59 protein-coding genes (1 of these 59 running past the window's edge) are annotated in these 55,070 nt (G+C 68.9%); 33 read left to right on the forward strand and 26 right to left on the reverse strand.

What is annotated here, in order from left to right:
- Positions 1–174: 174 nt before the first annotated feature.
- A complete protein-coding gene (locus DW307_RS02810; RefSeq protein ID WP_136023956.1) occupies positions 175–942 on the reverse strand; it encodes an IclR family transcriptional regulator in 768 nt (255 codons plus the stop codon).
- A gap of 148 nt (positions 943–1,090) precedes the next feature.
- On the opposite strand from DW307_RS02810, the gene hutH reads away from it, so the two are divergent.
- Genes hutH through hutI form a run of 3 tightly spaced genes read left to right on the forward strand, consistent with a single transcriptional unit; the run spans position 1,091 to position 5,510 of the window.
- The gene (hutH, locus tag DW307_RS02815; protein WP_136023863.1) at positions 1,091–2,632 is read left to right on the forward strand and encodes a histidine ammonia-lyase; all 1,542 of its coding nucleotides are present in this window, start codon (positions 1,091–1,093) and stop codon (positions 2,630–2,632) included.
- Positions 2,625–4,334 (forward strand): urocanate hydratase, encoded by a 1,710-nt coding sequence (gene hutU / locus DW307_RS02820; protein WP_136023864.1) that lies wholly within the window; start codon positions 2,625–2,627, stop codon positions 4,332–4,334. Before hutH ends, hutU begins: the two co-directional genes overlap by 8 nt.
- Before the next feature lie 12 nt (positions 4,335–4,346).
- Positions 4,347–5,510 carry an imidazolonepropionase gene (gene hutI / locus DW307_RS02825; RefSeq protein ID WP_136023865.1) on the forward strand — a complete coding sequence of 388 codons (1,164 nt, stop codon included), beginning with the start codon at positions 4,347–4,349 and terminating at the stop codon, positions 5,508–5,510.
- 54 nt (positions 5,511–5,564) lie between these two features.
- Here hutI and DW307_RS02830 read toward each other — a convergent pair whose 3' ends face one another.
- From DW307_RS02830 to DW307_RS02845, 4 genes are read right to left on the reverse strand one after another with little or no spacing between them, the layout of a single operon-like run.
- A complete protein-coding gene (locus tag DW307_RS02830) occupies positions 5,565–7,430 on the reverse strand; it encodes a glycogen debranching N-terminal domain-containing protein (protein WP_136023866.1) in 1,866 nt (621 codons plus the stop codon).
- Positions 7,427–8,269 (reverse strand): carbohydrate ABC transporter permease, encoded by an 843-nt coding sequence (locus DW307_RS02835; protein WP_136023867.1) that lies wholly within the window; start codon positions 8,267–8,269, stop codon positions 7,427–7,429. Before DW307_RS02835 ends, DW307_RS02830 begins: the two co-directional genes overlap by 4 nt.
- Complete coding sequence (locus tag DW307_RS02840; RefSeq protein WP_021198442.1) at positions 8,266–9,387, reverse strand: carbohydrate ABC transporter permease; 1,122 nt, start codon at positions 9,385–9,387, stop codon at positions 8,266–8,268. The genes DW307_RS02835 and DW307_RS02840 overlap by 4 nt, the downstream gene beginning before the upstream one ends.
- A 2-nt stretch (positions 9,388–9,389) precedes the next feature.
- Positions 9,390–10,640, reverse strand: a complete 1,251-nt coding sequence (locus DW307_RS02845; protein ID WP_136023868.1) for a sugar ABC transporter substrate-binding protein — start codon at positions 10,638–10,640, stop codon at positions 9,390–9,392.
- A 150-nt stretch (positions 10,641–10,790) separates the two neighbouring features.
- Here DW307_RS02845 and DW307_RS02850 point away from each other — a divergent pair, with 150 nt between their 5' ends.
- Positions 10,791–11,795: a LacI family DNA-binding transcriptional regulator gene (locus DW307_RS02850; protein ID WP_136023869.1), complete on the forward strand. Its 1,005-nt coding sequence runs from the start codon at positions 10,791–10,793 to the stop codon at positions 11,793–11,795.
- A 15-nt stretch (positions 11,796–11,810) separates the two neighbouring features.
- On the opposite strand, the gene DW307_RS02855 is transcribed toward DW307_RS02850, so the two are convergent.
- On the reverse strand, positions 11,811–13,031 hold the full coding sequence (locus DW307_RS02855; protein WP_029260155.1) for an MFS transporter: 1,221 nt from the start codon (positions 13,029–13,031) through the stop codon (positions 11,811–11,813).
- Positions 13,032–13,113: 82 nt separating this feature from the next.
- Between DW307_RS02855 and DW307_RS02860 the strand changes: the two genes are divergently transcribed.
- The 8 genes from DW307_RS02860 (at position 13,114) to DW307_RS02895 (ending at position 20,361) form a co-directional block, all read left to right on the forward strand.
- Positions 13,114–13,413: an ArsR/SmtB family transcription factor gene (locus DW307_RS02860; protein ID WP_136023870.1), complete on the forward strand. Its 300-nt coding sequence runs from the start codon at positions 13,114–13,116 to the stop codon at positions 13,411–13,413.
- 73 nt (positions 13,414–13,486) lie between these two features.
- Positions 13,487–14,014, forward strand: coding sequence for a hypothetical protein (locus DW307_RS02865; protein ID WP_136023871.1), 528 nt, complete (start codon positions 13,487–13,489; stop codon positions 14,012–14,014).
- An 87-nt stretch (positions 14,015–14,101) separates the two neighbouring features.
- The gene (locus tag DW307_RS02870) at positions 14,102–14,668 is read left to right on the forward strand and encodes a TetR/AcrR family transcriptional regulator (protein WP_029260152.1); all 567 of its coding nucleotides are present in this window, start codon (positions 14,102–14,104) and stop codon (positions 14,666–14,668) included.
- A 107-nt stretch (positions 14,669–14,775) separates the two neighbouring features.
- A complete protein-coding gene (locus DW307_RS02875; protein WP_136023872.1) occupies positions 14,776–16,206 on the forward strand; it encodes an MFS transporter in 1,431 nt (476 codons plus the stop codon).
- A 220-nt stretch (positions 16,207–16,426) separates the two neighbouring features.
- A complete protein-coding gene (locus tag DW307_RS02880; RefSeq protein WP_029265239.1) occupies positions 16,427–17,203 on the forward strand; it encodes a DUF2520 domain-containing protein in 777 nt (258 codons plus the stop codon).
- Positions 17,200–18,099 (forward strand): pantoate--beta-alanine ligase, encoded by a 900-nt coding sequence (gene panC, locus DW307_RS02885; protein ID WP_136023873.1) that lies wholly within the window; start codon positions 17,200–17,202, stop codon positions 18,097–18,099. Before DW307_RS02880 ends, panC begins: the two co-directional genes overlap by 4 nt.
- Complete coding sequence (gene panB / locus DW307_RS02890) at positions 18,096–18,965, forward strand: 3-methyl-2-oxobutanoate hydroxymethyltransferase (protein ID WP_136023874.1); 870 nt, start codon at positions 18,096–18,098, stop codon at positions 18,963–18,965. Before panC ends, panB begins: the two co-directional genes overlap by 4 nt.
- 127 nt (positions 18,966–19,092) lie before the next feature.
- Complete coding sequence (locus DW307_RS02895; RefSeq protein WP_136023875.1) at positions 19,093–20,361, forward strand: hypothetical protein; 1,269 nt, start codon at positions 19,093–19,095, stop codon at positions 20,359–20,361.
- A 115-nt stretch (positions 20,362–20,476) separates the two neighbouring features.
- On the opposite strand, the gene DW307_RS02900 is transcribed toward DW307_RS02895, so the two are convergent.
- Together DW307_RS02900 and DW307_RS02905 are read right to left on the reverse strand one after the other, a co-directional pair.
- On the reverse strand, positions 20,477–22,171 hold the full coding sequence (locus DW307_RS02900; protein WP_205810317.1) for a glycosyltransferase family 2 protein: 1,695 nt from the start codon (positions 22,169–22,171) through the stop codon (positions 20,477–20,479).
- Between the two features lie 178 nt (positions 22,172–22,349).
- Positions 22,350–22,628: a helix-turn-helix domain-containing protein gene (locus tag DW307_RS02905; protein WP_136023957.1), complete on the reverse strand. Its 279-nt coding sequence runs from the start codon at positions 22,626–22,628 to the stop codon at positions 22,350–22,352.
- A gap of 87 nt (positions 22,629–22,715) precedes the next feature.
- Here DW307_RS02905 and map point away from each other — a divergent pair, with 87 nt between their 5' ends.
- The 5 genes from map to DW307_RS02930 all read left to right on the forward strand — a co-directional run bounded on the left by map (position 22,716) and on the right by DW307_RS02930 (position 28,606).
- On the forward strand, positions 22,716–23,489 hold the full coding sequence (map, locus tag DW307_RS02910) for a type I methionyl aminopeptidase (RefSeq protein WP_136023877.1): 774 nt from the start codon (positions 22,716–22,718) through the stop codon (positions 23,487–23,489).
- 44 nt (positions 23,490–23,533) lie between these two features.
- Positions 23,534–24,052 (forward strand): hypothetical protein, encoded by a 519-nt coding sequence (locus tag DW307_RS02915; protein WP_029265232.1) that lies wholly within the window; start codon positions 23,534–23,536, stop codon positions 24,050–24,052.
- A 43-nt stretch (positions 24,053–24,095) separates the two neighbouring features.
- The gene (locus DW307_RS02920; RefSeq protein WP_021198429.1) at positions 24,096–24,731 is read left to right on the forward strand and encodes a PadR family transcriptional regulator; all 636 of its coding nucleotides are present in this window, start codon (positions 24,096–24,098) and stop codon (positions 24,729–24,731) included.
- Positions 24,732–24,776: 45 nt separating this feature from the next.
- Positions 24,777–26,471: an ABC1 kinase family protein gene (locus tag DW307_RS02925; RefSeq protein ID WP_136023878.1), complete on the forward strand. Its 1,695-nt coding sequence runs from the start codon at positions 24,777–24,779 to the stop codon at positions 26,469–26,471.
- 134 nt (positions 26,472–26,605) lie between these two features.
- Positions 26,606–28,606: a BCCT family transporter gene (locus DW307_RS02930; protein ID WP_136023879.1), complete on the forward strand. Its 2,001-nt coding sequence runs from the start codon at positions 26,606–26,608 to the stop codon at positions 28,604–28,606.
- A 26-nt stretch (positions 28,607–28,632) separates the two neighbouring features.
- On the opposite strand, the gene DW307_RS02935 is transcribed toward DW307_RS02930, so the two are convergent.
- Positions 28,633–30,249 carry an SDR family oxidoreductase gene (locus DW307_RS02935; protein ID WP_136023880.1) on the reverse strand — a complete coding sequence of 539 codons (1,617 nt, stop codon included), beginning with the start codon at positions 30,247–30,249 and terminating at the stop codon, positions 28,633–28,635.
- Positions 30,250–30,407: 158 nt separating this feature from the next.
- On the opposite strand from DW307_RS02935, the gene DW307_RS02940 reads away from it, so the two are divergent.
- The 3 genes from DW307_RS02940 (at position 30,408) to DW307_RS02950 (ending at position 32,647) form a co-directional block, all read left to right on the forward strand.
- Positions 30,408–31,631: an MFS transporter gene (locus tag DW307_RS02940; protein ID WP_136023881.1), complete on the forward strand. Its 1,224-nt coding sequence runs from the start codon at positions 30,408–30,410 to the stop codon at positions 31,629–31,631.
- Between the two features lie 219 nt (positions 31,632–31,850).
- Positions 31,851–32,333: an SRPBCC domain-containing protein gene (locus DW307_RS02945; protein WP_136023882.1), complete on the forward strand. Its 483-nt coding sequence runs from the start codon at positions 31,851–31,853 to the stop codon at positions 32,331–32,333.
- Positions 32,330–32,647, forward strand: coding sequence for an ArsR/SmtB family transcription factor (locus DW307_RS02950; protein ID WP_021198423.1), 318 nt, complete (start codon positions 32,330–32,332; stop codon positions 32,645–32,647). Before DW307_RS02945 ends, DW307_RS02950 begins: the two co-directional genes overlap by 4 nt.
- A 4-nt stretch (positions 32,648–32,651) precedes the next feature.
- Here the strand turns inward: DW307_RS02950 and DW307_RS02955 are convergent, their stop codons facing one another.
- The gene (locus DW307_RS02955; RefSeq protein WP_136023883.1) at positions 32,652–33,206 is read right to left on the reverse strand and encodes a MarR family winged helix-turn-helix transcriptional regulator; all 555 of its coding nucleotides are present in this window, start codon (positions 33,204–33,206) and stop codon (positions 32,652–32,654) included.
- The gene (locus DW307_RS02960; RefSeq protein ID WP_021198421.1) at positions 33,206–33,448 is read right to left on the reverse strand and encodes a hypothetical protein; all 243 of its coding nucleotides are present in this window, start codon (positions 33,446–33,448) and stop codon (positions 33,206–33,208) included. Before DW307_RS02960 ends, DW307_RS02955 begins: the two co-directional genes overlap by 1 nt.
- A gap of 128 nt (positions 33,449–33,576) precedes the next feature.
- On the opposite strand from DW307_RS02960, the gene DW307_RS02965 reads away from it, so the two are divergent.
- Together DW307_RS02965 and DW307_RS02970 are read left to right on the forward strand one after the other, a co-directional pair.
- Positions 33,577–34,020, forward strand: a complete 444-nt coding sequence (locus DW307_RS02965) for a MarR family winged helix-turn-helix transcriptional regulator (RefSeq protein WP_029260137.1) — start codon at positions 33,577–33,579, stop codon at positions 34,018–34,020.
- A gap of 66 nt (positions 34,021–34,086) precedes the next feature.
- A complete protein-coding gene (locus tag DW307_RS02970) occupies positions 34,087–34,413 on the forward strand; it encodes a DUF7882 family protein (protein ID WP_136023884.1) in 327 nt (108 codons plus the stop codon).
- A gap of 154 nt (positions 34,414–34,567) precedes the next feature.
- Here DW307_RS02970 and DW307_RS02975 read toward each other — a convergent pair whose 3' ends face one another.
- The 5 genes from DW307_RS02975 to DW307_RS02995 all read right to left on the reverse strand — a co-directional run bounded on the left by DW307_RS02975 (position 34,568) and on the right by DW307_RS02995 (position 39,487).
- Positions 34,568–35,320 carry an SDR family NAD(P)-dependent oxidoreductase gene (locus tag DW307_RS02975; RefSeq protein ID WP_029265225.1) on the reverse strand — a complete coding sequence of 251 codons (753 nt, stop codon included), beginning with the start codon at positions 35,318–35,320 and terminating at the stop codon, positions 34,568–34,570.
- Between the two features lie 269 nt (positions 35,321–35,589).
- Entirely contained in the window at positions 35,590–36,975 is a 1,386-nt protein-coding gene (locus DW307_RS02980; RefSeq protein ID WP_136023885.1) for a formylglycine-generating enzyme family protein, read from the reverse strand.
- A 208-nt stretch (positions 36,976–37,183) separates the two neighbouring features.
- Complete coding sequence (locus DW307_RS02985) at positions 37,184–38,419, reverse strand: RNA polymerase sigma factor (protein ID WP_136023886.1); 1,236 nt, start codon at positions 38,417–38,419, stop codon at positions 37,184–37,186.
- A complete protein-coding gene (locus DW307_RS02990) occupies positions 38,416–38,784 on the reverse strand; it encodes a YciI family protein (protein WP_136023887.1) in 369 nt (122 codons plus the stop codon). The genes DW307_RS02985 and DW307_RS02990 overlap by 4 nt, the downstream gene beginning before the upstream one ends.
- 4 nt (positions 38,785–38,788) lie before the next feature.
- Positions 38,789–39,487 (reverse strand): DUF998 domain-containing protein, encoded by a 699-nt coding sequence (locus DW307_RS02995; protein ID WP_240750466.1) that lies wholly within the window; start codon positions 39,485–39,487, stop codon positions 38,789–38,791.
- Between the two features lie 168 nt (positions 39,488–39,655).
- Here DW307_RS02995 and DW307_RS03000 point away from each other — a divergent pair, with 168 nt between their 5' ends.
- The 6 genes from DW307_RS03000 (at position 39,656) to DW307_RS03025 (ending at position 44,259) form a co-directional block, all read left to right on the forward strand.
- Positions 39,656–40,135 carry a hypothetical protein gene (locus tag DW307_RS03000; protein ID WP_136023888.1) on the forward strand — a complete coding sequence of 160 codons (480 nt, stop codon included), beginning with the start codon at positions 39,656–39,658 and terminating at the stop codon, positions 40,133–40,135.
- Positions 40,136–40,167: 32 nt separating this feature from the next.
- Complete coding sequence (locus DW307_RS03005; protein ID WP_136023889.1) at positions 40,168–41,010, forward strand: alpha/beta fold hydrolase; 843 nt, start codon at positions 40,168–40,170, stop codon at positions 41,008–41,010.
- A gap of 34 nt (positions 41,011–41,044) precedes the next feature.
- A complete protein-coding gene (locus DW307_RS03010) occupies positions 41,045–41,362 on the forward strand; it encodes a metalloregulator ArsR/SmtB family transcription factor (protein WP_136023890.1) in 318 nt (105 codons plus the stop codon).
- An 11-nt stretch (positions 41,363–41,373) separates the two neighbouring features.
- Positions 41,374–41,763 (forward strand): ArsR/SmtB family transcription factor, encoded by a 390-nt coding sequence (locus DW307_RS03015; protein ID WP_021198403.1) that lies wholly within the window; start codon positions 41,374–41,376, stop codon positions 41,761–41,763.
- Positions 41,764–41,765: 2 nt separating this feature from the next.
- Positions 41,766–42,743: an SRPBCC family protein gene (locus DW307_RS03020; RefSeq protein ID WP_021198402.1), complete on the forward strand. Its 978-nt coding sequence runs from the start codon at positions 41,766–41,768 to the stop codon at positions 42,741–42,743.
- 163 nt (positions 42,744–42,906) lie between these two features.
- Complete coding sequence (locus tag DW307_RS03025; protein WP_136023891.1) at positions 42,907–44,259, forward strand: flavin monoamine oxidase family protein; 1,353 nt, start codon at positions 42,907–42,909, stop codon at positions 44,257–44,259.
- On the opposite strand, the gene DW307_RS03030 is transcribed toward DW307_RS03025, so the two are convergent.
- The 8 genes from DW307_RS03030 to DW307_RS03065 form a co-directional block, all read right to left on the reverse strand.
- Positions 44,250–44,975: a Pr6Pr family membrane protein gene (locus DW307_RS03030; protein ID WP_021198400.1), complete on the reverse strand. Its 726-nt coding sequence runs from the start codon at positions 44,973–44,975 to the stop codon at positions 44,250–44,252. The two genes, DW307_RS03025 and DW307_RS03030, sit on opposite strands and share 10 nt — an antisense overlap.
- A gap of 92 nt (positions 44,976–45,067) precedes the next feature.
- A complete protein-coding gene (locus DW307_RS03035; RefSeq protein ID WP_021198399.1) occupies positions 45,068–45,457 on the reverse strand; it encodes a DoxX family protein in 390 nt (129 codons plus the stop codon).
- A gap of 29 nt (positions 45,458–45,486) precedes the next feature.
- Positions 45,487–46,248, reverse strand: a complete 762-nt coding sequence (locus DW307_RS03040) for a ribonuclease H family protein (RefSeq protein ID WP_029260130.1) — start codon at positions 46,246–46,248, stop codon at positions 45,487–45,489.
- A 58-nt stretch (positions 46,249–46,306) separates the two neighbouring features.
- Positions 46,307–46,567 (reverse strand): hypothetical protein, encoded by a 261-nt coding sequence (locus DW307_RS03045; RefSeq protein ID WP_136023892.1) that lies wholly within the window; start codon positions 46,565–46,567, stop codon positions 46,307–46,309.
- 95 nt (positions 46,568–46,662) lie between these two features.
- Complete coding sequence (locus DW307_RS03050) at positions 46,663–46,998, reverse strand: hypothetical protein (protein WP_136023893.1); 336 nt, start codon at positions 46,996–46,998, stop codon at positions 46,663–46,665.
- Between the two features lie 64 nt (positions 46,999–47,062).
- Positions 47,063–47,368, reverse strand: coding sequence for a protealysin inhibitor emfourin (locus DW307_RS03055; RefSeq protein ID WP_136023894.1), 306 nt, complete (start codon positions 47,366–47,368; stop codon positions 47,063–47,065).
- Positions 47,343–48,413, reverse strand: a complete 1,071-nt coding sequence (locus tag DW307_RS03060; RefSeq protein ID WP_136023895.1) for a M4 family metallopeptidase — start codon at positions 48,411–48,413, stop codon at positions 47,343–47,345. Before DW307_RS03060 ends, DW307_RS03055 begins: the two co-directional genes overlap by 26 nt.
- 180 nt (positions 48,414–48,593) lie before the next feature.
- On the reverse strand, positions 48,594–49,037 hold the full coding sequence (locus DW307_RS03065) for a hypothetical protein (protein ID WP_029260126.1): 444 nt from the start codon (positions 49,035–49,037) through the stop codon (positions 48,594–48,596).
- A gap of 163 nt (positions 49,038–49,200) precedes the next feature.
- Here DW307_RS03065 and DW307_RS03070 point away from each other — a divergent pair, with 163 nt between their 5' ends.
- The 5 genes from DW307_RS03070 to DW307_RS03090 are packed head-to-tail and all read left to right on the forward strand — an operon-like array spanning position 49,201 to position 54,615.
- Positions 49,201–50,517 carry an ABC transporter substrate-binding protein gene (locus DW307_RS03070; protein WP_136023896.1) on the forward strand — a complete coding sequence of 439 codons (1,317 nt, stop codon included), beginning with the start codon at positions 49,201–49,203 and terminating at the stop codon, positions 50,515–50,517.
- A 2-nt stretch (positions 50,518–50,519) separates the two neighbouring features.
- On the forward strand, positions 50,520–51,482 hold the full coding sequence (locus tag DW307_RS03075) for a carbohydrate ABC transporter permease (protein WP_136023897.1): 963 nt from the start codon (positions 50,520–50,522) through the stop codon (positions 51,480–51,482).
- Positions 51,479–52,423 carry a carbohydrate ABC transporter permease gene (locus tag DW307_RS03080; RefSeq protein ID WP_081860178.1) on the forward strand — a complete coding sequence of 315 codons (945 nt, stop codon included), beginning with the start codon at positions 51,479–51,481 and terminating at the stop codon, positions 52,421–52,423. Before DW307_RS03075 ends, DW307_RS03080 begins: the two co-directional genes overlap by 4 nt.
- On the forward strand, positions 52,423–54,057 hold the full coding sequence (locus DW307_RS03085) for an amylo-alpha-1,6-glucosidase (RefSeq protein ID WP_136023898.1): 1,635 nt from the start codon (positions 52,423–52,425) through the stop codon (positions 54,055–54,057). Before DW307_RS03080 ends, DW307_RS03085 begins: the two co-directional genes overlap by 1 nt.
- Positions 54,058–54,105: 48 nt before the next feature.
- Entirely contained in the window at positions 54,106–54,615 is a 510-nt protein-coding gene (locus DW307_RS03090; protein WP_136023899.1) for a GNAT family N-acetyltransferase, read from the forward strand.
- Between the two features lie 36 nt (positions 54,616–54,651).
- On the opposite strand, the gene DW307_RS03095 is transcribed toward DW307_RS03090, so the two are convergent.
- Both DW307_RS03095 and DW307_RS03100 read right to left on the reverse strand, forming a co-directional pair.
- Positions 54,652–54,924 carry a DUF6510 family protein gene (locus tag DW307_RS03095; protein WP_136023900.1) on the reverse strand — a complete coding sequence of 91 codons (273 nt, stop codon included), beginning with the start codon at positions 54,922–54,924 and terminating at the stop codon, positions 54,652–54,654.
- A protein-coding gene (locus DW307_RS03100) for a ferredoxin reductase (protein ID WP_136023901.1) crosses the window boundary here: on the reverse strand, positions 54,924–55,070 show its end. 579 nt of this gene lie beyond the right edge of the window; only the last 147 of its 726 coding nucleotides appear in the window; the start codon falls outside the window, past its right edge — the gene reads right to left on this strand; its stop codon occupies positions 54,924–54,926. The genes DW307_RS03095 and DW307_RS03100 overlap by 1 nt, the downstream gene beginning before the upstream one ends.

Raw genomic sequence — 55,070 nt, forward strand, 5'->3', positions numbered from 1 at the left:
GCCGATGGTACTGCAGGGGGGACCCTGTGGGAGAGTAGGACACCGCCGGACTCCTTTTAAACAAGAAAGCCACCCAATGCTGGGTGGCTTTCTTGCGTTGTGCTCGAGGAGAGCACGAAGAGCCATCCCTCGTGGGGTGGCTCTTCTGCGTTAACACGACCGTCGCAACGCAGTTCAACGCTTCAGGCGTGCCTCGAGCATGGCCGCGCACTCCTGCACAGCGGCAGCGAGCAGGTCCTCATCCAGATCCGCACGGCCCCACGTCACCGCCACCGCGGCAACCGGCCAGCCGGCAGCATCGAGAACCGCGGCGCCCACACTGCGCAGCCCGTCCGCGATCTCACTGTTCTCCGTCGCATATCCCCTCGTCCGCACATCGCGGAGCAGCTCGCGTAGTTCGCGCGGCGTGCGAGGTCCGAGACCCGTGCGATCGGGGAACGCCGAGACGTCCGGATAGAGCGCCCGCACCTGCTCGCGGGGGAGCGCCGCCAGCATCGCGCGGCCCGAAGCCGTGAGGTGCGCGGGAAGCCGCACACCCACATCCGTCACCAACGCCGGCCTCCGAGGTGCGCGTTCCTCGACGATGTACAGCACATCCCCACCGCTCATCACCGCCAGGTGCGCGCTCTCCCCCAACCGGTCCGAGAGCGCAGCCACCAGAGGACGGCCCCTTCGCGCCAAAGGCTGTTGGCGCGTGTAACCGCCGGCGAGCTCGAAAGCCGAGGTGCCGAGCCCCCAGCGTCTCTCCTCGCGCAGGTGCAGCACGAATCCGTGAGCGGCCAGGGTGGTGAGCAGGTGATAGACCGTGGACCGGGGCAGTTCGAGCTCGCGCGCGATCGCCGACGCCGCCACGGGCGCGGGCCGTCCGGCGAGATAGCTCAGGATGCGGAGCGTGTTCTCCGCCGCAGGCACCTGCGCGGTCGGCACTTCCGCCGCAGGCATCTGCGCGGTCGGCTGCTGCGCGGTCAGCGCTTCCACCGCCGGCACCCCCACCTCCGGCACCTGAGGGCTCTTCGCGTTGTCTGGGATCACAGACACAGCATCGCACGAACGGGTGTCCCCGGCCACACGTCGGGTGTGGAATCGAACCATGACTGAACTCGCCCCCGTGCTGGTCGGAGCGGCCCCGCTGTCTCCCGCCGATGTCGTCGCCGTCGTCCGTCGCAGCGCACCAGTGCAGCTCGACGCGGATGCGCTCGCGCGCGTCGCCGACACCCGTCGCGTGATCGACGGCCTCGCGGCGGACCCGAACCCGCACTACGGCGTCTCCACCGGGTTCGGCGCTCTCGCGACCACCTTCATCGCCCCCGACCGTCGCATGCAGCTGCAGGCCAGCCTGATCCGCTCGCACGCCGCGGGCACCGGGGCCGAGGTCGAGCGCGAGGTCGTGCGCGGACTCCAGCTCCTGCGGCTGCAGACCCTCGCCTCCGGCCGCACCGGCGTGCGTCCGGTCGTCGTCGAGACCTACGCCGCGCTGCTCAACGAGGGCATCACGCCTGTCGTCCGCGAGTACGGCTCGCTCGGCTGCTCCGGCGACCTCGCACCTCTCGCCCACATCGCCCTGGCTGCGATGGGGGAGGGAGAGGTCCGCGATGCATCCGGCGCACTGCTCCCCGCCACCGAGGCCCTCGCCGCCGCGGGCATCGAGCCGCTCACCCTCGTCGAGAAGGAGGGGCTCGCGCTCATCAACGGCACCGACGGCATGCTCGGCATGCTGGTGCTCGCACTCCACGACCTCGAGACGCTCCTGCTCACCGCCGACCTCGCCGCGGCGATGTCGGTCGAGTCGCAGCTCGGCACCGACGCGGTGTTCGCGGCTGACCTGATGGCGCTTCGTGCGCAGACGGGTCAGGCCGAATCCGCCGCCAACCTGCGCGGGTTCCTCGGCGACTCCCCGATGGTCGCGAGCCACAAGGGGCCGGACGACGGCCGGGTGCAGGATGCCTACTCACTGCGCTGCTCGCCCCAGGTGCACGGCGCCGCCCGCGACACCCTCGCCCATGCGACGCTGATCGCCGGACGCGAGCTCGCCAGCGTGATCGACAACCCCGTCATCACCCTCGACGGACGCATCGAGTCCAACGGCAACTTCCACGGCGCTCCGGTCGCGGCGGTCCTCGACTTCCTCGCGATCTCGGTCGCCGACGTCGCCTCGGTCTCCGAGCGTCGCACGGATCGCGCGCTGGATCCGGCCCGCAGCCACGGGCTTCCGCCCTTCCTCGCAGACGAGGTCGGCGTCGACTCCGGCCTCATGATCGCGCAGTACGCGGCCGCCGGGATCGTCTCCGAGCTCAAGCGCCTCGCGGTGCCGGCATCCGTCGACTCGATCCCCTCTTCCGCGATGCAGGAGGATCACGTCTCCATGGGATGGGCGGCCGCCCGCAAACTGCGCCGGGCGATCGACGGCCTCGGCCGCGTGCTCGCGATCGAGATCCTCACCGGCGCCCGCGCCCTCGACCTGCGCGCCCCGCTGCAGGCCGGACCCGCGACCGGAGCCGTGCGCGACCTGGTCCGCACCGTGGCCGACGGCCCCGGACCCGACCGCTTCCTCTCGCCGGAGATGGAAGCCGTCACCGCCCTCGTCCAGTCGGGCGACGTCGCCCGCATCGCAAAGGAGCACGCTCATGGCTGAGTCCACCGCATCCGACACCACCCCATCCGACACCACCGCATCCGGCGCTCCGGTCTCGGGACCCCGCGTCGTCCGGGCAGCCCGCGGCAACCAGCGCACCGCGAAGAGCTGGGGCGCGGAAGCCGCCAAGCGCATGCTGATGAACAACCTCGACCCCGAGGTGGCCGAGCACCCCGAAGACCTGGTGGTCTACGGCGGCACCGGCAAGGCCGCCCGCAGCTGGGACGCATACGACGCGATCGTGCGCACCCTCGACGAGATCGAGCCCGACGAGACCTTGCTGGTGCAGTCGGGCAAGCCGGTCGGCGTCTTCCGCACGCACGAGTGGGCACCGCGTGTACTCATCGCCAACTCGAACCTGGTCGGCGACTGGGCGACCTGGCCGGAGTTCCGCAAGCTCGAAGAGCTCGGCCTCATCATGTACGGGCAGATGACCGCCGGATCCTGGATCTACATCGGCACGCAGGGCATCCTGCAGGGCACCTACGAGACGTTCGCCGCCGTCGCCCGCTCGCTCGGCCGTGACTCGCTCCGTGGCACGCTCACCCTCACGGGCGGAGCCGGCGGGATGGGCGGTGCCCAGCCGCTGGCGGTGACCATGAACGACGGGGTGGTGCTGATCGTCGACGTCGACGAGTCGCGTCTCGTCCGTCGCGTGGAGCACGGCTACCTCGACGAGTACACGACCGACCTCGACGCGGCCGTCGCCCGCGTGGTCGCCGCCAAGGAGGCGGGCGACGCCCTCTCGGTCGGCGTGGTCGGCAACGCGGCCGAGGTGTTCCCCGAGCTGCGGCGTCGCGGTGTGCCGATCGACATCGTGACCGACCAGACAAGCGCCCACGACCCGCTCGCCTACCTCCCGCTCGGCATCGCCGTGGTGGACTGGAAGGCGGAAGCCGAGCGCGACCCCGAGGAGTTCACCCGCCGCTCGCGTGCGTCGATGGCCGCTCACGTCGAGGCGATGGTGGCGTTCCAGGATGCGGGGGCCGCGGTGTTCGACTACGGCAACTCGATCCGTGCCGAAGCGCAGCTGGGCGGTTTCGCCCGCGCGTTCGAGTTCCCCGGATTCGTGCCGGCGTACATCCGCCCGCAGTTCGAGGAAGGACGCGGACCGTTCCGCTGGGCAGCGCTCTCCGGCGACCCGGAAGACATCTACAAGACCGACCGCGCGATCGCCGAGCTCTTCCCCGAAGATGCCGCCCTGCACCGCTGGCTCGAGAAGGCCGGCGAGAAGGTGCACTTCGAGGGGCTGCCCGCCCGCATCTGCTGGCTCGGCTACAAGGAGCGCCACCTCGCCGGACTCAAGTTCAACGAGATGGTCGCGTCGGGCGAGCTGTCAGCTCCGATCGTGATCGGTCGCGACCACCTCGACTCCGGCTCGGTGGCATCGCCGTACCGCGAGACCGAGGCGATGAAGGACGGCTCCGACGCGATCGCCGACTGGCCGCTGCTGAACGCCCTGCTCAACACGGCCTCCGGCGCGTCGTGGGTGTCGCTGCACCACGGTGGCGGTGTCGGCATCGGCCGTTCCATCCACGCCGGTCAGGTCACCGTCGCCGACGGCACGGAACTCGCGGCCGAGAAGCTGGAGCGCGTGCTGACGAACGACCCGGGTACCGGCGTGATGCGTCACGTCGACGCCGGCTATGAGCACGCCCGCGAGGTCGCCCGCGAGCGCGGCCTCAAGGTCCCGATGCTCTGACAGGCTCAGGACATGGCAACGCTCATCACGAACATCGCGGAACTGACCACGAACGTCGCCGCCGGCGACGACATCACCGGCACCCTCACCGATGCCGCCGTGCTGATCGAGGGCGAGCGGATCGCCTGGGTCGGTGCCGCCGCAGAGGCGCCGGAAGCCGATGAGGTCGTGGACGCCGGGGAGCGTGCGATGATCCCCGGATTCGTCGACAGCCACAGCCACCTCGTCTTCGGGGGCGATCGTGCCTCCGAGTTCGAGGCGCGCATGGCGGGGCAGAAGTACGCCGCCGGCGGCATCCGCTCCACCGTCGCCGCCACCCGCGCCGCGAGCGATGACGAGCTGCGCGCACGTCTGCGGGGCTTCCTCGACGAGATGCTCGCACAGGGCACCACGACGGTCGAGATCAAGAGCGGCTACGGGCTGAGCGTCGCCGACGAGGAGCGCCTGGTGCGCCTGGCCGCCGAGGTGACGCCCGAGGTGACATTCCTCGGGGCGCACGTCGTCCCGGCGGAGTACGCCGACCGCGCCGACGCGTATGTCGATCTGGTCACGGGTCCCATGCTCGACGCCTGCGCTGCGCACGCGAAGTGGATCGACGTCTTCTGCGAGACCGGTGCGTTCACGGTGGCGCAGTCGCGGTGCGTGCTGGAGGCGGGCATCGCGCGCGGACTCGCGCCCCGCGTGCACGCGAGCCAGCTCGGCCCGGGCGAGGGCGTGCGTCTGGCCGTCGAGCTCGGCGCGGCATCCATCGACCACGGCACGTACCTGACGGATGCCGACATCGATGCCCTCGCCGGATCCGACACCGTGCTCACGCTGCTGCCGGGAGTCGAGTTCTCGACGCGGCAGCCGTATCCGAACGCTCGACGCCTGATCGACGCCGGAGTGACCGTGGCCCTGGCCTGCGACACCAACCCGGGGTCGAGCTTCACCTCGTCGATGCCGTTCTGCATCGCGGTGGCCGTGCGCGACATGGGGATGACCCCGGCCGAAGCCGTGTGGGCCGCGACGGCGGGCGGGGCGAAGGCACTGCGCCGCGACGACGTCGGCGTGATCGCGCCCGGTGCCAGGGCCGACCTCGTGCTGCTGGACGCACCGACGCGCATCCACCTCGCCTACCGTCCGGGAGTGCCGCTCGTGCGCACCGTCTGGAAGGACGGCCGGACGATCGGCTGAGGCCGAACCCCCGCCGGCCGCCCAACCGCCGAACGCTCAGCCGATCGACCCGCTTCAGCCCAGAGCCTGCGCGACGACCACCGCGGCTGCGGCCGACCATGCCTGCGGGCGGCAGGCCGCGGGATAGGGAAGGGGCGCGCCACCGGGAACGAGGGCATCGCCCGCGTGCAGCTCGGGAACGCGGTACTCGAAGCCCTCCGCGAGGTCGAGCAGCTGCTCGGCGACCATCCGCGCGTCGGTGTCGAGCCCGGCGCGCATCATGCCGTGCACGGCGATCGCGGTGTCATGTGCCCAGACGCTGCCGCCGTGATAGCTCAGCGGCCAGTAGCCGGCGGCTCCGGTCGACATCGTGCGGATGCCGTAGCCGCTCGACATGCTCGGTGCGGTCAGCAGCGCCGCACAGGCCTGTTCCTCCTCCGGGTCGAGGATGCCGGTGCCGATCAGGTGTCCGATGTTGCTCGTGAGGGTGTCGACAGGGGCGCCGTGCGCGTCGAGGGCGATGGCCGGGTAGCGGCCCTCGGGCGTGGTCACCCAGTACGCGGCGCGGAAGCGTGAGCGAAGATCTGCGGCCCACGTCCGGAGGTCGGCCGCACCGGGTTCACCGAACGTGTCGAGCAGGTCGGCACCACGGATGGCGGCTTCGTAGGCGTAGCCCTGCACCTCGCTCAGCGCGATGGGGCCCTCGGCCAGGCGCCCGTCGCGCCACTGGATCGAGTCGCCCGAGTCCTTCCACCCCTGGTTCGCGAGGCCGTGGCCCGACTCGTCCGCATAGTCGATGAAGCCGCTGCCCGACGCGTCGCCGTGCACCGTCATCCAGGTGAGCGCGGCCCGAAGAGCCGGGAGCAATGCCCGCACCTCGCGCTCGGACATCCCCTCGGCATGGGCGTCGGCGAGCAGGCAGACCCAGAGCGGAGTCGCGTCGACGGTGCCGTAGTACAGCGGCGGCAGATGCACGCCCTCGTTGGGCAGCGAGAGGGCGCCGCTCCGCAGTTCGTGCGCGATCTTGCCCGGAGCCTCGGCCGTCGACGCATCGTGCGCGGTGCCCTGCAGGCGCGCCAGCACGCGCAGGGTGGAGGCCGCCATGTCGGGGTCGATCGCGAGCGCGAGCCGCGCGGCCCAGAGCGAGTCCCGTCCGAACAGCGTGAAGAACCAGGGGGCTCCGGCGGCGTAGAACGCGTCCTCCGGGTGCGCGGGCAGGGCGAGGCGGAGCGCGGAGAGATCCGCGGCCGCCTGCTCCATCCATCGCGCCGCGCGCGAGTCGGCGGGAACGGTCGGCTGCGGCGCGCGCGACGGCAGCGCGGCGGTGACGACGAGGGAGGGGTCGTCGAGGTCAACCGCCCAGACCACGGCGGCAGAGCCTCGCGGTGGGACCACCACATCCCACCGCAGCACCAGGGCGTCTCCGTCCTCGGCCACCGTGGCCTCGGGGGCGGTGAGCGCGAACGACGCCTCTCCCGCGCGGCAGACGGATCCGTCCCAGGTCCAGGCCGCATCGGCGGCGAGCCCGGCCTTGACCTGCTGCATCGGCGCGAAGTCCGGGACCATGCGCACGGTGAGGGTCATCGGAACCGGGGTGCCGAGGTGCGACGCGACCGTGATCCGCTCGGAGAAGGCACCGGCGGCGACCCGCCGGTCGCGATCCATCCGCACCTTCGGATCGGCCGATTCGTCGTCGAGCCCGCGGAGCAGATCCGTCAGGAGCGCCTGCTGCGGCACCGGCGACGTGCATCCGATGGATTCGAGCGCGGTGCCGTCGACCGTGGTCTCGATGCTCCGGATGTGTCGCACGTCGCCGTGGTAGATGCCGTGGATCGGAGCGGTGCCCATGCGGCCGACATCGTCGGACCATGCCTGGGTCGGTGCCTCGAGCATGATCACGGCGTCGTCCAGCAGCGGCTGGAGGGGCGGGGTGGGGGTCATTCCTTGACGGCTCCTTCTGTGGAGTTCATGATGCGGCGCTGGAAGACGAAGAACATCACGGCGACGGGGATCGTCATGATGAGTGCGGCCGCCAGCTTGAGCGGGTACTGGGTGCCCTGGCTGAGTCCGCCGCTGGCCAGGGATGCGACGCCCTTGGTCAGGGTCGTCAGGGCGGGGTCGTTGGTGGACACGATGAAGTGGCTGAGCTCGTTCCAGGAGCCCTGGAACGACAGGATCACGATCGTCACGAGCGCCGGGGTCGCCATCGGCAGCACCACCGACCAGAACAGCCGGAACGTGCCGGCACCGTCGATGCGGGCCTGCTCCTCGACCGACTCGGGGATCGACTCGAAGAAGTTCTTCATGATGAACACCCCTGCCGCGTCGACGAGCAGCGGCAGGATCATCCCGGCATACGAGTTGAAGATGCCGAGCTGGTTGATCACGAGGAACTTGGGGATCAGCAGCACGACGGTCGGCACCGACATCACGGCGACCAGCGCGGCGAAGACGACACCCCGCCCGTGGAAGCGGAGTCGAGCCAGCGCGTACCCGGCGAGCGAGTTGAAGAACACGCGCCCGGCCGTGACGAAGATCGTCACGATCGCGCTGTTCACGAACCACGAGGGGAAGTCGGAGTTGCGGAACAGGCGCTCGTACGCGGCGAACGTCCACACGTCGGGGATGAGCGTGATCCCACTGGACGCGGCATCCTCATCGGTCTTGAAGCTCGTCGCGACCTGGATCAGGAAGGGATAGATGTAGATGACCGCGAGGATGATCAGCAGCGCGTAGAGCGCGATCTGCCAGGTCAGCTGCTTCGACGAGAGCCGCCTCATGACGAGGCTCCCTTCGACGAGGACGATGACGCGTACGAGGACGAGGACGCGTACGCGCGGATGCGACGCTTCGAGACCGGCCGATCACGCAGCACCCATCGCTGCAGGAGCGTGAAGATCACGATGATGACGAACAGGATGAACGCGATAGCCGCTCCCTGCCCCCACTCCTGGTTCTGGAACGCGGTCTGGTACGAGAGGTAGGCCGGGGTGAGCGTGGTCTTGCTCGGTGCTCCCCTGGTGCCCGTGTAGATCTGGTCGAACACCTGCCAGCAGCCGATGAGGCCGAGGGTGAGCACGGTGAACAGGGTCGGGCGCAGCTGGGGCAACGTGATGCGCCAGAACCGCTGCCAGCCGTTCGCGCCGTCCATCATGGCGGCCTCGTCGACGTCGGCGCCGAGGTTCTGAAGACCGGCGAGGAAGATGAGCATGAACGTTCCGGAGGTCGTGAAGATGGCCATCAGGATGTACGCGCTCATCGCGACAGAGGGGCCGGCGAGCCATTCCCACCACGACACTCCGAGCGTGCCGCCCTGGGTGAGGGCCGCGGGGCCGGCATCGACGCCGACCGTGCCGAGCGCCAGATGCAGGATGCCGCGTGGATCGTTGAACCAGTTGGGGCCGTTGATGCCGAACCAGGAGAGCACATCGTTGACGGCTCCGCTCGAGGTGAAGAGGAACATCCACAGCACGGTGATCGCGACGGTGCTGGTCACGGAGGGGAAGTAATAGGCGGTGCGGAAGAATCCCCGGCCACGGAGCATGGCGCGGTTCACGAGGATCGCGAGGAACAGTGCGAGCGCGGTCTGCAGCGGGACGACGAGCAGCACGTACCAGGCGTTGTTGCGCAGCGACGTGCCGAAATCCTTGGTCGCGAGACCGCCGTCGGTGAGGACGGCGGCGAAGTTGTCGGCGCCGACGAACGAGACCGAGCCGGAGAGGGGGCTGCCGCGACCGCCCCAGTCCGAGACGCTCACCCAGAGCGCCATGAGGACGGGGATGAGGAGGAAGACGCCGAGGATCACGATCACCGGCGCCGTGAACAGCCATCCGGCTGCCGCCTCGCCGCGGCGGAGCCCGGAGGCCCTGCCGCGGCGAGGCGCTGCCTTGATCGCCATGGCTACTTGACGACCGCTTCGAGGTTCGACTGGACGGAGTCGAGGATCGTCTTCGAGTCGGACGTCTTCAGCGACTCGAGCTGCGAGTTGAAGTCGGCGATGACGTCGGCGGTCCCGGCCTGGTTCGGCGGGAACTGCGCGTACTCCGCGCCCGCGAGGAACGGCTCCAGCTCGGGGTTCGCCGAGGTCCAGTCCGCGGCGGCGGACTTGATGGACGGCATCGGACCGAATGCCTTCGAGAAGGCGAGCTGGCTGTCGGCGCTCGTCAGGTACTCGACCAGGTCGAGGGCGGCCTGCTGGTTCGGGCTGTCGGCAGCCATGCCCCAGCAGTTCGTGAACTGCAGCGTGCCCTTGCCGCCGGCGCCCTCGGGAAGCTCGGCGACCGTGTACTGCAGGCTGCTGTAGTCGTTCGAGAGCGCTCCGGTGATCCAGTTGCCCTCGATCACCATGGCGGCGGACTGCTTGCCGAGCGCTTCGCCGCCCCATCCGGCCCCGACATCCTTGGCGTACGCGAACGTGCCGTCGACGAGGTGCGACTTCACGTAGTCCAAGGCCTCGACGTTGGCGGCATCGTCGGCGATGACCGTGCCGTCGTCGACGAGACCGCCGCCCGCCTGTGCCATGAAGACACCCACGCGCTGGTACTCGGCGCCGAAGGCGAGACCGACGTGATCCGCGGTCGTGAGCTTCTGCGCCACCGCGGCGAGGTCGTCCCAGGTCTTCGGGAGGTCGGCGTCGGTGAGACCGGCGTCGGTCCACATCTGCGTGTTGATGATGAGCGACAGGGTGGAGAAGTCCTTGGGCGCGCAGTAGAACGTGCCGTCGACCGTGAAGTTCTCGACGAGCGATGGGTAGAAGTCGTCCTTGTTGGCGAGTTCGTCGCCGTAGACCTTGAGCGATCCGTTGGCCGCGTAGCCCGAAGCCTGGTCGGCGGAGAGGTAGAACAGGTCGGCCGGGTCGCCGGCGGCGAAGCCCTGCGACAGCTCCTGGTCGAGGTTGGTCGCGGTCTGCACCTTCGCCTTGATGCCGGATTCGGCCGACCAGGCGTCGACGGCGGACTGCACAGCGGCTGTCTCGGCGTCACCGGACGAGCCGATCAGGACGGTGAGCGCGTCGTCGGAAGAGGTGAGCCCCTCGTCGTCCGCCTTCTGGTCGTCCCCGGCGAAACCGGAGCCGCAGCCGGTGAGCACGAGCGCGCTGGTGAGCAGCACCGCCCCGGTACCGAAGACTGCGCGAGTGGTGTGCCGTGTCATGGTCTCTCTCCTTTGATGAGTCACTGCGGGCGACGGCCTCGGGAGGACCGTGCGGGTTCGTCGCAGAAATTTGAACGATCAAACTCTGCGTGGAATAGGCTAAGCGGGAGTCGCGGGAAGTGTCAACCCGGGCGTGAACGAGGAGGTGCGATGGCGAAGGCGCCGACCGTCGAAGACGTCGCCGAGCGCGCGGGCGTCTCCCGGCAGACGGTCTCGAACGTGCTCAACACTCCCGACATCGTCCGCCCGGCGACCAGGGAACGCGTCATCGCGGCGATCCACGAGCTCGGCTATCGACGTCACGCGGCTGCGCGACAGCTGCGGTTGCGGCGCAGCTCGACGATCGGCATCCGCCTCGATCCGTACCTCGGCGGGATCTCCGGCGTCGTCCTCGACCGCTTCGTGCACGCGATCACCGAGCGCGCGAGCGAGCGGGGGATGCGGATGCTCGTCTATGCCGCACGCACGCGGGAAGAAGAAATCCAGAGACTGTCGGAGCTCTGGGAGGGGTCGGAGATCGATGCTGCGATCATCACCGGCACTTCGCGCGACGATCCGCGCGTGCGCAGCCTCGATCAGGACGGGCTGCCTTTCATCTCGTTCGGTCGGCCGTGGGGGGAGGACGACATCGCCGACCCGCGCCACCTCTGGGTCGATGTCGACGGCGCCGCGGGAACGCACGCCGCGACCGAGCACGCGCTGACCCGCGGCAGCAGCGTCGCGTTCCTCGGATGGCCGACGGGATCGGGCACGGGTGACGACCGGGAGCGCGGCTGGCGCGAGGCGATGGCCGCGGCCGGAGTCCAGGGTGCGCGGTTGACGGCGGAGGAGGGGGTTCCGTTCGCCCGCACCGTCGTCGATGCGGCGCTCGCCGCGGGGCCGGCACCGGATGCCCTGGTGTGCGCCAGCGACTCGCTCGCCGTGGGCGCGCTGCTGGCGGTCGCCGCCGCGGGGCTCTCGCTGCCGGTGATCGGCTTCGACAACACGCCGACCGCCGAGGCGCTGGGCTTCTCGAGCGTCGAGCAGCGTCCGGAGGACGTGGCGACGGCGGTCCTCGAACTCCTCATGGGTCCGACGGGCGAGATCGTCGCCCCGCGCACCCTGCAGGCGGGGTCGGCACACGCACTGATCACCCCCGAGCTCGTCGTGCGCTGAGCGGCGCCCGTGCGTCTATGCCGCGCGGCGCATACGCAGCGTGAAAGCGATCCCGGCCAGTGCGATCACGACGATCCCGTACCCCACGCACACCGTTTCGAGGCCGACGATCCCGACCAGCGAGCCGGCGATCACGGCCGGCACCCCGAACGCGAGGTACGCCAGCAGGTAGATCACGGCGAACGTGTCGGCGCGCTGCGTCGCCGGGATACGCGGTGCCAGCGACGCCACGACGCCGGAGAACGCCGTGCCGAATCCCATGCCCGTCACAGCGGCCGCGACGAGGTAGAACGGCAGCGATCCGAGGCCGAGCGCGATCAGGGACAGCAGGGTTCCGACCGCCAGGGCCGATGTGCCGAACAGCACCATCGACCGGGCCGCGATCTTCCGGAGCGTGAACGCCGTCACGGCCCCGACCCCGGCGAGCAGAACGACGCCGAGGCCCTGCCAGACGTGGGCCTCGCCGCCGAGTTCGCCGCGCACGATGTTCGCGCCCAGCGACAGGAACAGCCCGCCCGTCGCCCACCCTGCGATCACGGCCGGAGCGCCCCGCCAGAAGTCGGCGCGGATCGCGGACGGGATCGACAGGCGGAAGCTCAGCGACGCCCACACTCCTGGCGTGCGGGGCGCGGTCTCCGGGACGAGGAAGAACAGGGCGGCGAGCACGATGTAGGCCGAACTTAGTGGAGCGAACACGTCGAGCAGGGCCTCGCCGCTGACGTCGAGCATCACCCCCGAGGCGAGTGCGCCGAGCGCGAGGCCGATCCCCGGGCTGAGCGCGTTCCACAGGGCGGCGATCCCGGCCCGTCCACCGGGGGCGAAGTCGAGGACCGTGGCGGACAGCGCCGAGATGAGCAGACCGCTCGCGATGCCTTGCAGGATGCGGGCCAGGAACAGCATGGCCACAGCGTCCGCATGCCAGAACAGGAACATGCTTCCGGCGAGGAGCAGGAACCCCACGATCGCGACCGGTCGACGACCGACATGATCCGAGAGGGAGCCGGCGGTGAGCAGGGTGAGCAGCAGCGCCACCGCGTAGACGGCGAACACGGCGCTGATGACGATCGCGTCGAAGCCGATCTCCTGCGCGAGCACCGGGTAGAACGGCGAGGGAGCGCTCGCACCGACCATCATCAGGATCTGCGCGACGATCGCCAGGACGAATCCGAACCGCGTCCGCGGCCGAGGCGGTGCGGTCGGCTGCGGGACGGCGACGATCGGCTCGGTCGTGGTCATGGCGTCTCCTCGTAAGGTTCGAGAATCATCGAACTATCGGAGCGTACTCGCCATCCGTCGATTGTTCAACTATTCTCGAACTATGCCTGGCGATCTTCCCCATCCGGAGCGCTCCGAGATCCAGCTCACCGACGTGCTCTTCGCGCTCAGCGACCCCGAGCGTCTCGCGATCACGCGCCAGCTGGCCGACGGCCCCCTCGACATGGCCGCCTGTCACTCCACCGACCCGAATCTCCCGAAGTCGACCAAGTCGCACTTCATGAAGGTGCTGCGCGAAGCCGGCGTCATCCGCAACGAGCCGAACGGACGCCGGCGGATGCTGACGCTGCGACGCGACGACCTCGACGCGCTCTTTCCCGGGCTGCTCGACTCGGTGCTGTAGGCCTCGCGGATCCCGCCATCACGTTTGAGATACGTTCGCGGTCGTCGCGTGTGCAGGCGGATAATGTGCCTTCATGAAAACTCGGCACGTCGCTGCGGTGCTGCTCGTCACGCCACTGCTTGCGCTCACGGCGTGCACCCCGGGCGCAACCGGAACTCTCGGTCTGCTCCGGCAGGAGGATGGCTCCCTCGAAGTGCTCGTGCGCCTCTGTCACGGGTCTGTCGATCTTCTCAACCTGCAGGCCATCAACTCGTTCCCTCCGGACTCCGAGCTCGGATCTCAGCCCGACGACAACGGGTGGCAAAACGTCAAGACCAGGGAATACCCGATGCCCGCGCCGATCGTGGGGGATGCCGAACTCGCCATGCCGTTTCGGGAGAGAACCCTCGGCTCGGATGTGCTCTTCCTCTTGACGGCCTACGGAGACGACGGAGAGAACGCGGTCTCGGGCCAGTTCGGAGCGAGTGAGCTGGCGGACGTGCAGCCCGGCGAGGTGTTCACGCCCATCGGGATGTTCGCATCCGACATCTGGGATTCGTCCGACGACCCGATCGTGAGTCGCGAGGAGTTCGAGCGTTTCGCCGACGACTTCTGTTCGTGACGGTCGGCGCGGGGAGGGGCGACGCCGTTTTCGCGCCTGAGCTCTCAGCGCTTGCCCTCCAGGGAGAGTGAGTGTACAGTCACTCATATGTCCACCACGCGCAGTTCGATCCTCTCCACGGCAGACGCCCGCAAGCCCCTCGTGGCCGCGGCGGCGCTGGCGGCGTTCGCACGCGGCGGGTATCACGGCACCACCGTCGCCGACGTCGCGCGCGAGGCCAAGATCTCGCCGGCTTACGTCTTCAAGCTGTACTCCGGCAAGGAGGCACTGTTCGTCGTCGCGCTGGAAGCGTGCTTCGACGCGATCGTCGCCGCCCTGGAAGAGGGGGCGGACGCAGCGAGTAATGCGTCGCCCGAGGGGGTCCTCGACGCGATGGGGGATGCGTACGCGCACCTCATCTCCGACCGGACGCTGCTCATGCTGCAGGTGCACGCGCAGTCGGTGGCCGAGATCCCCGCGATCGGCGAGGCGCTTCGAGCCGGGCTCGAGCGCGTCACGACATTCGCGAAGACTCGTTCGCGAGCAGACGACGATGATGTGCAGCGGTTCATCGCCTATGGGCAGCTCTGCCACCTGATCGTCACCACCCAGCTCGACGGGCGCCCCGGGGAATGGGTCGCCCTACTCACGAAGGGGATCACGCACCCCGGCTGATCCCTCCCCGGAGTGGGCCCTTCTTCGCATGCCCTCAAGAGTGAGTGAATAATCACTCTCTACGCCGAGATCCAGACACGAACCCTGAACAAGAACAGGAGCACCTCATGACCACTCTCACCCCCACGACCACCGCGGCCGGCTCTGGCGCGCAACCGCGCAGCACGCGTCGCTGGCTCGCCCTCAGCGTCCTCGCCCTCGCGCAGTTCCTCGTCGTGCTCGACGCCTCGATCGTGAACATCGCCCTCCCCGTCCTCGGCGACCAGCTCGGAATGGAAACCACCGCTCTCGCCTGGGTGATCACCGCCTATGTGCTGGCTTTCGGCGGACTCCTCCTTCTGGGCGGACGCCTGGCCGACCGCTACGGGCACCGCCGTGTCTTCCTGATCGGGACGGCCGGCTTCGTCGTGGCATCCGCGCTCGCCGGGCTCTCCGTCTCGAGCGAGATGCTCCTCGGCGCCCGCGCCCTGCAGGGCGCCTCCGCAGCGCTCCTCGCCCCGGCGGCTCTGGCGCTGCTCACCCACCTGTTCCCGGACGACCGGGAGCGTGCCAAGGCGCTGGGTGTATGGGGCGCCGTCGCCGGAATCGGCTCGGCGGCCGGCGTCCTGCTCGGTGGAGTGCTCACCGCGACTCTCGGCTGGCAGTCGGTGTTCTTCGTCAACGTGCCGGTGGGCGCACTCGTCTTGATCGCCATCCTGCTGCTCGTCGCGCGCGACGGCGTCCGCATCCCCGGCCGTCTGGACGCTGCAGGTGCCGTCACGGTCACGGCTGCGCTGGTCGTTCTCGTCGGGGGCCTCAGCGCGGTCGAACAGCTCGGATTCCTGCACCCGCTGCCCCTGGTGCTGTTCGCGGCGACGCTCCTGCTCGGCGCCGGCTTCGTCGTGATCGAGCGCCGCAGCTCGGAGCCTCTCATTCCGCTGTCGGTGTTCCGCAACCGCAACCTCGCGCTCGGCAACATCGTGATGCTGCTCGGGGGTGCAGCGATGGTCGCGCTCTTCTTCGCCCTCTCCGTCTACATGCAGGCCGTGCTCGGCTACGACGCTCTCGCCGCGGGGTTGTCGCAGCTGCCTCTCGCCGGCGTGCTCGTGCTCGTCGCGGGCGTCGCTCCCGCCGTGATCGGTCGCGTCGGCACGCGACCGGTGCTGATCGGGGCTCTGCTCGTCCTCGCGGGAGGCCTCGTCTGGCTCGCGGCTGCTCCGTCCAACGCGATGTTCCTCGCGCAGCTGCTCGGACCGACGCTCCTGATCGGCATCGGACTCGGTGGCGCCGTGGTGGCGACGACCCAGCTCGCCGTCGACGGTGTCGACGGCGGAGAGGCCGGACTCGCGGGTGGCCTGATCAACACGAGTCAGCAGATCGGTGGAGCAGTGGGGCTCGCCGTGCTCGGAACGGTCGCCGGATTGCGCACCGCAGGGCTTGCGGCGGATGGGGCATCGGCCGCAGTCGCCCTCACGGGCGGCTTCTCCTGGCTCTTCCTCGGCGCGGCGGGGCTGGCGGTTCTCGGGGCGGTGATCGTCGCGGTCTGGCCTCGGGACTGAACACGGAGGCGGGTGAAACCCCTGGGGTGTGCAGATGCGCCCCAGGGGTTCGCCGCTCGTGCCGAATGACGCAATGTCAATTCACCGACCTATTCCTCGCGCAAACAGACAACACCTGCATACATCTATGTTGGCATTCTGCTCCAGGATTTGGATCGGACGCCGCGCGAGGCAGATACTTCTGGCACCCGGACCTCGTCAACCGGCTCCGGGAATCGACATGCAGACATCCTTCTCTCTTGCGCCAGGAACGACCATCGCCATCGTCGGCGCCGGCCGTCTCGGACGCGTACTCGCGCGGGCCCTGCGGTCCGCCGAGATCGAGGTGCTCGGGCCGGTCGGACGCGACGAACGGATCCCGGATGCGGACATCGTCCTGCTGTGCGTCCCGGACGCGGCGATCACCGGGGCCGCCGTCGACGCACGGCCCCACGCGGGCTTCCTCGGGCACGTCTCCGGCGCAACTGCGCTCACGGATGTGGACTTCAGCCTCCATCCGCTGCAGACCTTCACCGGCGCGGAGGGGCCCGAGGTGTTCCGCGGCATCGGCGCCGCGATCGCCGGCCGCACATCCGAAGCGCGTCATATCGGGGAACAGCTCGCCGTCGCCCTCGGTGCGCGTCCCTTCGAGGTCGACGACGCGCACCGCGCGAGCTACCACGCGGCGGCATCGTTCGCTTCGAACTTCGTCCTCACCGTGCTCGACTCCGCGGAAGGCCTGGCCTCGGCGGCGGGCATCCCCCGCGATGAAGCACGGGCGCTCCTGGCCCCGCTGGTGCACCAGACGGTCGAGAACTGGGCGACGAACGGCGCCGCACCAGTCCTGACCGGGCCCATCGCCCGCGGCGACGAGGCGACGGTCGCGCGCCAACGCGCTGCCGCCGAAGAGCTCGACCTCTCCAATCTGTTCGACGCGCTCGCTGCAGCCACGCGTGTGATCGCCGCGCGCCCTGCTGCCAGCACCCCCATCACGAAAACCGAGGAGGCATCCGCATGAGAATCCTCCGCACGATCCCCGAGGTCAGGGCCGCGATCCGCGACGCCAGAGCCGAGAGCAAGACGGTGGGCCTCGTGCCCACGATGGGCGCCTTCCACGACGGTCACCTGTCCCTCATGCGCGCCGCGCGCGAGGGCTCCGACCTCGTCGTGGTCTCGCTCTTCGTCAATCCGACCCAGTTCGGCCCGAACGAAGACCTCAGCGCCTACCCGCGCGACGAGGCGCGCGATGCCGCGCTCGCCGAAGCCGAGGGCGTCGACATCCTCTTCGCCCCCTCCCCGCCCGAGATCTACCCCGACGGCTTCGCGACGAACATCCACGTGTCGGGCCTCACCGATGTTCTCGACGGCGCGACCCGCGGGGCGCACCACTTCGACGGCGTCGCCACGGTCGTCACGAAGCTGTTCGGCATCGTCCGTCCCGACACCGCCTATTTCGGGCAGAAGGATGCGCAGCAGGTGCTCGTCGTGCGTCGCGTCGTGCGCGACCTCGATCTCGATGTGCGGATCGTGGCGTGCCCCATCGTGCGGGAGGCGGACGGACTCGCCATGAGCTCGCGGAACGTCTACCTCGACTCCGCCGCTCGTGCACAGGCGGTGGCGCTGAACCGCGCCCTCGACGCCGGGCTCGCGATACTCGAGGCGGGTGACCGCGACGCGGGCAGCATCCTCTCCGCCGCGCGCGACGTGCTCGGCGAGGCGGAGATCGACCCCGAGTACCTCGAACTCCGAGACGCCGAGACGCTCCGCCCCCTCGCTCGTGTCGACCGTGACGCCCTTCTCGCGGTCGCCGCGCACGTGGGCGCTGCCCGTCTGATCGACAACCACGTCCTGCGCGTCGCCGATGCCGCGGAATCCATCGACACGAATCCCACCGATACGGAGACTCGCGCATGAGTGCTCACGCCGATCCCCGCCCCCGCGTCACCCTCGCGACCCTCGCCGCGAAGAGGTCGGCTCGTGAACCCATCGTCATGGTCACCGCCTACGACCACCCGAGTGCGCAGATCGTCGAGGCCGCCGGCGTCGATATCGTGCTCGTGGGCGACTCCGCGGCGATGACCGTGCTCGGCTACGACAGCACGGTGCCGGTCACGGTCGACGAGATGCTCATGCTGACCGCGGCTGTGCGGCGCGGACTCACTTCTCCGCTGCTCGTCGGCGATCTGCCGTTCGGATCGTACGAGGCCTCCGACGAGATCGCCATCGCGACCGCGCAGCGCTTCGTCAAAGAGGCCGGCTGCGACCTCGTCAAGATCGAACGTGGCGGCACGACCGTCGACCGGGCGCGTGCGCTCGTGCAGGCGGGGATCCCGGTCGTCGGACATGTCGGGCTCACGCCGCAGACCGCCACCGCGCTCGGTGGATACCGTGCTCAGGGGCGCACCGCCGAGACCGCGCTGACCGTGATCGACGACGCCCTCGCGCTGCAGGCGGCCGGGTGCTCGATGCTCGTGGTCGAGGCGGTGCCCTCCGAGGTGACCGCCGCCCTCGTGCCGCGGCTCGACATCCCGGTGATCGGCATCGGCGCCGGTGCGGATGCCGATGGGCAGGTACTCGTCTTCCACGACCTGCTCGGTCTCTACGACGGCGGGGCCGCCAAGTTCGTGAAGCGCTACGCCGATCTGCGCGCCGCCGCGATCACAGGTGTCGAGGCGTATACGGCCGAGGTGCGCGCTGGCGTCTACCCGGCAACGGAGCACGGGTACCGGATGCCGGAGGGCGAGGCGGCGCGTCTCGTGGAACTGCTCGCCGAACGATAGACCGCGTGGGGCCACGCGGCTGCTCGTCGTTGCGGCTCTCCTGCACAGCCTCCGAGTTCGACGAGTTGTCGACACCTCGTGCTTCCGGGGCGGGGAGTGCAGTCGGTGGCGCTCTAGCGTTGCGCGGATGAACCTCTCAGAGCATGTGCACGTGACGTGGGCACTTCACGTCGGGTTGTCTGTCGCCGATCGTCCTGAACTCACCCGAGTCATCCGCGTGCCACGCGACGCCCCCTCCTACTGGGTCGTGGAGGCGTACCGCCTCAGTCTCGGGCGCGAATCCGACGTCCCGGAGAGCGAGGAGGAAGCCGACCCGCCACCCCTCATCGATCTCCTGCCCTGGCGATGTCGCACCCAGCAGGTGTCGATCCCCGGCGTCGCCGAGTCGGTCGACGTGACGATCACCGGTCCGTTCGAGACCCGTATGGGCGATCCGCGGGTCACCGTCGTCGATGCGGGCCCTGCTGACGAGGATGAGCGGGTTCCGGGGGACTGGCAGACGCGACGACCGCCGTTCCGGGCGGAGCATGTGGAGTTCGAGCTCGCACAGCGCTTCGGACTCGTGCAGCCGCGCCTCGACCCGTCGATGGGGGGAGCGGTCGGCGACGCCCTGCGCGACCCCTCACCGCTGGCGTCGCTGTGCGAGTCGTTGAGTCCGGGGCGTCGACTGGCTCTTCTCGCGCACCTCGAAGACACAGGGCTGATCGACGCCGCACCGCCCGATTCGGTGACGGGTGATTCGGTGATGGCTGGTTCGACGACGGTGGAGACCGTGACGGAGGGGGTGCGGGCGCTGATGGTGCAGATCGGTGCCGACGGGGTCGAGCAGGATGCGGCGGACGGATGGCTGCCCCGCACGGTCGCAGCCCGCGCCGTCGAGGCCCTCGGCTGGCCGGACGCGGCGCCTCCCGGCCGGCCCGACCCCGCGGAGTCCCTGGTGCTGCTCGCACGTCGCACGAAGGCGGTCCGCCGGTTTCGCGGGCGCGTCGTGGTCACTCACCGCGGGCAGGCACTGGCGAAGGGCGAGCTGCGTGCATTCGCGCGGATCGTCGAGGCCGTCCGCGCGATCGGAAGAGAGGGGATGTTCCCCAGCGGTCAGCCGCGCACGGTCACCCTGGCGCTGCTGGCCGTCGCCGATGGCTCGGCCGCGACGTTCGATGAGCTCTCCGAGTTCATCGAACGCGGTGAGGCGGCCGTAGCGGAGGGGCGACGAGGCGGAGCATGGGGCTTCGAATGGTCGCTGCGATCGCGTCAGGAGGGCGGTGCGGACCGCCGTTTCGATCACCGAGACGCGGCGGGGCGGGTGATCGAGATCCTGTGCGCACTCTCATCGCCGGGAGCGTTCGGCTCGATCACTCCAGCGATGCGCGTCGTCGCACGAGCGGCTCTGCGGTGACTCCGCTGGTGGCGGGCAGGGCTGACGGCGGGCAGGGCTGGTGGCGGGCAGGGCTGGCGGTGGGCAGGCGCGCCGATGCGGGGATGGTGAAGGAGAGCGCCGGAGTGGGGTGGCGTCAGCGGCGCCGCGCGAGTGCTCGGACCCGACGGACAGCGCGTCCGGCGAAGTCCTTGACGCGACCGCCCGGCCATTCGCGGCGAAGCTCGACCGTGCCGTCATCCCTGGCCGCGAGCGTGCAGTTTCGGCCGGCAAGCAGGGGCGACTTTCCCGCGCGGGCGAGCACCGCCGGGGCGGCGACGAGTGGCGTCTCGAAGGTCCATCCCGCGCGCCGGACCTTCACGGTCAGAGCGCCTCCACGCGATTCGTCGTCCGGGCCGAAGACCCTCACAGGGTCGATCGATACGCGGGCGGAGTCGAGGTTGCGGGGGTGGCGGCCTCCGATGCGGCGCTCGGCACCGGTCTCACCGTCGGTGAGGAAGAGGTCGACCCGATCATTGCGAAGCTCGCGGTCGGCGACGAGGAGGGTCTCCGGAAGGCCGTCGATCGTCGAGACGGGAAGCGAGATCAGGCGCGTCACCTTCTTCTTCTTGGAGACGGAGTTCCGGGGGACGGAGTTCTGGGAGACGGATGCCCGGGGGTCCGGGTCCGGGGATTCCGCCACAGGAACTTCGACGACCGTGGTTTCGAAGACGAAGGCATCATGCCCTTCGCTCGTGAGGGGCACGCGCAGCGTCAGGTGCAGGCCGCCTCCACGAGACCAGCGTGCCTCGGTCACCGCCGCGTGACAGGTGATCCCGGCCTCGAACTGCGCAAGCGCCAACAGGTCTTCGCGTCGATCGGCGCGGAGCAGGCTCGCGCGGATCCGATGCGGCAGGCCGAGACCGGCGTCGACGCCCGGCCCGAACTTCTTCTGCACCAGGGGAGTGACGACGTCGAGCAGGCGGTCGCGGTAGTCGTCCGGATAGCGGGCCATCTGTCGACCGGAGAGCCGCTTCAGGATCTTGCCGCGGAACCAGTGCCGCAGAAGCCGATCGCGGAGCTTTCCGGGTTCGGTGTGCGCCTCGACGAGATCGAGCACCGTCTCGAGATGAGGGAAGTACGATTCCGGGTCGATGCGAGAAGAGCTCGCGCTGCCCGGTTCTTTGACCCAGGCGTAGCAGGGTTCGCTCGCGAGGATCGAGATCGTCGACGCGGCGAAGTACGCCTGCATCACGAACAGATGATCCTCGAGGCGCACCTTTCCTTCGGGGAAGCGGATGCCGTTCGCCCGGAGGAAGGAGGTGCGGAACATCTTGTGCGGGGTGAGCATCTCCAGGAGCGGGTCGGTTCCGAGGACCGCGTCGGGGACGTCGTGGCTGAAGATCCGGCTCGGCAGACGACGGCCGATGCCCACCTCCTTGCCCACGATCACATCGGACGAGTGCTGGTCGGCATAATCGCACAGCTTCTCGAGCGCACCGTCGAACAGGTAGTCGTCCTGGTCGACGAACTGCACATACGTTCCGCGAGCAGCGTCGACGCCGTGGTTGCGAGGCATGCCGGGCCAGCCGGAGTGCTCCAGCGACAGCACCCGCACATGGGGGCGGTCGCGGGCGATGGCTGCCAGACGTGCACCGGTGGGCTCGCCCGAGCCGTCGTCGCACAGGAGCACCTCGAGCGAGGCCGTGCCGAGGGTCTGTCGATCGAGCGACGCGATGAGGTCGTCGAACGAGGGCCCGGGCCGGTACACCGGGACGATCACACTCACGCGGATGTTGTCCGCGGATGCCTTGCTCTTCTCCGGCCGATCACTCTGTGACAAACGTCTCACTCCCCCAAGTCGACAATCCCCCGAGCTAAACACGACTTCCTGTGTGCGTCACCGGGCTTGCGCGACGGCCGGGCGTGTGCGCGGTTCACGCGGCACGAGGAAGGGGCATCGAACGACGGGCGGCCGCGACGGAGAACTGGAGCAGAGGAGGGGATGAAAGCCCGCGCTCATCCGGAGCTCAGGAGGCGATTCTCTGCGCGCCCGAGTCTGCGGAGCGCGAGCCGACCTCGGCCCACACCGCATCCAACGAGAGGCCCAGCACATCGGCCACTGCCGCGATGGTCGAGAAGGCCGGCGTGGCCACGCGGCCGGACTCGATCTTCCGCAGCGTCTCGGGGGAGATGCCGGCATCCAGTGCGACCGCCAGCATCGATCGTTCACCGCGTGCGCGGCGCAGCAACGCTCCCAGACGCTCGCCGCGTTCGACGTCGGCCGGGCTCAGAGGCATGCGGACCATCATGACGCCCATTCTAATACCGGGATAGTATTACCGGGATAGTTATTGGATTCGCGAAGCCGCATCGAACGACACGGAGGAACACCCATGATCGAGATCCTGAGCGCCGAGGAGCTCGTCCGCGCCAGGGCCGCCGGTGCGCTCGTCGGCGACATCTTGCAGGCGCTGAAGACCCGCGCCGAGGTCGGCGTGAACCTGCTCGACCTCGACCGATGGACCCGCGAGATGATCGAGGAGGCCGGCGCCGAATCCTGCTACGTCGACTACGCGCCGTCGTTCGGGCGAGGCCCCTTCGGGCACTACGTCTGCACGGCTGTGAACGACGCCGTTCTGCACGGCATGCCTCACGACTATCGACTCGCCGACGGCGACCTGCTCACGCTCGACCTGGCCCTCACGCTCCGTGGAGTCTCCGCCGATGCCGCCGTCAGCTTCGTGGTCGGCGATAACCCCGCAGCCGAAGACCTCGCGATGATCACGACGACCGAGCGCGCGCTCGCCGCAGCCATCGCCGCCGCACGCCCGGGGGCGCGCATCGGCGACCTCTCGTACGCGATCGGCTCGGTCCTGAGTGCCGAGGGCTACCCGATCAACCTCGAGTTCGGCGGCCACGGCATCGGCTCCACCATGCATCAGGATCCGCACGTCGCGAACGATGGGCGTCCGGGCCGCGGCTACACGCTCCGCCCGGGGCTCCTGCTCGCCCTCGAGCCCTGGGTCATGGCCGACACTGATGAACTCCGCACGGATGCGGACGGGTGGACTCTGCGCAGTGCGACCGGATGCCGCACGGCCCACAGCGAGAACACGATCGCGATCACCGAGCACGGCGCGGAGATCCTCACCCTCCCCTCGCGCTGACCGGCCGTCGCGCTGACGGGGGCCCGGCCCCTACAGTGGGTGCCATGCGCGACGCGGCGTCTCTCGACTGGACTCAGGTGGATCTCACGAGCCGTCGCGGCGCCTGGGGTCAGCGCATCACGGCCGGCCTGCTGGTCGCGTCGGGAGTGATCGGCTTCGCTCTGAGCTTCCCCTCACTGTCTGCGTGGTGGTGGGAGCTGGCCCTCCTCGGCTTCGGGTGCCTGCTCATGGTGCTGCTGGGCATCGGGCTCTGGATCAACGCGAGAGTGAACGCGGACGAGACCGTCACGCTGAAGGAGTCGGGGGTCCGTGTCGAGCTGCCGGTCGTCGGGGCGTTCGAGACGACCGACGAAGCTGTGCGGTACCAGCTGCAGCTGCGTCTTCCGGAGCCCGAGCAGGGCCGCGAGTACCTGGTGCACGCGTGCGGCGACCGCCGATGCATCGCCGCCGGGCGTGCAGCGCCGAACGCCGAGCTGCCCGTTCTCATCGATGCGAAGACGAAGACATGGGGTGTCATCCACGGGGTCGACGCATCGGAAACTCCCACCCCACCCTCAGGGTGAACGATATATCGTTGAGTATCGTTCACCACAGCAGGAGGTCATCATGAACAACGCATTCCCCTCCAACCCGTTCGGCGGCAACAGCGGCCCCGGGAGCAACGGCGGACCCGGCGGACTCTTCGGCGGATCCGGCTTCGGCACGGGCCCCGGCGGCCCGGCATCCGCGATCTTCGAAGCCATGGACCAGCTCCGCAAGTCGTTCGAGTCCCGCCCCTCCGGCGGCTCGCGCATGGCCCGCGGCGATGTCCGCGCGGCGGTGCTCTCCTTGCTCGGCGAGAAGCCGATGCACGGTTACCAGATCATCAACGAGATCGCCGAGCGCAGCGGCGGCACCTGGAAGCCGAGCGCCGGTTCCGTGTACCCCACGTTGCAGCTGCTCGCCGATGAAGGACTCATCGAGGCCGAAGAGCAGAACGGTCGCAAGACGTACTCCCTCACCGAGGCCGGCCGTGCCGTGTCCGAGGAGAACTCCGAGACCCCTGCTCCGTGGGAGTCGTCGTCCGGCAAGGACGGGCACCGCGACAGCGCCCGTTTCAACGCTCTGCCGAAGGCGGGCGTCGACCTCGCCGCCGCCGCAGCCCAGGTCGGCCGGAGCGGTTCGCCCGAGCAGGTGCAGCAGACGATCGAGGTCCTCGACGAGGCCCGCCGTAGGCTGTACTCGATCCTCGCGCAGGACTGACCGCGCAGTGCGGCATCGAGCGGGGACCTGCGAAGGAGCCACGCGATGACGGATGCTGCGGCACAGGGCGTTCACCGCGCCAGGTACCGCCGCATCCTGTCGTTCGCGGGCCGGGAATTCCTCAAGATCTGGTGGTTCGAGCTCGTCCTCCCGCGTTTCGGGATGAGCAGGATCGCGGAGCGCACCCGTGGCCAGCGGATGCAGACCTTCGCACGGCGCTTCCATGTGCTCGCGGTCGAGCTCGGCGGGCTCATGATCAAGGTCGGCCAGTTCATGTCGTCGCGCCTCGATGTGCTGCCGCCCGAGATCACGAAGGAACTCGAAGGGCTGCAGGACGAGGTCCCACCCGTGCCCACGCCGGCGATCCGCGCTCTCGCCGAAGCCGAACTGGGCATCCCTCTCGAGCGCGCGTATGCCTGGTTCGATGACACGCCGCTCGCCGCCGCCTCGCTCGGGCAGGTGCACCGCGCCAGGCTCTCGGACCTCGACGCCGCCGACACCGGTCTCGAAGCGGTCGTCGTCAAGGTGCAGCGGCCGGGTATCGACGAGATCGTCGCCGTCGACCTCGCGGCGCTGCGGCGCGTCGCTCGCTGGCTGACCCGCGTGCGCATCGTCGCCGACCGGGTGGACGCCCCGGCGCTCGTCGAGGAGTTCGCCGAGACCAGCCTCGAAGAGATCGACTACCTGCACGAGGCGGCGAGTGCCGAACGCTTCCGCGAGAACTTCGCCGACGACCCTCGCGTCGATACCCCGGAGATCGTGTGGGAGCGGTCGACCCGTCGGGTGCTCACGCTGTCGGATGTCACGGCCATCAAGATCAACGACACCGACGCCCTCCGCGCGGCCGGCATCGATCCGGCGCAGGTCGCCGCGGTGTTCGCCGAGGTCATGTTCGACCAGGTGTTCACGCACAGCTTCGTGCACGCCGATCCCCACCCGGGCAACATCTTCGTCACTCCGGCGCCGTCGATCGACGGAGAGCCGGGGCCGGGATTCCGCCTCACGTTCATCGACTTCGGCATGATGGCCGAGATCCCGGCGAGTCTCCGCGACGGGCTGCGCACACTACTGATCGCGGTCGCCGGGCGTGACAGTCGCGGCCTCGTCGCCGCGGCTCAGGAGATCGGCGTGCTGCTGCCCTCCGCCGACACCGCCGAACTCGAACGGGCTCTGAGCACGCTGTTCGCCCGCTTCGGCGGCATGGGTTTCGCCGAGCTGAGCAAGGTCGATCCGCGCGAGTTCCGCGATTTCGCGGAGGAGTTCGGCGACATGGTGCGCTCGCTTCCGCTGCAGCTGCCCGAGAACATGCTGCTGTTGATCCGTGCCGTCTCGCTGACGTCGGGCATGTGCAGCGGGCTCGATCCCGCCTTCAACGTCTGGGATGCCGCCGAACCCTATGCCGGTCGTCTGCTGCGCGACGAGAGCGGGAACATCGTGCAGGCCTTCGCGAACCAGGCGATGGGCACGATGGCCACAACGTGGAATCTGCCCGGCCGGATCGACAAGATCATCACGCGCATCGACGACGGGAATGTCACGTTCGACACCTCCCGTCTGGAACGCCGCCTCGATCGGCTCGAGGGCATCGCCCGCCGTATCGCGTCGGGAGTGCTCTTCGCGGCGATGCTCATCGGCGGAGCGCTGCTCGTCCCCTCCGTCGCGCCGTTGGGCATCACCCTGATCTGCGTCTCGGTGCTCCCGCTGCTGCACTCCGTGTTCGGCGGGCGCCGCTCGCGGTAGAAACGGCACGCCCGAGAAACCCAGGTCATCCGGCATCCGTCCGGCGTGCCGTGCGCCGACACGCCGCGGATCGCGAGGGTCGTCTGGGTTTTCGCCTCCGTGCGTGGCCACCTCACGTGACAGGATGGGATGCCATGGAGACCCCTGACGAGAAGCCCGACGAACGCTCCGCAGGACACAATCCTCCGCGCCCCCGCACGGATGCCGTCGGTACGGGAGCGAACCGCCTCCCCGCCAAGGCCACCGAGACGGCACGGAAGATCGTCCGCGACATCGCCGCCGTCCCTCCCCGCAGCGTGCACCCGGCGCTCGTGCCCGGTGTCTCGGTCGAGGAGACCGGGCGCACCTATCGCACCGACCCGCTCGTGTTCGGCGTCGCGGTCGCCCTCACCCTCGCCTTCATCGCGTGGGGAGTCTTCGCGGGCGACAACCTCGCCGGCACGACCCGCACCGTGCTCGACTGGGTGGTGGAGTACTTCGGCTTCTTCTTCACGACCATCGCCACGGTCATCCTGGTCTTCATGCTGTTCGTCGGCTTCAGCCGCTACGGACGCATCCCGCTCGGTCGTGACGACGAAGAGCCCGAGTTCTCGATGTTCTCGTGGATCTCGATGCTGTTCGCCGCGGGCATGGGGATCGGTCTCGTCTTCTGGGGCGCCGCAGAGCCGCTGAACTTCTTCGAGAACCCGCCGCCCGGCACTGTCGAGGCGAACACCCTCGACGCGATGCACACGGCCCAGACCCAGGTGCTCTACCACTGGGGCCCGCAGGCATGGGCGTTCTACGCGCTCGTCGGCGGCGCCATCGCGTACGGGGCCTTCCGTCGCGGTCGCACCCCGCTCATCTCCTCGATCTTCGCCCCGCTGCTCGGCGAAGGACGCACGACCGGGCCCCTCGGACGCACGATCGATATCTTCTCGATCATCGTGACGCTGTTCGGCACCGCCGCATCGCTCGGACTCGGCGCCCTGCAGATCGGACACGGTGTCGAGATCGTCAGCGGCGCGGGGCCGCTCGGCAACGGCGTGCTGATCGCGGCGATCGCCGTGCTCACCGCCTGCTTCATCGCCTCCGCCGTGTCGGGCGTCTCGAAGGGCATCCGTGCGCTGTCGAACATCAACGCCGTCGTGGCGCTCCTGCTGGCGTTCTTCGTCTTCTTCGTCGGACCGACCCTCCTCATCCTGAACGTGATCCCCTCGGTGGCCGTGCAGTTCATCGGCGACCTTCCGCAGATGATCGGTCGCTCGGCCTCGCAGGGCGAGGCTGCTCAGACGTTCCTGTCGAGCTGGACGATCTTCTACTGGGCCTGGTGGATCTCGTGGTCGCCCTTCGTGGGCATGTTCATCGCCAAGATCTCGCGCGGACGCACACTGCGCCAGTTCGTGTCGGTCGTCATCGTGGTCCCGTCCGCCATCTCGCTCGTCTGGTTCGCGATCTTCGGAACCACGGCGATCCAGCAGCAGATGGGCGGAGCGAACCTCACGGTCGATCCGCCGGAAGAGGTGCTGTTCGGCGTGCTCGAGAACCTCCCGTTCTCGATGATCACCAGCGTCGTGCTCATCCTGCTGATCGCGATCTTCTTCGTCACCGGAGCGGACTCCGCGTCGCTCGTGATGGGCACCCTTTCGCAGCAGGGGAGGCCGGAGCCGGCGCGTTGGGTCGCAGTGGTCTGGGGTGTGCTGGTGGGTGTGATCGCCGCCGTGCTGCTCGTGACCGGCGAGGAGGGGAGCGGTCTGAAGTCTCTGCAGAACGTGACCATCATCGCCGCGCTGCCGTTCGCGATCATCATGGCCTTCATGATGGTCGCGTTCATGAAGGACCTGCGGCGTGATCCTCTGATCCTGCGCGAGCGCTACGCCAAGGCCGCGGTGCGGCACAGCGTCATGGCGGGACTCGAGGAGTACGGCGACGACTTCGCGCTGGTGCCCGTCGCGTACGACCACTCCGAGGACGATCTCGACTGGATCGACGAGTCGACCGTCGACGACTCGCTCGCCGAGGTGTACGAGGCCGCGACCGAGGCGATCGACATCATCCCGCCGGCCGAGGTGGATGCGGTCGTCGACGCGGCGCTGGAGGACGGCCCCGTCTCTCCGGATGCCGCGGTCGCTCCGGAGCAGCGTCGCGCGGACTGAAGCGGAGCGGCGCGGAGATCAGGCGATCACGCCGGACCAGGCACCTTCTCAGAGGGCCGGCCGGAATCGGCGGGATCGCCGGTCGCCGCGACGGATGCCTGCGCCTCTTTCGCCTCTTCGGCAGCGGCCGTGATGCGTGCGGCCATGCCGGCGAAGATGGCGCCGTGGAACGGCAGGACGGCGAGCCAGTACAGCCGACCCGTCAGGCCGCGGGGGAAGAAGATCGCGCGCTGCTCGTAGCGGGCGCCTTCGTCGTCGGGCACGGCACGCAACTCCAGCCACGCCTCGCCCGGCACCTTCATCTCGGCGCGCAGGCGCAGGAGCGATCCGGCATCCGTCGTCTCGACGGCCTCGACGCGCCAGAAGTCGATCGCGTCACCCACGCGGGCGGCGGTGCGGCTCCGGCGTCCGCGGCTGAGGCCCACGCCGCCGACGATGCGGTCCATCCACCCCCGCACCGCCCACAGCAGCGGTGAGGAGTACCAGCCGTTCTCGCCGCCGATGCCGAGGATCACGCGCCACAGCTCCGCCGGGGAGGCGCTCGTGGTGACCGAGCGGGAGTCGGTGAAGACCGTGCGTCCGGCCCATTCCGGATCGCTCGGCAGGGGGTCGCTGGGCGCGCCGGAGACCTCGGAGTCCTGCCAGCTCGTCTCGATCGTGTCGCCCCGGACTCGACCGAGCGCCAGATCGACCGCGCGGCGGTAGGGAGTCAGCCCGCCTGCCGGGCGGGGGATGAGCTCGTCGACCTCGTGGTCCTTCATGATGCACTCGTTCTGCAGTGACGCGACGAGCGGGCGGGCGATCGACCGCGGCACCGGGGTCACCAGATTCACCCAGTGCGATGCGAGGCCGGGGGTCAGCACCGGGAGGGCTGCGATCGCACGCTGCCGGAGCCCGGCCTCGACCGCATAGCCGTTCATCATCTGTCCGTAGCGCAGCACATCGGGGCCTCCGATGTCGACCGCGCGATTCACGTCGGTGTCGACCCGCGCCGCCCCGAGCAGGTAGTGCAGCACGTCGCGCACAGCGATCGGCTGGATGCGGTTGCGCACCCACTTCGGCGCGGGCATATACGGCAGCACGTCGGTGAGATGACGGATCATCTCGAAGGACGCCGAGCCCGATCCGATAACGACGCCCGCTTGCAGCACGAGCGTCGGCACGCCGGATCGCAGGAAGATCTCGCCCACGTGCACGCGCGAGCGCAGGTGCGGTGAGAGCTTCGCGTCGTCCGGATGCAGGCCGCCGAGGTAGACGATCCGACGCACGCCCGCGCGGGCCGCCGCCTCGGCGACTGTCGTCGCGGCTCGCTCGTCGCTCTCCTCGAAGCCCTTGCCCGCAGACATCGAGTGGATCAGGTAGTACACGACGTCGACGTCGTCCATGGCCGCGGCGACGGCGTCCGCGTCATCCGCCGACCCCTCGACGATCTCGCAGTCCGGACCCCAGGGGAAGGATGCCGCCCGCGCCGCATCCCGTACCAGCGCGCGCACGCGGTATCCGGCGTTCAGCAGGCGCGGGGTCAGCCGCCCTCCGATGTATCCGGTCGCACCGAGGACGAGGGCGCGCGGCGCGGAGCCGTCGTCGCGGGGGATGGCGCGCAGCGTCTCTTCGCGACCGGTGGGCTGGGTGAGTTCGGGCATGTCCTGAGCGTAGGCCGGGCGTCCGACGCGCGGAACGGGGTTGCGGGGTGCGGCGGCGGTCTGTAGGAGGGCGGTGCGCAGGCGGCCGTCGGCGTCCGTGGAGCCGGGCGCGGATTCCGTGTGGGCAGAGCCCCTCGTCGCCCCGTACGATCGTAGACATGGCTTCAATCGAATCGATTCGACGATCCGTGCCGGATCAGGCGTCCCGGCGCGCCCGCATCGCCGTCTCCGCGCTGTTCCTCACGAACGGGGCCCTGTTCGCGAACATCCTGCCGCGTTACCCGGAGATCAAGTCCGCGCTCGGGTTGGACAACCTCGGCTACGGCTTCGCGATCGCCGCCTTCCCTGCCGGCGCCATCGCTGCCGGGCTCTTCGCGGCGGTGCTGATCCGGCGCTTCGGGTCGGCGCGCATCGCCGTCATCGGCACCGTGCTCACGAGCCTCGGGTTGCTGTCGGCGGCTCTCGCGCCGTCCGGGGTGCTGTTCGCCGTCGCGCTCTTCCTCGGTGGAGCATCCGACGCCATCACCGACGTCGCGCAGAACGCCCATGGCCTGCGGGTGCAGCGGCGCTACGGGCGTTCGATCATCAACGGCTTCCACGCGATCTGGTCGATCGGTGCGGTCCTGGGCGGCGCGATGGCCGCAGTCGCGATCGCGTTGCAGCTGCCGCTCGGTGTGCACCTGGGCATCTCCACGGCCGTCTTCGCCACGGTCGCTCTCGTCGCCCTGCGGTTCTGCCTCCCTGGCCGTGACGACGAGGTCGCCGATGAGGCGGCAGTGGAGCCCGTCGACCTCGCTGGTGCGGTGCGCCGCGGCGTGACCCCGCGCACCGTGATCGCGATCATCGCGCTGACCCTCATCGCGATGGCGGGTGCCGTCGCCGAGGATGCGGGGAACTCGTGGGCGACGCTGTACCTCGCCGATTCGCTCGGGGCTGCCGCGGCGATCGCGCCGCTCGGCTTCATCGCCCTGGTCGGCGCGCAGTTCGTCGGCCGGATCATCGGCGATCCGCTCACGGATCGCTTCGGGCAGCGGTGGGTCGCCAGGGTCGGCGGTCTCATCGCCGCGGCCGGCATGACGCTTGCGCTCGCGTTCCCCACCGTGCCCGGTACGATCCTGGGGTTCGCCGCCGTCGGATTCGGCATCGCCACCCTGATCCCCGCGGCCATGCATGCCGCGGACGAGCTGCCGGGGCTGCGGCCCGGCGTGGGGCTCACGGTCGTCTCGTGGCTGCTGCGCCTCGGTTTCCTGCTGTCCCCGCCGTTCGTGGGTTACATCGCCGAGAACGAGAGCCTGCGCGCCGGGCTCCTCGTCGCCCCGGTCGCCGCTCTCGTCGCCGTGTTGCTGGCGGGGTTCCTGGAGAAGCGCCGACCGCACAGCTGACCTCCGTGAGGTGCGGGTGTCGTTTGGATGTCGGGAGGGCGGGTGCAGGGTGTTCTCGCAGCGATTCGTCCTGCATTCGGGAATGCTCCCGCCGCCTGGTGCGGCTGGGGATCTTGCGTGCAACCCAGGGGTTGCGCAAGAGGATCGCATGTGCAACTCTAGAGTTGCAGCTGGCCGATCGGCCGGCGAGGCATGCAGGTGACCACGAAAGGACCCATCATGGTGAACATGACCCACAACGAGGCATCCGTCGTCGATGAGGAGACCTTCTCCGTTCGGCGGAGCATCCAGATCGCAGCCCCCGTCGACAAGGTGTGGCGAGCGGTGGCCGAGCCCGAGCACATCTCCCGCTGGTTCGGGCGCACGGTGCTGGAGGGTGCGGGCGTCGGAGCCACCGGCACGATGACCTTCCCCGACTACGACGTGATCCCGTTGCGCGTCGAGGAGTACGACGAACCGCGACGCATCACCTACCGCTGGAACAACGACGATGCGCTCGGGAAGCTGCCGGAGAGCATCGACGAGTCGACCTCGACCGTGTTCACCTTCACCCTCGAAGAGGCCGACGGCGGCACCAGGCTCACGGTCGTGGAGAGCGGATTCGAGCGCACGTCGGATCCGCACTCGAACCTCGAGTCCCACCGCACCGGCTGGGACCTGGAGCTCGACAAGATGGTCGCACTGGTGGAAGGCGAAGCGTGACCACGGAGACTCTGCTGCCCATGTTCGCGGCGCTCGCGGACGAGACGCGCTGGAGCATCCTGACGGCTCTCGGCGAGGGGGATGCGTCGGCATCCGCCCTCGCCGGGCGCCTTCCGGTGTCTCGGCAGGCGATCGCGAAGCACCTCGCCGTCCTGCAGGAGGTGGGTCTCGTCGAGCCGGTGCCGGTGGGGCGCGAGGTGCGTTTCCGTGTGGTCGGCGCCGAGCTCTCCGCCACCGCCGCGAGGCTCGATGTGATCGGGCGCGAGTGGGACCGCCGCCTCGCCGCGATCAAGCAGATCGCAGAGGGGCTGTAGGGCGTCACTCCGCGGCTTCGGAGCCTTCCTGGTCGCGGATCACGTCGCGAAGCTCCTGGTCGAGGTCGGACGCCTCCTCGATCGCGGCCGTCATCCCGGCGAGGAACCGGGTGACCACGGCACGTTCCTGATCGGAGAGCTCGTCGACGAGGGTCAGCATGCGGCGATGCATCGCGCCGAGGGTGGCGCGCACCTCTTCGTCGCTGCTCACCGTCGGGACCACGACGCCCGCGCGGCGATCGGTGGGGTGCGCCTCTCGGCGGACGTGGCCGCCCTTCTCCAGGCGGTCGATGAGCGTGGTCGTCGATGCGGTCGAGATGTTGAGCATCCTGGCGATGTCGATCGGTCGGACGATCCGCCCGGCGCGCTGTTCCCTGAGCAGGAATCGCAGCGCCATGAGGTCGGTCTCGTTCATGCCCATCGAGGAGCGCGTGCGTGCGCGCATGGCGGTCTCGGCTGCGCGGTAGCGTCGCAGCATGTTGAGCACGTCGACGGTGCTGGCGCTCTCTCCGTCCGGGTACCAGTAGCCCGAACGTGCGTACTCCTGGGAGCCGTTCATCAGGCGACCACCTCTCCGCCGTCTGCGCTGAGCGCCGTCTCGCGTTCGAGCATCTCGACAGCCCCTGTTGCGACCTCGGCGGGGACGACGAGCAGGAACCCGCCCGTGATCGCATCGTTCTCCGCGGTGATGATGCGCGCGATCCGCTCGCGACCGGCTGTGGGGAACTGCTGGTGCAGCTGGTCGAGCAGGTCGGCGTAGCGGACGTATCTCTCATCCTTGAGGTCTATTGGATCGACCATGACGTCCCTTCTCGTCGTGATTCCATCCTCTCATCGTCGGAAGCGCCTGATGATCGCACATTTTGCTAGACAGTCCAGTAATCAGCTCGTCGAGGTAACATGGGGCGGCGGAGATGGGGAGTGGTGACATGGGGCAGAGGCTGGAGATCGCGACACCGGAACTCGCGCGGGAGGTGGATGCGCTTCGCCGTGCCGACGCGCGGCTCGGGCGCCGGCTCGCTGCGGGGCGCCAGCCGAACGAGACCGATCGTGCCGCCATGCGTCTGATCGCGGAAGCGCCCGCCGATCGTCCGGTGACCCCGCGGGATCTGGCCGGGCATCTGGGAGTGAGCACCGCCGCGGTCACATCGGTGCTCCGTCGACTCGCGGAAAGGGGCCAGGTGGTCGTCTCGACCCATCCCCAGGACGCGCGTTCGAAGATCGTGCGCCCGTCGTTGCGTGACCTGCATTCTCCCGCTGACGAGATCTCGCGGCGGGTCGAGGGGATCGAGAGCGAGTTCACACCCGACCAGCTTGCGGTGATCTCACGGTTCCTGCGACGTCTCACCGAGGAGATCTCGGACCTGACCTGAGCCGACTTCCAATTAGCTAGCTAAACTAGTAATCTATTTTCCGAGAGATAAATCGGAGGAGGAGTCATGGGTCAGCTCAGCTATGCCGGAGAGTCGCAGACGTTCGAGGTCGACGACGAGGTGCTCTCTCACCTCCGTCTCGTGGCGGTCACCAAGCTTCGCCGCGGCGAGTCGTTCCCGCTCACGCTGCGTGTGTCGGACACGCGCACCGAGACGCTGTGGATGCACGCCTCGATCCCGGTCCGCTTCACGATCGACGCCGACGTGGAGCTGCAGCGGCCGGTGCTGGTCAAGATGATGGCGGCGGCGAGCGGCGCCGGGGGCCTCGACCTCACCGACATCGACTTCACGCCACTGAGTTCCTCCGCGAGGGTGATGCACGCCGTCGCCTGACGACAAGCTCGCCTCCCTCGCCGATGCACTCCTGGGCAAAGCAGTGCAGCTCGCGGGCGGGGAGGTGCGCGGCCACGCAACCGGGGGGTTCGCGTCGCCGCTTCTGACGCTCGGCCATCGAGAATCGGGTCCCGATGGCCGAGCGTCGATTCTGTCAGAGGGCGGTGTATCCGCCGTCGACGAGGTGGTAGCTGCCGGTGATGAAGCTCGCCGCATCGCTGGCGAGGAAGGCGATGAGGTTCGCGACCTCGTCGGCCTGGCCCAGGCGTCCGATCGGGTGCTTGCTCACGAGGAAGTCCTTCGCCTCGTCGCCCATGTTCGCGAGCAGCGGGGTGTCGATGAAACCGGGGCCCACGGAGTTCACGCGCACGCCCTTGGCGGAGTACTCGAGCGCCGCCGACTTGGTCATGCCGACCACGCCGTGCTTGGCGGTGACGTAGGCGGGGGAGCCGGCGAAGCCGACGCTGCCGAGGATCGAGGCGATGTTCACGACCGAGCCGCCGCCGTTCGCGAGGATCGAGGGGATCTGTGCCTTCATGTTGCGGAAGACCGCGTTGAGGTTGATCGCGATGACCTTGTCCCACGCCTCGTCCTCGTACTCGGCCGTCGGAGCGCTGGCGCCGCCGATGCCCGCGTTGTTGACGCCGATGCGCAAGGGAGCGAGCGAGTTGGCGAGTTCGATGGAAGAAGCGATCCAGGCCGCATCCGTCGCATCGCCGACTGAAGCCTCTGCCGTGCCGCCGGCAGCGCGGATCTCTTCGACGACCGCGTTCGCGTGCTCCGCGTTCAGGTCGTTCACGACGACGGATGCGCCGTTCTTCGCCAGCAGGAGAGCGGTCGAGCGTCCGATTCCGCTGCCTGCTCCCGTCACGATCGCCGAGCGGTTCGAGACGTCGTACTGAGCCACGAGTGACTCCACTTCCGGGCGGGCGCGGTGCCGGGAGATCTTCTCGGACGGTCCGTCCTTCACTCCAGCCTACGCCTCAAAATGTGGAGTGGATTCACGTGAATGGATGTCGGCGACGCGAGGCCGCCGGCACCAGCGGACTCTGCCGGAGCAGGCGAGCCCGACGAGCCTGGCCGCGGCGGTCGTTGGTCGCGCCCGTCGCGACGGAGCGTCCTCGACCGATCGGCGAGGACGCTCCGCGGCATGTGGTGGACGGTCTTCGTCGCCGTTCAGAGCACGCGCACGAGGCGGAATCCGAACATGTTGGTCGCGGTCTCCGACGAGTAGTAGGCACTGCGATAGTCCAGTCGCAGATTCTGGGGCTGATAGTTCCACGCGCCCCCACGCACGACGGGGAACGGTACTCCGCCGTCATGCGGGCTCCCGTCGTTCGCTGCGGCGGAGAGATCCTGTACCCAGTCGTCCGCGACGAATTCACGCGCGTTCCCGGTCACGTCGTACAGCCCGTACCCGTTGGGCGCGAAGCTCGCCACCGGCGCGGTGTACGGGTAGCCGTCATCGACGCCGGTGCTGTCCCAGCCGAATCCGTTGGTCTCCTTCGACGAGAGGTCGAAGCTGTTCGCGTACTCGTTCACGCGAGAGAGGTCGTCACCCCAGTAGAACGTCGTGGTCGCACCGCCACGCGCCGCCCACTCCCATTCATCTTCGCTGGGGAGTCGATAGGTTTCCCCCGTCTTCGCACTGAGCCATGACGCGTATGCGTTCGCATCTTCACGCGTGATCGCGACGACGGGAGAATCGGCCGTCTGGGGGAATCCAGGATTCAGGTAGTCCAGCGCAGCGTTGAACTGCATGGCGGAAGGATCCTGCGGGTTCCACCATCGAGCTCCACCGCGAGGACGATACTTCGTCTCTTTGACGAACGCACTGAACTGACCGACCGTCACCTCGGTCGTGCCGAAGGCGAGTGCCTCACTGATCGTGACGTCGCGCTGGGGCGTCTCGAAGTCACGCCGGTTCTCCGGGACGTTCCAGATCTGCTGTTCCTCGGCTGTCGCCCCCGCAACGTAGTCGCCCTTCGGCACCACGACCATCTCCGGGAGGCCGGGAAGATCGCGGAACACCGTGCCCGGCTGCGTCTGAGCGCTGACATCGGCGCGCGATCCTTCCACTCGCGCCGGGCGGGTCTTGTCGCGCTTCTTCAGAGAGTCGTCCATCGAGGCCACGCGGTACTGCCATTCCGCCACCGAACCCTGAAGGAACATCACGGAATCGAGCACGCCCGGCTGGTATCCGGGCTGCGTGGCGAGATCGAGCAGATAGGTGGATTCCACCTGAAGCCGCTCCAACGCCGTCTTGAAGCTCTCGTACTGCGGGATCCTCGAGCGATCTTCGTCCAGAGCGAGGATCGCTTCGTTCACGGCCGGAACGACGGCGCCATAGGTGGTCTTCGCGTCGGATCGCCACACCAGCGAGTCCTCGAGATCGTCGAGTGCGCGATGGGCGGCATCTGCTCCACCGCGACCCATCGGGGATTGGGCGAAGACCGGCGTGGTCGAGGTGGCGACGAGACCCAGCGTCAGAGCGACCGCGGCGGAGACCCGCACCGCCGTCGTGGAACCCTGCGTCGGCCCGGAATCAATATTACGTAACATGTTAAGTGTTCCATTCTGTTGATCGGGGAGTATACCCACCCCGTCTATGGCGCGAGAGTGCAGCCTGGCGACTTCTAGCGGGAACAGATGGAGACGACACCGAATGTCACTCGGTTGAGCGAGTCTGGCCTCTCCGACTGCGATTCATCGAGACACATTTCTGATCCCGATGCCGTGCCAGTGCACGGAGTGCTGTACCGAGGCGGCGTCAGCCGCCGAGGGCCTTCCGGGAGAGGTAGCGGGATTCGGGTTCGTTCGTCGTCATCTCGGCGGCGGCGAGAAAGTCCTCTCTCGCCTTCGGATCCCCCTCCGCTTCGCGCAGGTGTGCGCGGATCGCGTGGGCACGGTGCCGGGTCAAGGGATGCTGGAGCAGCCCGTGGTCGCGATCCAGTTCCTCGAGCAGGGCGATGGCCCGCGCGGGTCCGAAGGCGTGTGCCACGGCGACGACTCGTGCGAGCCTGACGGGTCCGCTGGGTTCGACCTGTTCGAGCGCCAGGTAGAGAGCCGCGACCTGTGTCCAGTCGGTCTGCTCGGCGAGGGGCGCGGAGGCATGGACGGCGGCGATCGCGGCCTGCAGCCGGTACGTGCCCACGTTCCCTCGAGACCACGCTGCACGGATGAGGTCTGATCCCTCCCTGATGGATTCCTGGTCCCATCGCGTGCGGTCCTGGTCCTGGAGCGGGATAAGGTCACCGTTCGAGGTGGAGCGCGTCGCGCGTCGCGAATCGATCAGCAGCATGAGGGCGAGAAGGCCCGTCGGCTCCGGATCACCGGGGACGAGTTCGTGAAGGAGCCGCGCGAGCCGGATCGCCTCACCCGTCAGGTCGGTTCGGGTGAGCTCTGTGCCGGTCGTCACGGTGTACCCCTCGTTGAAGACCAGGTACAGCACCCGCATGACCGCGGAGAGGCGGCTGGGGAAGTCGTCATCGGACGTGAACTCGAATCGGGCACCGCTCTTGCGGATCTGCTGCTTTGCGCGGCTGATCCGCACGGCCATCGTCTGCTCCGTCACCCCGTAGGCGTGCGCGATCTCCGCGGTGGTCAACCCGCCCACGGCACGCAGGGTCAACGCGATGCGGGAGGCGGACGACAGGGAGGGATGGCAGCACAGCAACAGGAGGTTCAAGCTGTCGTCGTGTTCGGCCAGGGTCAGGTGCGACGAGGGCGGGTTCGGCTCAGAAGCCACGTACTGCTCTTCGCGGCGACGGTCAGCCGACTCGGCGCGCAGCGTGTCGATCATGCGGCGGTAGGCGACGCGGATCAGCCAGGATCGGGGCTGATCGGGGATCGCGTCCGGACGCCACTGCCGGCTTGCGGCGAGCAGCGCGTCCTGTGTGGCTTCCTCGGCGATGTCGAAGTGACCGAAGCGACGCACCAGAGCCCCGAGGACCTGCGGCGCCTCCGTGCGCAGCAGGTCCTCGATGGCATCAGGCCGGGCAGTCACGCGAAGTCGTCACCCATGATGGGACGGATCTCCATCGGCTCGCCGAGCATGTCGACCATACGTGCGACGATGTCCCGCGCACGCTCCACGCCCGACACCTCGATGACGGCGAACGATGCGAGGACCTCCTTGAGCTCGGCGAACGGACCGTCGGTCATGACGATTCCTCCGTCGACCTTGCGGACGGTCGTCGACATGGCCGGGTGCCCGAGCCCTTCGGTGCTGACGAACTCCCCGCTGGCACGCAACTCGGCTTCGAACTTCTGATACGCGGCGAACGCGGCAAGCGCGTCCTCGGTGGGGGCATCCGCGGTGGCGGCGTCCCAACTGCTGCTCGGCGTGTAGCCGAGAATGAGGAACTTCACGATCTCATCTCCTCGAGTCGGTGGGAGTCCAGGCTAGCGAGGCCCGCGACGAGCACAGCAGGGAGACCGCCGTCGCGGTGCACCATCCGAAGGCGAAGAGTCCCGTGACCGCCACTTGGATGCTCGCGATGTCCGGAACGACAGGAGCGAGGAGGGCGATCGCCACGATGCCGCTCCCGATCGCTGCGGCCACACGCCGTTCGCGGATGGCGCGGATGAGCGCGACGATGGCTGCCACCGCCAGGGCGGTGAACGCGAGGATCGCCGCCGCCATGTGCACGACAGCAGCCGCCGTGGGCTCGGCCGCGGGGCCGTCGGCGGCCCCGAGCGGGAAGCCGTTCGCGGGGTCTTGCGGGAAGAGACCGGCGGCGATGAACCCCACTCCGCTGATCGCGACGAGGACCGGGATGGCGGCGCGGCCGAGGCCGACGGTCACGGCCCTTCGATGACCGAGCGCCAGACAGATCAGACCCAGTCCCGCCAGGACGAAGGTGAGGATCTGGATCCAGCCGAGGTCTCCCGTGGAGAGCTGGCTGATCGGGTGGAGGCGGATATCGAAGCCGGGACGCGTCAGCATCTGCGCGAGAGCGGAGGCATAGAACAGCGGCCCGGCGGCCGCCCCCGCGAGCAGGAGGCGTCGGGTCGAACGAGGCAGGGTGCGGACCTCGCTGTGTGCGAGGCGTGGGGCTGAGTTCGTGGTCACGGTGTCCTCCTCGGTGGATTGGGTGTTTCTTCACGGGTACGTCGGAGCCATGCGGCAGGTCTTGACATCGTGTCGCCAGCGAGTTCGCGCGCAGATGTCAATCCGCGGCGCTCGGCTCCGAGGTTTCTGAAGATGCGGCCCGCCAGGCGGCAGACGAAAGGACACCTGATGAACGAGAACCTGCAGAACAACTTCACCGCCGAGCAGATCGACGCGTACGGTCTCGGTGAGGCCCCCACTCCCAGCATCACCGTGACAGCACTCGACCGGCTCGTCGGCGAATGGACGGTCACGGGTGGCGCGGAAGGCGTCATCCGGTACGAGTGGATGGGCGGACGATTCTTCCTGCTCCAGCACGTCGAGCTCGAACAGTTCGGCCAGACGATCACCGGCATCGAGGTCATCGGCCAGCTGCACCCGTTCGGTGAGCCCGCCGGTACCGATGTCGTCTCCCGGTTCTACGACTCGATGGGCAACACGCTCGACTACGTCTACGAGCTGGAGGGAGACACGCTGACCATCTGGGCGGGCTCGAAGGGGAGTCCTGCCTACTTCTCCGGCACGTTCAGTGACGACGATCGTGTGCTCGACGGCGCCTGGGTGTACCCCGGCGACGGCGGCTATCCGTCAACCATGACTCGCCGTTGACCCGGTCACGTTTCGAAGAGAGCGGAACCAGCATGCCGAAGAAGTCCTCCTCCGATCGCTCGCTGCACCAGGTCATCTCTGCGGATGGCACGGAGATCTCGTATGAACGGCACGGGGAGGGGCGGGTCCTCATCCTGGTCGCGCAGGCCCTCTCCGATCTCCGGGACAATCGTCGCCTCGCCGGGCTGCTCGCCGACGGCCACACGGTCGTGAATCACGACCGTCGTGGCCGCGGTGGCAGCGGCGACGCCGGAGCATGGAGCGTGGCTCGCGAGATCGAAGACATCGAGGCGCTCGTCGACGCCCATGGCGGCAGGGCGTCACTTCTCGGCGCCTCATCCGGCGCGGTTCTCGCATTGGATGCTGCCGCCGCTCTTCCCGACAAGGTCGAGGCCGTCATCGCCTTCGAGCCGCCGGTGATCGTGGACGATCGCCGCGCCCCCGTCCCCCGTGACCTCGCCGACCGTCTCGGGAAGCTCGTCGATGAGGGGAGGGGATCAGACGCGGTTCGCGAGTTCACCCGCGTCGCCCTGGGTGCATCCCCGCTCATGATCGGTGCGATGCGCCTCATGATCGGCCCGTGGCGGAACATGGTCGCGATGGCGAGGACGACGGTCTACGACACGCGTCTCTGCGCGGGCCTGCAGGACGGAACGTCTCTCACCGGCGAGCGGTGGAGCGGGCTCCGGGCGCCTTCCCTCGTGCTCGTCGGGAGCAAGAGTGAACCGTTCGTGCAGAGTGGCACCCGGGAGCTTTCGTCGCTGATCGGGGCCCGCTCCGAGTCGATCGAAGGGGCGCATCACGCGACGCCGATGATGAAGCCGGCCGCGCTGATCCCGTCCATCGTGTCGTTCCTCGGCGAGGTGCGCTCTTGATCGCCACCGGTGCTGAGCCCGTCGCAAAGGGTCGATGTCCGTGATTCCCGACGGGCTCAGCCCCGGAGACGCGGACAGGGTCTTCCGAGCGCTGGGCGATGCCACACGTCGCGACATCCTCGCACGCACGGTTCTCGAGAAGCAGTCGGTGACGGAGCTCGCGCGCCGCTACGACATGAGTCATACGGCGGTGCAGAAGCATGTCGCCGTGCTTGAACGTGCGGGACTCATCGTCAGGCACGCGCGTGGGCGGGAGCGCGTCGTGCGCGCAGACCGGGAGAGGATCCGGAGTGCGTCTCGGGTTCTTCGTAATCTGGGCGGCCCCCTTGACACACCCGCTCCGCGGGCATAACGTACAACCAAATGGTTGCACAAAGAGAACTGAGCGAAGCGGAGGTCGACCGTGTCTTCCACGCACTGGCGACGTCGACCCGGCGCGACATCCTGCGCCGGACGATCGAGCGTGAGCAGTCGGTCTCGACCCTCGCCTCCGAATACGAGATGTCGTTCGCCGCGGTGCAGAAGCACGTCGCCGTGCTCGAGGCCGCAAACCTCATCGTCAAGCGCGCCGAGGGACGCGAGCGGCTCGTTCGCGCGAACCCGGAGATGATCGCCCGCGCCAGGGCGCTCCTCGCCCGATACGAAGAGCTGTGGCGGTCGCGCATCGCCCGGCTCGACGACCTGCTGGCCGAGACGCCTCGGCCCAGCTCATCCGACACCAGCGACACCACGAAGAACGAACAAGGAGACTGAACATGCCTGTCACCGACGTCACCACCGACGCTGAGAACCTGACCATGACCGTGGTCGCCGATTTCGCGGCCCCCATCGACCGCGTCTGGAGCGCGTACTCCGACCCGCGTCAGCTCGAGCGGTTCTGGGGTCCTCCCGGATGGCCGGCCACCTTCACCGCCTGGGACCACACCGTCGGAGGGCGTGCCGTCTACTCGATGAACGGTCCGCGCGGCGAGAAGTCGTCGGGTGCGTGGGAATTCGTATCGATCGACGCGCCGCACGGCTTCGAGGTCATCGACTCGTTCGTCGATGAGGAGGGAAAGCCGCTCGACGGATTCCCCGCACAGCGGATGTCGTTCTCGTTCGAGCCCACCGCCGAGGGCACCCGTATGGTGACCACGAGCCATTTCGACTCCGTCGACGCGCTCGAGCAGGTCGTCGAGATGGGCCAGGTCGAAGGCATCAAGATGGCGATGGCGCAGCTCGACACCGTGCTGCAGGATCTCCGCGAGTACGCGCAGGGCAAGGGCACACGGGTGGAACTGCTCGACGACACCCACGTGCGCATCACCCGCCTGGTCGAGGGGCCGCGGGAGCTGGTCTGGCGCGCGCACTTCGAGCCCGAGCTCATCCGCAAGTGGATGCTCGGACCTGACGGCTGGGAGATGACGGAGTGCGTGGCCGCCACCGAGGTGGGCCAGTCGTACCGGAACTCCTGGGCGCCGGTCGGCGACACCGAGGGGCAGCCGTTCGGCTTCGAGGGTGAGGCGCTGCTGATCGACGCCCCGCGCCGGGCGGTCAGCACTGAGCGGATGCAGGGCATGCCCACCGAGACGCTCAACGATCTGAACCTGTATGAGGAGGACGGCGCGACTCTCGTCACGCTGCTCATCGAGTATCCCGACAAGGAGACGCGCGACATGATCCTCGCCACCGGCATGGCCGACGGCATGGAGTCGTCGTTCGCCCGCCTGGAGCGGGAGCTGCTCTCCGTCTGACGCTGCATCTGCGCGCAAGCAGTCGCCGTTTCAGGCGTTCACGCCGGGTCAGGCCGATCTCCCCCCCGAGACGGCCTGACCCGGCGTTTCGGTCTGACCCGGCGAGGCCGAGCATCGAGGCGCCACACCTCCACGCAGGTGTTCGGGATAAGGTGGCGACACGATGAGGATCACGCGCCGCACTCTGCTCCTCGGCGCCGGAGCCGGTGTCGCTTCGGTGCTTCTCGCCTCCTGCACCCCGGAACCGGCACCGACGCCGACGCCCACTCGCACGCGCGAGCCCGAGCCTCCGCCCGGTGTCCCGGCGGCAGCCGGCAGCATCCGCAGCACCTGGACCGCCGATCCGTTCGCGCTCGGCGCCGCCAGCTTCACGCCGGTGGGCGTGCTGGCCGGCACGCGTCTCGCGCTGGGGAAGCCCGTCGACGGGCGCCTGTTCTTCGCGGGGGAGGCGACGGATGAGGATGCTCCCGGAACGGTGCGCGGCGCGATCAGCTCCGGTGCGCGCGCGGCCGAGGAACTCCTGATCCCGGCGACCTCGGGAGAGCGTGTCGCCGTCGTCGGCGCAGGGCTCGCCGGAGCCACCGCTGCCGCTCTGCTCGCCGAGGGAGGGCTGGAGGTGACGGTCTTCGAGGCCAGGGATCGCGTCGGTGGGCGGGTCTACTCCCGCGTCGACGAATCGTGGCCCGTGCCGGTGCAGCTCGGCGCCTGGCTCTTCGGCCCAGACGACGCCGACGTGCTCGACCGGATGAGCGAGGGAGAGGTCGGCGTCGTCGAACTGGCCGGCGAGATCTGGCGCGGACCCGACGGAGCTGTCGACCCGGTCGACCCTCAGCCCTTCGACGCGGCGATCACGACGGCACAGGCCGCGCCCGAAGACTCCTCGGTGGCTGATGCTCTGACCGCCGCCGGAATCGATACCGCCGACCCCGCGACGACTGCGCTGCTCGCGATCCTCGCCGCCCGCACCGGTGCCGGAGCCGACGAACTGTCCAGCTGGTTCGCGCCGCCACTGCCGACAGGCGACCCGAAGGCGGCGACCGGCGACGTCACGCCGTTCATCGAGCAGGCCCTCGACGGCGTCAAGGTGGGGCTCAACTCCCCGGTCGCTCGCCTCGCGTACGACGACTCCGGAGTGAGCGTGCGCCTCGGCACCGGAGAGGCGCTGTCGTTCGACCGCGTGGTCGTGACCGTGCCGCTGGGTGTGCTCCAGGACCGCAGCATCGAGTTCGACCCACCCCTGCCGTTCTCCAACCGCGGTGCGGTGTCGGCGCTCGGCATGGGCGCGATCGAGACCGTGTGGCTGCGGTGGGACGAGCCGTTCTGGGAGAACGAAGAGGCGATCTGGCACGCGGTCGGCGCCGATGTGGTGATCCCGACCTGGATCAACCTGCGACCCGCGACCGGCGAGAACGTGCTCGTGGGCATCGTGGGAGGTGCCGCGGCCGCCGAGTTCGCGAAGCTCGACGAGGACGAGGCCATCGAAGCGGCCCTCGCCTCGCTGGCCCTCTACGTCTGACCGATACGTTCACCGATCGGCGCCTGCTCGGGTGTCGGGGTCTCGGAGCTCGCGTCGACGTCCACGCGCAGTCGTCTCGGCAGCGGCATGCGGCTGACGAGCACGAGGACGGTAGCGACCGCGGCGAAGGTGCCGAGAGCGATCGCCGACGAGAGGATGAACTCCATCGGGCCGCTCACCTGTCGCGGGTCGAGGAAGTAGTACGGGTACCAGCCGATGAGCGGCCCGCGGATCATGGTGGCGACACCCCAGATCACCGGGTAGGCGAGCGTCACCGGAATCACCCGCCAGGGGACGGAGCGGTGTCCGGGGGCCAGCGCCCACGCCGCCACCGTCACGGCGGGGAGCCAGAAGTGCAGCACCTGATCCGACCAGGGGACATCGATGCGGATGCCGCGGATGCCGGCCTGCCAGACCAGGATGGCGAACACGAGTCCGGCGGTGATCGTCCAGGTCAGCACGAGCGCCAGGGCGACCGTGAGCCAGCGCGGATCGCGAGCCGTGCGCAGGGCGATGACCCCCGCGATGCTCAGCAGCACCACGAACGCGATGTTCGACTGGTTGGTCAGATATGCGAAGAAGTTCTGGCTCGCGATGGTGTTCGACGCCAGTCCCCAGGCGAGTCGATGGATGAGTGCGACCAGGCAGACGGCGGCAGCGCCGAGGCGGAGCAGGCCGAAGACGGTGCGGGCCTTCACCGCTGCGTCACCACCCATTCCGTCATCAGCCGAGTCTACGGACCGCAGCTCGGAGGACCCGTCATGCGCGGAGGGTCAGCGTTCTGGTGGTGGAGTGGACGTGGCGTGAGTCAGCGTCGGGGCTCGCGGGTCGACCACAGGGCCAGCGCGACGAGCACGGGCTGGAAGAACAGCCGCACGAAGCGCTTCATGTCCGTGTCGAGCCCGAATCCGTCACGGTGGTGCATCCACTGCGCCACGTTGCCGGGAAACACAGCGACGAAGAACAGGGCGGCGAACGTGCCGACCGCACGTCGACGGCGCCGTGCCAGCAGCAGCGCGGAGCCGAGCGCGACCTCGGCCACGCCCGAGGCGAGCACCGTGGTGTCGGGGTCCAGCGGCAGCGACTCCGGCACCTGCGCCTGGAACTCCTCGCGGGCGATCGTGAGGTGCGAGACACCCGCGAAGACGAGGGAGGCACCGAGGAAGATGCGGCCGATGGTGCGGGCGGGAGTCGACATGGTGCGAGTGTACGCCTCGGTCGCTGCGCTCAGATCAGGCGGCGGAGCGCCTCTTCGAGCGAGACGCCCTGAGCCTCGGCGCGGTCGCGCAGCCGCGCGTGCTCGTCGGACGAGAGCGGGATGCGCAGCTCGATCGGGTCGTCTTCCGGCGCATCCAGGCCGTCGAGGAGATCGGATGCCTCGGCCCACAACGGCTCGGCGACGGCGGACGCAGCGGTCGGGGAGGCGGCGGAGGCCATCGTCGGCGAGGCCGCCCGAGCGGGGGCCGACGAGGGGGCGGAGGCGGCGACCGGCGCCGACGCGGCGACCGCGGCTCCGGCATCCGTGCCGCGGGTGAAGCCCGGTCCTCGACGTGGTTCCTGCTTCGCCTGGTATGCCTTGGCCGCAGCGTTCGCACGTTCGTCGGCGGCCTCGTTCAGCGGGTGCCCCGCGTGCCCCTTGACCCAGGAGAACTCGACGTCACGGCCGCGGATGGCCTCGTCGATGCCCTCCAGCAGGTCGCGGTTGAGCACGGGGCCGCCGTCGGACTTGCGCCAGCCCTTGCGCTTCCAGCCAGGCATCCACTTCGTCACGGAGTCGATCACGTAGCGGCTGTCGCATTCGATCAGCAGTTTCTCGTCGGTGCCCGCCGTCGCGAGCAGCAGTTCGAGCACCGCTCGCAGTTCCCCCTGGTTGTTGGTGCCGTGCGGCGATCCGCCGGCCGCCCAGTTGTCGTCGTCGATGTACCAGGCCCAGCCGTTGGGGCCGGGGTTGCCCAGGGCGGAGCCGTCTGCGGCGGCGGTGATCGTCATCCCTCAACCGTAACGGTGAGCGCGACGTCGCCCTGTCGCGTGAAGGGCGAGCAGCCGGTCAGTCGCCTTCGGGGTCGTCGTCCAGCGGCTCGGCGTCCAGCGGCTCGGCGTCACCGGTCGAGGCGGCCTCGGGGACCGGGGGCGCGACCGGGAACAAGACCGAGCTCAGGTCGCCGCTGGTCTCCGCGCCGAGCCCGATCGACAGTGGATCGACGACGGGCGCGGTGTCGAGGACCTCGGACTCGGAGCGCTCGAGCGGCTCCGAGGGCAGCACCCACTGGTTCTCTTGTTCTTCAGGCTTCTGCTGGAACAGTCCCATGAGTTCCATTGTGAACCCGAGCCGCCGTGAGGAGGCCGGATTCACACGGGATTGATCGGATGCGGCGCCGGTGGTCGTCGCCGACGTCGTGGCTGTCAGGCCGAGGCCGCGCGCCGGAAGGTGAAGTATCCCGAGACGGCGCCGTGATTCACGACGCCCGTTCCGGTGCTCATTACCCGATCGGATGTGGTGGCGCCTGATCCGACGAAGGCGTATCCCGTGTGCTCGAGGCGCCAACCGACCCTCTCGACCTCGCTGAGGAAATAGCCGACGCTCTCGTTCTGGAGGTAGTCGTTCGCCGCCGAACCCCAGGACGACGGGGCACCGGTGAGGCGGCTGACCTCGACGTGCAGGTGCAGGACAGGGTCGCCGCGGGTGTGTGCTTCGCGTGCCGCACCGAGCAGTCGTTCAGCTTCTTCCGTCGTCAGCATGAGCCCCCTCTTCGTGTCGCCGTCGGTAGACGGCTCACCTGAGAGCGTACGTCGACTGACGCCGTCAGGCCGAGGCCGCGCGCACGGCCTCGACGAGTGCCCGCCAAGGGCCTTCGAGCGCGGAGTCGGGCAGTTCGCGCTCGCGCCGCTCGGACGGTGTGCGCGCCTGGATGCTCCACATGAACCGATCGGCGCCGGGTCCGCCGTCCCGCTCCTGATCCCACGGGCAGCGGTCGATCAGATCGATCCACTCCGCCGCTTCGTCAGTGCCGGCTTCCACATGCCACTGACGGCGGATGCCGGCGATGCCGCCGGTGCGCACCACCGCGATCACGACCTGCGCGTCAGTCGGTGGAGGGGACTCGCTCATCCTCATAGACTCCCACGGTCGTCCACGCCCGTCGAGCTGCTGCGGCTGTGGCGGCATCGATGGCCGTGGCCGCGGCGACTGTCGCGTCGGCGAACTGCGTGAAGGTCGCGGTGCTCGACAGGCCGCCGGTGAGAGCGCGGTACCAGACTGTTCCCGCCCGCTCCCAGGCATTGCCGCCGAGGTCGATCGCGAAGAGGGCGAATGCACGGTTGGGGATGCCCGAGTTGATGTGCACCCCGCCGTTGTCTTCGGTGGTGCGGACGAAGCCGCTCATGTGGTCGGGCTGCGGATCGCGGCCGAGCTCATCGTCGTCGTAGGCGGTGCCGGGTGCGATCATCGAGCGCAGCGCCGCGCCCTCGACGGCGTCGGTGAAGATCTCGGCACCGATGAGCCACGTCGCCTGGTCGGCCGTCTGGCTCAGGGCGTACTGCTCGGTCAGGGCGCCGAACACGTCGGCGATCGACTCGTTCAGGGCGCCCGGCTGCCCCTGGTATTCGAGGTTGGCGGTGTGCTGCACCACGCCGTGGGCGAGCTCGTGGCCGATGACGGTGAGCGAGCCGGTGAAGTGCTGGAACACCTCGCCGTCTCCATCGCCGAAGACCATGCGCTCGCCGTCCCAGAAGGCGTTGTCGTAGTCGACGCCGTAGTGCACGGTCGCATCCAGCGGGGCGCCCGCGTCGTCGAGAGAGTTGCGCTCGAACGCGGCCAACAGCATCTCGAACGTGGCGCCGAGGCCGTCGAAGGCCTCATTCACCGCGGTGTCATCGACCGGGGCATCGTCTTCGCCTCGCACGACCGCGCCGGGCAGCTGCTGCGTGTTGCCGGCGTCGCTGATCGTGCGGTTGGGGGCATCGGACAGCTGCGCCACGAGGTCGCCGTTCTCGTCGATCGACAGGTCGATGCGCGCGCGGAAGGGCGGTCGACCGGCGGTCAGCGTCTGTCTCGCAGCTGCGGCGGCCTTGGGGAATCGGCCTGACTCGGCCAGACGCGCGAGCAGGTAAGAGGGGACCACTCCATGACGTTCTCCGGATGCTGTGCTGCTCATGGTGCGACCCTACGCTGGGACGCCGACGTTCGTGTGGCGCGGGCGCGTTGCGGTGAGAACCGCGTCGGGTGGACCCGGCGTGGGGCGGAGTTCTCTGTGTCGGGAGGAGCCGTGCCGCGTGGCTGTCCGCCCGACGCGGAGTTCTCCGCCGCACACGGTGCCTCCTCCCGGCGCGCGCCCTCAGTCGTTCTCGATGCTCAGCACGGTCGTGCGCAGGCCGTCGGACTCGTACTGCACGGGCATGCCCGGGTGGTCGATCGAGAACCAGAAGATGCCGTCGTCGGTGTCGTACCGGCGGCAGGTGAGCGCACCGAGCGGGGTCGTCAGACTCACGGTCGACACGCTCGTCGTGCCGGCGTCGAAGGCGGCATGGCCCTGCAGTTCTGCCCAGGTCACCCGATTCGAGACGACGGCCTTGGGGTCCTCCGCTGCCCAGCGGTCGAGCGTCGCTCCCTCGTCATCGGTGTCGTGGAAGCGGTTGACGTGCTCGCCCATCGGTCCGTCGGGGCCTTCGAGCAGCAGGTGGATCACCATCCCCGTGCCGGTGGCGTCGCGGATCTCGGCGGCGGTGAACGGCGTCGGGAGGAGTCCGGGGCCGAGCAGGTGCGGATCGGGATCGGTCATGAAGACAGTCTGCGCCATGGTCCGGGCCGCACGTCACGGGATGGTCTCGATGGGCAGGTCCGTCGCCCCATTCCTTGACAGGATTGCGTTCTGTATACAGAATACCAATACGCCCGAAGGGGCGATCCCGACCTGATCTTCCAATGATGAAAGAGGTAGCGAGATGGCACGTGCGAACGTGACGCGGTATCTGGCACTGGGTGCCGCCGGCGCTCTGGCACTCGGACTCGCCGCGTGCAGCGGTGGGGGTGGAGGAGGCGGTGGAGGCGTCGACGCCGACGGCAACGCCACCGTCGTCTGGTCGACCTGGGGCACGGCCGACGAGCTCACCCGCTACGAGGAGTTCAACAAGGACTTCATGGAGCGCCACCCCGACATCAAGGTCAAGCTGCAGCCCGTGGCGGACTATGGCGACTACCACTCCAAGCTGCTCGCTCAGCTCACCAGCAACACCGCGCCCGACGTGTTCTACGTGGGCGACGACAAGATCGGCCAGTTCGTCGACTCGAACCGGCTCATGCCGCTGAGCGACCTGATGGACTCGAAGGACAGCAAGACGAAGAAGGATGACTTCTTCCCCGGGCTCTTCGGCGCTGCCGAGAACGACGGCGAGGTGTACGCCGCCCCGAACGACTCGAACCCCGACGTGTTCTGGTACGACAAGCAGGCGCTGGCGGCCGCAGGGATCACGGAGGACCCGGCGACCCTCGCCGAGAACGGCGAGTGGACCACCGACAAGTTCCTGGAGATGAACGAGAAGCTCCACGACGCGGGCCTCACCGGCACCATGTACTGGAACTACTGGGCGACGCACTGGAGCTGGCTCTCGTCGCAGGGCCTCGATGCTCCCTATGACGATTCCGGTGCCTTCGTCGCGAACAACGACGCCGCCACCGTCGAGTCGGTGCAGCAGCTCGGCGACCTGTTCGAGGACGGCACCTTCGTCGTCGCCGACACCCTTCCTGACGGTGCCGGCGCCGACAGCGTGTTCGTCACGCACAAGGCCGGCTTCTTCGTGCAGGGCCGCTACACGATCGGCACGGTCGATGCGACGGGCGAGCAGGACAGCTACGACATCGTGCAGTGGCCGACCCCCGACGGCGAAGCCGCTCCCACCGGCGTGGCGACCAGCTTCCTCGCGATCAACGGCAAGACCAAGGTGAAGGACGCGGCGTTCACGTTCTGGACCGAGTTCCTCTCCGCCGAGGGGCAGACCTTCCGTCTGCAGGGCGGCGGCAATGCGGTCCCCTCGATCAAGGGCGCTGACGAGGTCGTGCTCGAGGACGACTATCCCGCACACGCCCAGACCTTCCTCGACATGCGCGACATCGGGTTCGAGGACTACCCCGCCGAGGCGCGCGTGCCCGGTCTGCCGACCGCCATCGCCGACGAGTTCCTGAAGCTGTACCAGGGCAAGGCCGACGCGCAGGAGACGCTCGACACCATCGCCGACGTGGTCAAGGAACGGTCGGAGAAGTAGGAGTGAGCACTCTCACCGAGAACGGGCGGATGCCGCAGGTCACCCCTGCGGCATCCGCCCCGCCCCTGCGCAAGGAGGCGCTCTGGCGTCGCCGCGACCGGCTGTGGGGGTACGTCTTCGTCGGCCCCCAGATGATCGGCATGTGGCTGTTCGTCGTGCTGCCGTTCGCCGCCAGCCTGGTGCTCGCTTTCGCGGACTGGGACGGGCTGACCGATCTCACCTGGGTGGGTTTCGCCAACTTCGCCGATCAGCTGACCGACCCGCTCCTCGGTCGGGCGATCCTCAACACGCTCATCATCGCGATCGTCACGGTCCCCATCGGCCTCGGCCTCTCGGTGATCGTCGCCGTCGCACTCGAGAAGCTCAAGACGCGCACGCTCTACCTGATCCTGTTCTTCGCCCCGGTCGTGACCTCGACGGTCGCGGTGGCGATGATCTGGCAGCAGATGTTCCGCTCCGACGGGCTGCTGTCCACGACGATCTCGAAGGTCTTCGGGGTCACCCCGCCCGACTGGCTGCAGGACCCGAAGCTGGCCCTCCTCGCCGTCTGCATCGTCACGATCTGGTCGTCGATGGGCCTCAACGTCGTGATCTTCCTCGCCGGATTGCAGAACATCTCACCCTCGGTGATCGAGGCGGCGCGCATCGACGGTGCCGGCCCGTGGCGGCTGTTCACCAGCATCCGCCTGCCGCTGCTCTCCCCGATCGTCTTCTTCTCGTCGGTGGTCGCGTTCATCTCGTCGCTGCAGACGTTCGACACGGTCTATGTGCTGGTGCAGGACGCCGGCCCCGACAACGCGACCCGCACGATCGTCTACCACATCTTCGATCTGGGCTTCGGGCGGTTCGAGTTCGGTCCGTCCAGCGCCGCGAGCATCATCCTGCTCCTGCTCACGCTCGTCATCACCGCGGTGCAGTTCGGCGCGCAGAAGAAGTTCGTCCACTACGAGGATGACCCCGCATGAGCATTCAGACGCCCCCGCTGACCGGCCCTGCTCCGGCCACGGACTCCACCATCGCGATCACTGCGCCCGGCTACCGGTCCCGTGGCCGTGGTGGCCCCGCCGTCGACCGCGCACGCCGCCGGTTCGGTTCGACCCTGCTGCACGTGGTGCTCGTGGTGGCAGGGATCGGCATGGTGTTCCCGTTCATCTGGATGCTGCTGACCTCGTTCAAGACCCTGCCGCAGCTGCTGAAGAACCCGCTGCAGTTCCTCCCGGATCCCTGGACGTTCGACAACTACACCCAGGCCTGGAACGCGGTCCCGTTCGGCCAGGCGTACCTGAACAGCGCGTACATCGCGATCCTCGTGGTGGTCGGCACGCTGCTCACGGCGTCGATGGCGGGATATGCGTTCGCGCGCATCCGGTTCCGCGGCAGCAAGGTGCTCTTCATCGTCTTCCTCGCGACGCAGATGATCCCGAAGCAGGTGACGCTGATCCCCTTCTATCTGCTGATGTCGAACCTCGGCTGGGTGGATTCGCACCTCGCGCTGATCGTCCCCGGCATCATGGCGAACCCGTTCGCGGTGTTCCTGATGCGGCAGTTCGTGCTGGCTCTGCCGCGTGAGCTGGAAGAAGCGGCGATCGTCGACGGTGCCGGTCGCTGGCGCATCTTCTGGAGCGTCGTGCTCCCCAACCTGAAGCCCGGCCTCGCTGCCCTCAGCATCATCGTGGCGCTCGACGTGTGGAACGCCTTCCTGTTCCCGCTCGTGCTGTTGAACTCGCCCGACCTGTTCACCGTTCCCCTGCTGCTGAACGCCTTCGAGGGGCAGCAGGGCTCGATCAACTACGGACTCGTGATGGCGGCCTCGGCGATCGCGACCGTGCCCATGCTGATCGTGTTCGTCATCGGTCAGCGGAAGATCCTCAACAGCATGGCCGCATCGGGACTGGGAGGACGATGATGACGGATGCTGCAGCACTCGCCGGGCGTCGCCTCGACCTCGTCACCGCCCCGTTCACCCTGCCCCGCTCACGGGTGCTCGTGTTCCGCGCGGAGCACGGGGAGGGCGTGCGCGTGCACACCTCGGAGTATGAGCGGCGGCTCTCGGAGTGCCGGGTGCTGGATGCGCTGATCATGGTGGACGCCTCAGGCGAGGCGCGTGCGGTGACCGACGTGCATCCGGCGCGAGTGACGTTCGGCGCTGCTGCGGCGACGCTGACCTTCGCCGATCCGTCGACGCTGAGCCTCGGCGGAGAACCCGGGTCGCGGGTGCGGCTTCGGCGACCGGACGGGAGTGTCGAGGAGCATCCGCTCGGTGACGGTCTTCGCCTCCGCATCGATGCTGACCGCACTGTCACGGTCGAGCCCGGCGACCACGCGGCGGCGCTCGCCGCGACCGAGGCGATCTGGACCGACTGGTTCGCGAAGTGCCCGAGTGTGCGCGGCGACCTGCAGGAGATGACGGCGTTCTGCTGGTGGGTGCTCGGCGCGAACATCGTCGAGCTGCCGTCGCTGGGCGATGCCAGGGCGATCGTGCCGTCGAAGATCGGCTACGTCGGGCTGTGGCAGTGGGATGCGTACTTCATCGCCGTGGGACTGCGACACGGCGACCCGGAGCTCGCGCGCGAGCAGCTCGACATCGCGTTCCGGTTCCCACAGCCCGACGGCCAGCTGCCCGACGTGGTGCACGAGCTCGGAGTGCTCGCGACCAGCGACGACCTGCCCGAGAGCGACCGTGCGAACCTGCGCAGAGCCGGATCGCAGATCGCCGACCCGAGCGCCCCCGTGCCGCTCACCAAACCGCCGCTCGCTGCCTGGGCGCTGCGCAAGGTGCTCGAGGCCGAGGACGCCCCCGACTACGCGCGCCGGCAGTTGACCCGCATCGTCCGCTCGCAGGACTGGTGGTTCGCCGGCAGCGACCTCGACCACGACGGGATGCCGGAGTACGGGCACCCGTACTCCTCCGGGCTCGATGACAGCCCGATCTTCGACGGTCCGCTGCCGACAGCGGCTCCCGACCTGGGTGCGTACCTCGTGCGACAGGACGTGGAGCTCGCGGACCTGCTGACCCGCTATGAACCGGATGCCGACGTCTCGCGGTTGAGGGAACGGGCCGAGAGCACGCAGGAGCGGCTGCTGCGCATGTGGGATCCGGACCTCGGGCAATTCCTCGCGTATGGCGGCGGGGAGCCGCAGCTCAGCGACACCGTCGTCGGGTTGATGCCGCTGCTCACGGGCACGCTGCCGGCGCCGATCGCCGAGGCGCTGCGCCAGGCCGTCGACGACCCCGAGCGCTTCGCCCTGCCCTGGGGGCTGCCGACGGTCGCAGCATCGGATCCCGACTTCTCGGACGAGCGGATGTGGCGCGGACCGGTGTGGGTCAACACGAGCATGCTCATCGCGGAAGGGCTCGAGGCTTCGGGCTACGCCGAGCGGGCGCGGGAGCTGCGGGAGCAGACCGTGGCCCTCGTGATCCACGGCGGCGGTCCGCACGAGTACTTCAACCCGCACACAGGTCGGAAGGCGCGTACGGCGACCACCGCGTTCGGCTGGTCGGCTGCGCTGTTCATCGACCTCGCCGTGCAGCTCAGCTGAGCGCCTTCGGCGTCGTTCCGCCACGCCGGGGCCTGGTTAGCTGATGTGATGCATGAGCCGCTCACGATCACGCTCGAAGACCCGCGCTCACCGGAAGGGCGAGGCGTCCTGGAGGCCTTCTTCGCGGAAGTCATCGGGCGCTACTGGGATCGGCCGGCCACCGCGGCGGAGGTCGAGCAGGAGATGGAGAGCGACCCGAGCGACGACCTCCGGGGCGATACCGGGTTCCTGCTCGTCGTTCGAGACGGCGCCCAGGCGGTCGGCTGCGGAGGCGTTCGATTCGTCGGACCGGGAGCGGGCGAGATCACGCGGGTGTACATCGCCCCCGCCGCGCGCGGGCGTGGTATCGGCCGCTTCCTGATCCACGAACTCGAATCGATGAGTGCCGAGCGCGGTCTGCACACTCTCCGGCTGACCGTGCGTCGCGACCTCGCCGAGGCGCACCGGCTCTACCAGCGACTCGGGTATGAACCGGTCGCGCCGTTCTCCCACTCGCCCTACGCCCACCACCAGTTGGCGAAGAAGCTGGATGCGCCGTTCCTGTCGGGAGATCGATGACGGGCTCCGTCATCGGGAGCGGGATGCCCCGGGAGGCTACCTGGAGGAGTGGACCGCGTGCAGCAGTCCGACACGCATCGATGTGCCGTCGGGGGACTGCAGCACGGTGAAGAGTGTGCGGGTGCAGGTGCGGCACCGCACGATGGCGGCGTGGCGATCCAGCTCGACCACGGCCTCGGCGAAGGCCGCGAGCGTGCCGCAGCCGCCGCAGGTGCCGACCAGCGCGGTGACGTCGGCGCCGAAGAGGTCCCAGAGCATGCCCGCGATCGCGTTTCCGTCGACGGTCTGTGCGGGGGTGGCAGCATCCATCACTTTCCTCCGAATCGTTCGGTGCGCACACGTTCCGGCGCATGCCCGAGGCCGACCAGCAGGTCCGCCACATGTTCGACGAACCCGGTGGGCCCGCACACGAAGACCAGGGGAGTGCGTTCCGGTGGCCAGGTGGTATCCCGGAG

Source organism: Microbacterium sp. K27 (genome assembly GCF_004794435.1).
GTDB lineage: Bacteria > Actinomycetota > Actinomycetes > Actinomycetales > Microbacteriaceae > Microbacterium > Microbacterium maritypicum_A.

Bases quoted from the DNA above. Each gene is read 5' to 3' on its own strand.
- DW307_RS03085 (WP_136023898.1), top strand. From the start codon at position 52,423: ATGACGGATGCTGCAGCACTCGCCGGGCGTCGCCTCGACCTCGTCACC.
- DW307_RS02930 (WP_136023879.1), top strand. From the start codon at position 26,606: ATGGAGACCCCTGACGAGAAGCCCGACGAACGCTCCGCAGGACACAAT.
- DW307_RS03020 (WP_021198402.1), top strand. From the start codon at position 41,766: ATGCCTGTCACCGACGTCACCACCGACGCTGAGAACCTGACCATGACC.
- DW307_RS02905 (WP_136023957.1), bottom strand. From the start codon at position 22,628: ATGGTCCGCATGCCTCTGAGCCCGGCCGACGTCGAACGCGGCGAGCGT.
- DW307_RS03025 (WP_136023891.1), top strand. From the start codon at position 42,907: ATGAGGATCACGCGCCGCACTCTGCTCCTCGGCGCCGGAGCCGGTGTC.
- DW307_RS02980 (WP_136023885.1), bottom strand. From the start codon at position 36,975: ATGTTACGTAATATTGATTCCGGGCCGACGCAGGGTTCCACGACGGCG.
- DW307_RS03030 (WP_021198400.1), bottom strand. From the start codon at position 44,975: ATGGGTGGTGACGCAGCGGTGAAGGCCCGCACCGTCTTCGGCCTGCTC.
- DW307_RS03060 (WP_136023895.1), bottom strand. From the start codon at position 48,413: ATGAGCAGCACAGCATCCGGAGAACGTCATGGAGTGGTCCCCTCTTAC.
- DW307_RS02870 (WP_029260152.1), top strand. From the start codon at position 14,102: ATGTCCACCACGCGCAGTTCGATCCTCTCCACGGCAGACGCCCGCAAG.
- DW307_RS02845 (WP_136023868.1), bottom strand. From the start codon at position 10,640: ATGACACGGCACACCACTCGCGCAGTCTTCGGTACCGGGGCGGTGCTG.
- DW307_RS02830 (WP_136023866.1), bottom strand. From the start codon at position 7,430: ATGACCCCCACCCCGCCCCTCCAGCCGCTGCTGGACGACGCCGTGATC.
- DW307_RS02860 (WP_136023870.1), top strand. From the start codon at position 13,114: ATGCCTGGCGATCTTCCCCATCCGGAGCGCTCCGAGATCCAGCTCACC.
- DW307_RS03015 (WP_021198403.1), top strand. From the start codon at position 41,374: ATGGTTGCACAAAGAGAACTGAGCGAAGCGGAGGTCGACCGTGTCTTC.
- DW307_RS02920 (WP_021198429.1), top strand. From the start codon at position 24,096: ATGAACAACGCATTCCCCTCCAACCCGTTCGGCGGCAACAGCGGCCCC.
- DW307_RS03055 (WP_136023894.1), bottom strand. From the start codon at position 47,368: ATGAGCGAGTCCCCTCCACCGACTGACGCGCAGGTCGTGATCGCGGTG.
- hutU (WP_136023864.1), top strand. From the start codon at position 2,625: ATGGCTGAGTCCACCGCATCCGACACCACCCCATCCGACACCACCGCA.
- DW307_RS02850 (WP_136023869.1), top strand. From the start codon at position 10,791: ATGGCGAAGGCGCCGACCGTCGAAGACGTCGCCGAGCGCGCGGGCGTC.
- DW307_RS02965 (WP_029260137.1), top strand. From the start codon at position 33,577: ATGGGGCAGAGGCTGGAGATCGCGACACCGGAACTCGCGCGGGAGGTG.
- DW307_RS03050 (WP_136023893.1), bottom strand. From the start codon at position 46,998: ATGCTGACGACGGAAGAAGCTGAACGACTGCTCGGTGCGGCACGCGAA.
- DW307_RS02915 (WP_029265232.1), top strand. From the start codon at position 23,534: ATGCGCGACGCGGCGTCTCTCGACTGGACTCAGGTGGATCTCACGAGC.
- DW307_RS02970 (WP_136023884.1), top strand. From the start codon at position 34,087: ATGGGTCAGCTCAGCTATGCCGGAGAGTCGCAGACGTTCGAGGTCGAC.
- DW307_RS03040 (WP_029260130.1), bottom strand. From the start codon at position 46,248: ATGACGATCACCGCCGCCGCAGACGGCTCCGCCCTGGGCAACCCCGGC.
- hutH (WP_136023863.1), top strand. From the start codon at position 1,091: ATGACTGAACTCGCCCCCGTGCTGGTCGGAGCGGCCCCGCTGTCTCCC.
- DW307_RS02935 (WP_136023880.1), bottom strand. From the start codon at position 30,249: ATGCCCGAACTCACCCAGCCCACCGGTCGCGAAGAGACGCTGCGCGCC.
- DW307_RS02865 (WP_136023871.1), top strand. From the start codon at position 13,487: ATGAAAACTCGGCACGTCGCTGCGGTGCTGCTCGTCACGCCACTGCTT.
- DW307_RS03065 (WP_029260126.1), bottom strand. From the start codon at position 49,037: ATGACCGATCCCGATCCGCACCTGCTCGGCCCCGGACTCCTCCCGACG.
- DW307_RS02875 (WP_136023872.1), top strand. From the start codon at position 14,776: ATGACCACTCTCACCCCCACGACCACCGCGGCCGGCTCTGGCGCGCAA.
- DW307_RS03045 (WP_136023892.1), bottom strand. From the start codon at position 46,567: ATGGGACTGTTCCAGCAGAAGCCTGAAGAACAAGAGAACCAGTGGGTG.
- DW307_RS03005 (WP_136023889.1), top strand. From the start codon at position 40,168: ATGCCGAAGAAGTCCTCCTCCGATCGCTCGCTGCACCAGGTCATCTCT.
- DW307_RS03000 (WP_136023888.1), top strand. From the start codon at position 39,656: ATGAACGAGAACCTGCAGAACAACTTCACCGCCGAGCAGATCGACGCG.
- DW307_RS03090 (WP_136023899.1), top strand. From the start codon at position 54,106: ATGCATGAGCCGCTCACGATCACGCTCGAAGACCCGCGCTCACCGGAA.
- panC (WP_136023873.1), top strand. From the start codon at position 17,200: ATGAGAATCCTCCGCACGATCCCCGAGGTCAGGGCCGCGATCCGCGAC.
- DW307_RS02880 (WP_029265239.1), top strand. From the start codon at position 16,427: ATGCAGACATCCTTCTCTCTTGCGCCAGGAACGACCATCGCCATCGTC.
- DW307_RS02960 (WP_021198421.1), bottom strand. From the start codon at position 33,448: ATGGTCGATCCAATAGACCTCAAGGATGAGAGATACGTCCGCTACGCC.
- DW307_RS02895 (WP_136023875.1), top strand. From the start codon at position 19,093: ATGAACCTCTCAGAGCATGTGCACGTGACGTGGGCACTTCACGTCGGG.
- DW307_RS02940 (WP_136023881.1), top strand. From the start codon at position 30,408: ATGGCTTCAATCGAATCGATTCGACGATCCGTGCCGGATCAGGCGTCC.
- DW307_RS02835 (WP_136023867.1), bottom strand. From the start codon at position 8,269: ATGAGGCGGCTCTCGTCGAAGCAGCTGACCTGGCAGATCGCGCTCTAC.
- panB (WP_136023874.1), top strand. From the start codon at position 18,096: ATGAGTGCTCACGCCGATCCCCGCCCCCGCGTCACCCTCGCGACCCTC.
- DW307_RS02945 (WP_136023882.1), top strand. From the start codon at position 31,851: ATGGTGAACATGACCCACAACGAGGCATCCGTCGTCGATGAGGAGACC.
- DW307_RS03010 (WP_136023890.1), top strand. From the start codon at position 41,045: ATGTCCGTGATTCCCGACGGGCTCAGCCCCGGAGACGCGGACAGGGTC.
- DW307_RS02925 (WP_136023878.1), top strand. From the start codon at position 24,777: ATGACGGATGCTGCGGCACAGGGCGTTCACCGCGCCAGGTACCGCCGC.
- DW307_RS03080 (WP_081860178.1), top strand. From the start codon at position 51,479: ATGAGCATTCAGACGCCCCCGCTGACCGGCCCTGCTCCGGCCACGGAC.
- map (WP_136023877.1), top strand. From the start codon at position 22,716: ATGATCGAGATCCTGAGCGCCGAGGAGCTCGTCCGCGCCAGGGCCGCC.
- DW307_RS03035 (WP_021198399.1), bottom strand. From the start codon at position 45,457: ATGTCGACTCCCGCCCGCACCATCGGCCGCATCTTCCTCGGTGCCTCC.
- DW307_RS02955 (WP_136023883.1), bottom strand. From the start codon at position 33,206: ATGAACGGCTCCCAGGAGTACGCACGTTCGGGCTACTGGTACCCGGAC.
- DW307_RS03095 (WP_136023900.1), bottom strand. From the start codon at position 54,924: ATGGATGCTGCCACCCCCGCACAGACCGTCGACGGAAACGCGATCGCG.
- DW307_RS02855 (WP_029260155.1), bottom strand. From the start codon at position 13,031: ATGACCACGACCGAGCCGATCGTCGCCGTCCCGCAGCCGACCGCACCG.
- DW307_RS02810 (WP_136023956.1), bottom strand. From the start codon at position 942: ATGCCTGCGGCGGAAGTGCCGACCGCGCAGGTGCCTGCGGCGGAGAAC.
- hutI (WP_136023865.1), top strand. From the start codon at position 4,347: ATGGCAACGCTCATCACGAACATCGCGGAACTGACCACGAACGTCGCC.
- DW307_RS03070 (WP_136023896.1), top strand. From the start codon at position 49,201: ATGGCACGTGCGAACGTGACGCGGTATCTGGCACTGGGTGCCGCCGGC.
- DW307_RS02840 (WP_021198442.1), bottom strand. From the start codon at position 9,387: ATGGCGATCAAGGCAGCGCCTCGCCGCGGCAGGGCCTCCGGGCTCCGC.